The organism is Plantibacter sp. Mn2098, from assembly GCF_049319745.1.
Lineage (GTDB): Bacteria > Actinomycetota > Actinomycetes > Actinomycetales > Microbacteriaceae > Plantibacter.
This window is the reverse complement of sequence record NZ_JBMOUH010000003.1, coordinates 1-56,215: the sequence shown is the minus strand read 5'-3', so window position 1 is coordinate 56,215 and position 56,215 is coordinate 1. Positions and strand designations below refer to the sequence as shown.

Sequence of the window (56,215 nt, the reverse complement as noted above, 5' to 3'; positions counted from 1 at the left end):
TCCGTTCGAGGCCAGGGCGATCGGTTGCGACGCCGCCGTCCCCTGCACCCGCGCCCGCCCCTGCCCCTGCGCCCGCCCGCGCCGCAGCATCGGCCGCACCGCCGGAGTCGAGGTCCGCACCGGATCCGGTGTCGTCGAGCACCCCGAGCGCATCGACGGCGACGAGCGCCTCGATCGCGAGCACGTCACCGAGCAGCGCAGCAGACCGCCACAGCAGCCGCAGTGCCGTCGACGCGTAGGTCGCGACGTTCTCGTGCCCGCCGGACAGTCCGGTCCCACCGGAGGAGACGGGGGTCGCGAGGACGCGCAGCTCCGCGACGAGGTCCGCCGCCGCGTACCCGATCAGGCCGGGGACGCGCGAGGAACCCGCCCGACGCCGCAGCGCGTTCGCGTCCGACACCCCGGCGAGGCGACGTTCACTCGACGTCGCGACCTGCGCGATGACCGTGCGCACCGAATCGAGCGCCGTCGCCACCGGGATGATGTGGAACAGGCCACCCGATGACACCGAAGCGCTCTCGGCATCGACGATCGGATTGTCGCTCGCGACGGCGAGGGTGTCCTCGACGAGCGCGATGGCGCGTACCAGCACGTCCGCGAACGACCCGTTCACCTGCGGTGCGGTGCGGAAGGCGAGCGGATCCTGCGCCGTGACATCCGGCCTGGCGATCCCGCCATCGAGGAGCGTCCTGATCCGTTCTCCGCTGGCCTGTGCACCGGCCGACGGGCTGTTGCGGAGCACCGCGGAGGAGAACGAGCTCGGGTTGCCGCCTGCACCGAGCGCCGCGAGCGCCTGGAAGGAGAGTGCGGAGACGACATCGGCCGTCCGGGCGAGCAGCGTGAGGTCGTGCAAGGCGATCGCGCCGACCCCGAGCGAGTACGAGTTGTGGCCGACGAGCGTCAGCCCCTCATGCGCCTGGGGCTGCAGCGGGGCGAGCCCGACCCGGCTGAGCGCCTGCGCGCCGGGGACGATCGCGCCGTCCACCCACGCCTCGCCCTCACCGATCGCAACGGCCGCGACGGCGGCCAGCTGCGTCAGATCGCCGTCGCCGACGGACCCGGCAACCGGCACCACCGGGACGACGTCGCGGTTGAGCAGCTCGGCGTAGAAGACGGCGGTCTCGACCCGGACGCCTGCGCCGCCGCGCGTCCAACCTGCGAGTCTGGCTGCGATCATCGCGCGCACGGATTCGACCGGCATGGGCGCGCCGACGCCGCCGAGGTGGTTGCGGATGACCTTGCTCTGGTACGCGGTGACATCGTCCGCGGTCAGCGGGGTGTCCCGTGCGACGCCGAATTCGCGGTTGAGGCCGGACACCGGGACGCCCGCGACGAGGTGGCGCTCGACGATCGCGCGCGCGGCGCCGATCCGTTCGAGGGCGACGACGTCGAGGACCACCGTCCGGCGGTCCCTGGCGATGCCGACGAGGTCGTCGACCAGGATCCGGCCGGCTCCGAACACGACGGGTGCAGCCATAACAAGTCCTCCTCTGGGTGCGCCGAGCGCAGCATCGGGGGTCGTGAGGTCGACGCCTGGTCAGCGTACGACCAGGGCCGCAGGGAGGCACGTCACGTTTCCGAGTGTGACGCCGTTCGCAATTCAGGAGAGCCCCCGGCGTGTCGACCGAAACGCGGGGTTTCTGGGCGACACGCCGAGGGCTCTCCTGAGTTCTGGACACCGCGCCGGGTGCGGAGTGAACGGCTAGCGGTAGCGGCGACCCTCGTCCCGGCGGAAGAGCAGCAGCGCGAGCGCGAGCATCACGGCTGTCCACACGATGATGCCGACCCACGACCACCAGGGCAGCTCACCGCCCTGCACGGCCCACACCACGAACTCGCGCGCCTGCCTCGACGGCAGGAACCGGGAGAAAACCTCCAGCCAGGGGGCGAACAGCTGCGGCGGCAGGAACAGCCCACCGCCGAACGCGAGCCCGAACATCGCGACCTGGATGACCGCGACGGCTGCCTTCGCCGGCATCGAGTACCCCACGCAGATGCCGATCAGCATAAACGGCAGGGCACTCACGGCGAGCGCCGCAAAGCCGGCGAGGATGCGCAACGGTGACGCGCTGGCGGCCGTCGCGATCCCGCCGACGATCACAACGGGCAGGATCGACACGAAGCCCATGAGCCCTGTCGAGGCGATCTGCGCCAGCACGCGCGCGATGCCGGGGGCCGGCAGGGTGCGCAGGTACGGGTCCCACGGCTTCTCGCGATTCTCCGCGATCGTCAGCCCGAAGCTGAACAGCGAATTGGCGAGGATCGCGAAGACGCTCAGCGAGATGACCGCCTGCGTCGCGAACAGCTGATTGTCCGCGACGGCCCGCTGCGGCACCACGAAGAAGAGGAGCGCGAGCGCCGGGAAGACGAGCGAGCCGATGACGGCGATCGGGATGCGGAACGTCTCGATGAGCGAGTACTTCGCGTGCAGGCCCGCGAGCCGCAGGATCGACGGCTGGCGGAGCGGTCCGGCCGGTGCCGCGTGAGCCGGCTGTGCGAGCTGGTCCGTGGTCATCGTCCTGCCTCCATCGTGATCGGTGCTGCCTGGTGCGAGGTCGCGGACGACGCGCCTCGGTGCGGCGCGCCTCGATGCGGCGCCGGTTCTGGTGCAGCATCGGTCAACGACAGGAACGCCTCTTCGAGCGTCGCGCCGCGGACGGTGAGGTCGCGGAACCCGAGCCCTGACCCCACGAGTGAACGGATGAACTGATCGGAGTCGTGCACGTGGAAGACGTGCCGGCCGTCCTGCCGCTCGTGTCTGACGACCTCGTCGAGCCGTGCGATGGCATCGGCGTCGGCGTCGGTGGCTTCGAGTCGCACCCAGTGCAGCCCGACCCTCGCCAGCACGCCCTGCAGCGTGTCGTCGGCGAGCACACGGCCCGCCCCGACCACCACGACCCGTTCGGCGAGCGCCTCGATCTCTTCGAGGTAGTGGCTCGTGATGACGACGGTCGCGCCGGCTTCGTGCTGGGCGCGCAGGGCGTCCCACAGCGTGCGGCGGGCGTCGACGTCGAGCCCGGTGGTCGGTTCGTCGAGGAGGACGAGCTTCGGCCGTCCGACGAAGGCCAGTGCGACCGCGAGCCTCCGCTTCTGCCCGCCGGACAGGGATCCCGTCTGGCGCCGCAGCATCGTGTCGAGCCCGAAGGATCCGGCGAGTTCAGCGGTCGGCACCCGATCCGCGAAGTGCCCGCCGACGAAGTCGATGACCTCGCCGACCCGCAGCGGCTCCGGCAGTGCCGTCTCCTGCGGTGTGCTCCCGAGTCGCTGCCGGGTGACGGCATCAGACGGGTTCCCGCCGAAGAGCGTGACACTGCCGCTCGTCGGCCGGCGCAGGCCCTGCAGGAGGGAGATGATGGTCGACTTCCCGGCGCCGTTCGGGCCGAGGAGCCCGAGGATGGTGCCGTCGTGGATATCGAGTGAGACGTCGTCGACGGCGGTGAGCGCACCGTACCGGCGGGTGACGTGATCGAGGGTGGCGAGAACGGTCATGAGGAGACTCCTCCGAGGAGCGCCCGCAGGCGGTCCATGTAGTCCTCGAACGCTCGCCGACCGGATCGGCTCAGTTCGATGTAGGTGATGGGCGTCCGGCCTTTGTGCGTCTTCGTCACGGTCACGTACTCGGCGTCCTCCAGCTTGCGGAGGTGGGTGGACAGGTTGCCGGCGGTCATGTCGAGGACCTCCTGCAATCGTGGGAACGAGATGCTGCTGTCGGCGTCGAGCGCCGCGAGGCTCGACATGATGCGGAGTCTCGCCTGGGCGTGGATGACGGGGTCCAGTTCGTCCATCAGCGCTCGCCCGGCTTCGTGGCGCGACGGTCGTCCGACCGCCCGTGGACGGAGAGCGCCCGGCGTCGGAGCACGAGCAGGATCGCGCCGTAGACGAGGAACCCGCCGCCACCGGCGAACGCCATCACGAGCGTGTTGCCCGGTGTGCCGAAGTACGGTGCGATGACGCCGACGAGGATGGTCCAGACTCCGAGCGAATACATGATCCTGTCACGCCAGATGGCACCGCCGGCCAGATACAGGAGGCCGACGACGAGCGCGTACGCCGCCGGGAAGAAGAGGGCTGCGCTCTCGGCAGGCATCCCGTTCGCGAGCAGTGCGCCGCCGAGGAACCCCGGCGCCGTGCAGCCGACCGCCCAGCTCACGCCGTACAGCGTTCCCTGCACGCGTTGCGCACCCTGGATCCCCCGGCTCATCCCGCTGCCGATGACGATCGACGAGATGATGCCGCCGACCATCAACGACCCGAAGACGATGCCGGCCGGTGCCTCCGGGGTCTGGAACCACGGGTTCTGATCCGATGCGGACCACAGCACGAGGAAGCCGACGAACCAGGCGACGCCCCAGATCAGCACGAGTGAGATCGTCGGCCGGGCGAAGATGTCCTCCACCCGACGCACCTGCTGCGTGGAGAGCGCGAGCATCGCGGCGATGTCGACCGGGGCGTCGTCCTCCGGAGGGGTGTCCGCCGGGGTGCGCTCTGGTCCTGTTTGGTCCTGGCTCATGTCTACTTTGTAACGCAAAGTTCTTTGTGCGTCAATCACCAATCATCGATCTCGCGCCCGATTCACCGATCCGACGTCCGTGGACCCTCCCCCGGCGTCGTACGATGGAAGGCTCATGTCTGACATCACGATCTCCTACCCGCCCGAGCTGCCCGTCAGCCGGATGCGGGACGACATCGCGCGCGCCATCGGCGAGCACCAGGTCGTCATCGTCGCCGGCGCCACCGGCTCCGGCAAGACCACGCAGCTGCCGAAGATCTGCCTCGAACTCGGGCGCGAGTCCATCGGCCACACGCAGCCGCGGCGCCTCGCGGCCCGCACGATCGCCGAGCGCATCTCCGAGGAGCTCGGGCAGGAGCTCGGCGGCATCGTCGGCTACCAGGTCCGCTTCACCGATCAGGCGTCCAAGGCCACCAAGATCAAGCTCATGACCGACGGCATCCTCCTGAACGAGATCCACCGGGACCGGATGCTGCGCAAGTACGACACGATCATCATCGACGAGGCGCACGAGCGCAGCCTCAACATCGACTTCCTCCTCGGCTATCTCAAGCAGCTCCTGCCCAAGCGCCCCGACCTCAAGGTCATCATCACCTCCGCGACGATCGACCCGGAGAGCTTCTCGAAGCACTTCGAGGGCGCACCCATCGTGGAGGTCTCCGGCCGCACCTATCCGGTGGAGATCCGTTACCGTCCCCTCGTCGCCGAGGAGCCGCAGGACGACGACGCGGACGCCGACCCGGCCGATGCCGCCACCACGAGCGTCGACCGCGACTACCTGGAGGGCATCAACAGCGCCCTCGACGAACTCGCCAGGGAATCGATGGGCGACGTCCTCGTCTTCCTCTCCGGCGAGACCGAGATCCGCGACGCCGCCGACGCCATCCGCGGCCGAAACCTCCCGGGCACCGAGGTCCTCCCCCTCTACGGCCGGCTCTCCTCCGCCGACCAGCACCGCGTCTTCCAGCCGTCCAGCGTGCCGGGGCTCCGCCGTCGCATCATCCTCGCAACGAACGTCGCCGAGACCTCGCTCACCGTCCCGGGCATCAAGTACGTGATCGATGCCGGCACCGCCCGCATCTCCCGCTACAGCGTCCGGTCCAAGGTGCAGCGCCTCCCCATCGAGGCGATCTCGCAGGCGTCGGCCAATCAGCGCTCCGGCCGGTCCGGCCGCACGAGCGACGGCATCGCGATCCGCCTGTACTCGGAGGAGGACTTCGAGAAGCGGCCGGAGTTCACCGAACCGGAGATCCTGCGCACCAACCTGGCGGCCGTCATCCTGCAGATGATCTCGCTCGGGCTGGGCGACATCGGCGCGTTCCCGTTCCTCCAACCGCCGGACGCTCGCGGCATCAAGGACGGCGTCGACCTGCTGTCCGAGCTCGGGGCGATCGAGACGCGGACGTTCGCCGACGGCGCTCCCCGCGGGGCCGGGCCTCGCCTCACGCGCGTCGGACGGGACCTCGCCAGGCTGCCGATCGACCCACGCTTCGCCCGCATGGTGGTGGAGTCCAAGCGCAACGGCGTCTCCCGCGAGGTGCTCGCGATCGTCGCAGCGCTCACCATCCAGGACCCGCGCGAGCGACCACTCGAACACCGCCAGAAGGCCGATGAACTCCACAAGCGCTTCCTCGACCCCACGAGCGACTTCCTCACCCTCCTGAACCTCTGGAACTACCTGGAGGAGCAGCAGGACGAACTGTCGTCGAGCGCGTTCCGCCGCCTCTGCAAGGCCGAGTTCCTCAACTATCTGCGCGTCCGGGAGTGGCACGACGTCTACCGCCAGTTGCGACAGCTCGCCAAACCGCTCGGCTTGACGATCGGCGACGCGAAGATCGACCCCGACGGCATCCACAAGTCGATGCTCGCCGGCCTGCTGTCCCACATCGGGCTCAAGGATCCGACGGTCCCGCAGCCCGTCAAGGGCCGCGGGCAGGCTCCGGCCGGCGGCTCAGGCGCCGCCGCGAAGAAGGGCGACTACATCGGCGCCCGTCAGGCGCGATTCGTCATCTTCCCAGGATCCGCCCTCGCGAAGAAGCAGCCGCCGGCGCTGATGAGCGCGGAGCTCGTCGAGACGAGCCGGCTCTTCGCGCGTACGAACGCGGCGATCGACCCTGCATGGGCGGAACCGATCGCCGGCGACCTCTGCAAGCGCTCCTACGGCGAACCGCACTGGGAGAAGCGTCAGGGCTCGGCGGTCGCGTACGAGAAGGTCATGCTGTACGGCGTCCCCATCGTGCCGAGGCGCCGCATCCAGTTCGCGAAGGTCGACGCGGAGCACGCACGCGAGCTCTTCATCCGCCACGGGCTCGTCGAGGGCGAGTGGACCCATGACATCTCCCGCGACGGCGCCTTCGCGTTCGATCGTGCGAACCGGCGGCTGCGGAAAGAACTGAGCGAGCTCGAAGAGCGCACGCGTCGCCGCGACATCCTGTTCGACGACGAAGCCGTCTTCGAGTTCTACGACAAGCGCATCCCGGCCGATGTCAGCACGACCCGTGGGTTCGAGAACTGGTGGCGCACGGCCCGCGCCGAGCAGCCGGAGCTCCTCACGATGCGGCAGGAGGACCTCCTCCCGGAGGACGCGGCAGAGGTCGACGAGAACCTCTTCCCGGCCGAATGGGTGCAGGCCGACCAGCGGCTGAAGCTCAGCTACCGCTTCGAGCCGGGCTCGACCGATGACGGCGTGACGGTCGTCGTCCCGCTCGCCCTGCTGGACCGCATCTCCCCCGCCGGATTCGACTGGCAGGTCCCAGGTCTCCGCCTCGACCTCATCACGGCCATGATCAAAGCACTGCCCAAGGCGCTGAGACGCAACATCGTCCCGGCGGCCGACTGGGCAGCGAAGCTCATCAACGAGCTCCCGGCGAACGTGCCGACCGTGTCGAGTGCGAATCCAGCGGCTGAGGACTCGTTCGCGACCCGCTTGGCGAACGCCATCAAGCGCCTGTCGTACATGGAGATCTCGGCGTCCGATTTCGAGACCGAACGGGTGCCGGAGCATCTGAAGGTGACGTTCAAGGTCGTCGACCAGCGAGGCAAGCCGCTCGCGAGCGGCAAGGACCTCGTCGCGCTGCAGCAGCAGCTCAAGCAGCGGACCAGGGCGAGCGTCGCGAAAGCCGCCGCTGAACGGTTGCCCAACGCGTTGGAGCGGACGGGGATCACCCGTTGGGACTTCGACGACCTCCCACGCTTTGTCGACGTCCGCCAGCCGGAGGGCGTCATCCGGGGCTATCCGGCACTCGTCGATGACGGCGCCAGCGTCTCGATCCGCATCATGAGCACCGAGACGGATCAGACGCGCGCGATGCCGGGCGGCGTCCGCCGGCTGCTCCTGCTCGCGATCCCGTCGCCGACGGCGTACGTGCAGCAGCACCTCAAGAATGCCGAGAAGCTCGCGCTCGCGACGAGCCCGTACCGCTCGACGCCGGCGCTCTTCGAGGACTGCCTCGCCGCGTGCATAGACGATGTCCTCTTCCGGGTCGTGCCGGACGGCGCGGTGTTCTCGAAGCTCCAGTTCGAGACGCTGCGCGACCGGGTCTCCGGATCGGTCATGGACCGCATGTTCCAGACGGTCGCCGTCGTGAGCCGGATCCTGACGCTCGCGCACGACGCCGAGAAGGCGATGAAGGCCGCGACGAGCATCAATCTGCTCGCAGCGCTGACCGACATGCGCTCTCAGCTGGAGGGGCTCATCTTCCCCGGGTTCGTCTCCAGGACGGGGATCGCCCGTCTCGACCACCTGCCGCGGTACCTGTCTGGCATCGCGTATCGGGCCGAGCGGCTGCCGGACAACCCGAACCGCGACCGGGTGTGGTTGACGGAGGCGCAGGCGGCGACGGCGAAGTACGAGGCGGCGGGCGGAAGCATTCCGCTGGCGGAATATGCGCCGGCGCACATCGTGAAGGCCCGCTGGATGCTGGAGGAGTTGCGGATCAGTCTGTTCGCGCAGCAGCTCGGCACGGCAGAGTCCGTCTCGCAGCAGCGCATCCAGAAGGTCCTCGCCGGCTGAACACGCGTCGGCCGACCGCCGGACGAACGCCCGATCCAGACGTCCTCTGCTGCGGCTCCCCTGCTTCGGCTCCTATGGTGCGACGGGGACGACTCGACAGAGCCGTTCAGCCGCGCGCAGCAGCCGGAGGTCGCCGCTCATCAGCGGAACATCGAGCGCCTCCGCGAGCGCAACATACGCCGCATCGTACGGCGTGAAATTCTCCCTGAGCTCCCATGCGCGTCTGGTGAGGGCTGCATGGTCGTAGCGCCTGATCAGCATGCTCCGGAAGACATCGACCGCGGTCTCTGCACGAGCTGGAGCGACATGACCGGTGAACAGGCGCTTGCGCACCACGCTCAGGACTTCGAGATCGAGGAGCTGGGGTGCGATCAATGCGCGCCCGAGCATGGCCGTCTGCGCACGGTGCGCGTTGGCGGACGATCCGACGAGCGCCGATCCGATCACCGAGGCGTCGATGACGACGACGCTCATGGTGTGATGATCGAGTCGTCCGGCAGCGGGCCGCGGTCGTCGCGGATCAAAGACACGATGTCATCGGCCTCCGCGTCCGGACTGCCGGTCTCCACAGGATCGCTGGTCTGAAGCCGAGCGAATGCCTCCTCGAGTGTGGCCTGCTCCGCGATCTTGCCCAACTCCTGTGCCACGTAGTCGGACAGCGACAGCCCAGCCGCCTTCGCTCGAGCTTTCAGGACGGCGTGGACATCTTCCGAAAGGTTTCGAACCTGCAACATGACTCCCATCGTGTGAGCGTACGCTTGCATGTGCTCCACATGCAATCAATGCTCCCAGTGCATCACGATGAGTCTGCGTACGCGGGTTCAGAGCAGAATCTGTGGAGAATCCGTCCGATTCCTCCGCTGTGAAGCAGGCCATCGTGACCGCCATGCCCACGATCGAGTCGTCAGCTCCCAGCGCCGGTGGCGACGGGACGGTCGGCGTGATTCGACCACTGGCTCCAGGAACCCGCATAGAGCACCGGCTCGAACCCGGCGAGCGTCAGTGCCACCGCGTTGTTCGCCGCAGTGACCCCCGAGCCGCAATACGTCGCGACAGCCACACCGTCGACCACACCGAGCGCAGCGAACCGCTCGCGCAGGACCTCAGGGCTGAGGAACGTGCCGTCGGAGGCGACGTTGCCGATCGACGGCGCATTGACCGCGCCCGGAATGTGACCGGCACGCGGATCGATCGGCTCCACCTCGCCCAGGTACCGCTCCGGCGCGCGAGCGTCCAGCAGCACACCGTGCTCGCTCCATCCGGCCGCATCGTCGATCCCGATGAGCGGCAACTGTCCGTAGTCGAGCGTCGCCGATCCAGCTGCCGGGACGACATCGCCAGTTTCGACGGGCAGTCCGGCGTTCACCCATCCTCTGAAGGAGCCGTCGAGGAGACGCACATCGGCGAGCCCCGCGTACCGCAGCAGCCACCACGCGCGCGCCGACGCCTGGTTCTTGAGGTCGTCGTACACAACGACGGTGTCCCCGTCGTTGATCCCCCACGCACGCACGGCCGCCTGGAACAGCTCCGGCGACGGCAGCGGGTGACGGCCGTCCTCCGGCTCACCGTGCTCGGCGAGCGTGTGATCAAGGTCGACGTACACGGCGCCGGGGACGTGCCCCTCGAGGTATTCCGGACGGCCGTCCGGACGATCCAGCCGCCACCGGACATCGAGGATTCGGACAGGCGCATCGCCTGCGAGCGCCTCCGAGAGTTCAGCAGGGGTGATGAGGATCGACGACATGGGAGCTCCTTGCAGACGCACGGGACACGGACGATGAAACGCTACCGTCGCACCTTGGGAGTGCGCCCACACCCGCCCGATGCGCGTCACAGGCGGTAACGAACTTGCAGCAGCAGCGCAAAGGAAGAAACGTAGGAACATCAGCGATGCGCCACAACCGCGAAGCACCCGAGCAGCGGCACCACCGCGGCCCCCAGCAGCAGCGACTTTTTCGAAGGATTCACCGTGAGCACAGTGCACCAGGGTCAGGCAGCAGCCGACGAGCAACCGATCGTGCAGGCAGCGGAGCAGGCCGAGGCCAAGCACGGCTTCGACTCGCTCTCCCCCGACGCGTTCAAAGCAGCATTCCGTCAGCACCCGGCCGGCGTCTCGGTCATCACGGCCGATGACGGCACCGGGCCGGTCGGACTCACGGCGACGTCCGTCTTCTCGGTGAGCGCGGAACCGCCGCTGCTCGTCTTCTCGGTCTCCTCTCTCTCATCGAGCGCCCCGACGATCACCGCATCCGACACCGTCGTTGTGCACCTCCTCGCCTCCGACCAGCTCCACATCGCCCGCCTGTGCGCGACGAGTGGCATCGACCGCTTCGCCGACACGAGCATCTGGTCGCGCCTCGTCACCGGCGAGCCCGTGTTCCACGGTGCGGGCACCTGGATCCGCGGACGCATCGTCAACCGGATGGAGGCCGGCAGCTCGACCGTGATCGCCGTGCACGCACTCCAGTCGAGCCTCGCCGAGGACCCGAACCGTGTGCAGGCGAAGCCCGTCGCGCCGACGTTCGCCCCGAGTTTCGATGGCGCGCCCGCCGTCGAGCCGGCGCCGCTCGTCTACCACAACCGGACCTGGCACCGTCTCGACTCGCACTCGCAGATCCCGGATTGAGTCGCCCTCGGCGGGTTCGGGGGCGGCAGCCGTCCCTTCGACAAGCTCAGGGACCGCGCGGAAAGCGTTCCCGGTGCACGTCACCGCCCCTTCGACAGGCTCAGGGACCGCGTTGCTCGCGTCCCGGCCTCCCCCGCTTCCACCCACCGGTCCCTGAGCTTGTCGAAGGGCCACCACACCCCACCCACCGGTCCCTGAGCTCGTCGAAGGGCCCACACCCCACCCACCGGTCCCTGAGCTCGTCGAAGGGCCCCACCACGGAAAGTCCCATGAGCGAATACTTCGAGAAGTCCGACAGCCAGTACACCAAGGTCTACAAGGAGCAGACGCCGGACATCCTGAAGGCGTTCGCCGACTTCGACTCCGCCGTCTTCCAGGCAGAGGGTCGCGAGATCCCGCTGAAGTACCGTGAGCTCATCGCCCTCGCGGTCGGTATCACCACCCAGTGCGTGTACTGCATCGACGCCCACAGCCAGAAGGCCGTCGCGGCCGGCGCTTCGGAGGGCGAGCTCGCCGAAGCCGCCTGGGTCGCCACCGCGATCCGCGCGGGCGGCGGCTACGCCCACGGTCGTCTCGCATTCAAGCTCGCCGGTCCGCACGAGCACTAGGCACTCCCGCAAGAAGCCCGCGAGCTGGCAGTCGTGGCCGGTTGGACATCCGTCTGACCAGCCACGACTGCCAGCTCGCGGGCTTTGGCGGTCAGGCGGGCAGGTCGTTGTTTGGCAGGACGTTGTGGGGCGGCTCGGGTGAGCGCCGTTGGAACTCCAGGACGGCCGGGTTCACGATCCGGCCGTCACGGACATCGATCGCACGCAGGATCGTCTCGTTGTCGTTCCAGGCGGCCGGTCCACCGAGCACCGTCTCGATGAACGGCAGCAGCGCCTCACTGATGTCCCACGTCGCCGAGTTCCACAGGTACGACGGGCTGTGGTCGACCCCGTAGTACACGATGCCGTCACCGACCTCGAAGGTCGGGTCGCTGAACGACGTGGGCCTTGCCCAGCTGAAGCCCATCCCCTCGTCGCAGGAGACGTCGACGATGAGGCTCCCCGGGCGGAACGCATCGAGGTCGTCCTCGGCCAGGTAGGTGAGCGGGGCGTTCGGATCCTGCAGGGTGCAGTTGACGACAATGTCGTGCGCCGCCAGGAACGGCGCCAGCGGCACCCGACCGTCCTGGGTGATGACCGTGCTGAGGAACGGCGCCGTGTCGTCGTGGTCGAACTGCACGATCTGCACGGAGTGGATCGGCGAGCCCACCGCGGCGACCTCCCGGTTCGTGAGCACCTGCACGTCGTGCACACCGTGGGCGTTGAGCGCCGTGACCGCTCCACGGGCCGTCGCCCCGAATCCGATGACCACAGCGCTCAGGCGACGCCCGTAGTCGCCGGTCGTCCCGACCAGCTGCAGGGCGTGCAGCACCGAGCAGTAGCCGGCGAGCTCGTTGTTCTTGTGGAAGACGTGCAACCCGAAGCCGCCCCCACTCGTCCAATGGTTCATCGCCTCGAACGCGATGAGCGTGAGCCGTCGGTCGATCGCGAGTTGCGTCATCTCCGGGTCCTGCACCGTGTGCGGCCATCCCCAGAGCACCTGGCCGGTGCGCAGATCCGCGAGGTCCGACGGCTGCGGCTTCGGGAGCAGGACGACGTCGGACTGGGCGATGAGCTGCTCGCGCGGGAGGACCGCGCCGACGGAGGCTGCGAGTCGCTGATCGCTCCAACCGAAGCGTTTGCCGTATCCGCGCTCGAGGATCATCCGTTCACGCAACCGCTCGTCGATGCGTTCGAGGTGGTCCGGATGGATCGGCAGGCGCCGCTCGTCTGGCTTCCGGGACGTCGACATCACGCCGAGTCGGAGGGGTCCCGGCGCTCGCTCCGCACCCTGGCTCGTGTCGGCTGTCGGATCGGATGTCTCGCCCATGGCGTGCTCCCTCATCGGGGGCCGGTGCGGCTCCGCACGCCCGAGACTACGTCACCCTGAGCGACCCGGCGACCACATCGCGAATCCGACAACCGTCGACTTGAGCATCGAATTAAGGTTAGGCTAGCCTTATATCAAGCGATTGACGCGTGGTGCCGAACTGCGCCGCCGGCATCGCACCACCCGTCACCTCCGCACAGCGCGCCGCCCTCAGGCGGTTCTTCGGCGTGCGAAAAAACGGGCGGTGCACCCGCCGACCGCTTCCACATCCACACCTCAGACCCCGCACCCCGCACCCACAGCAGCACCAGCACACCAGGAGAACCCATGACCGTGTCCAGGACACGACGCCGGGCGTCGGCGATGGCCGTGGCCGTCGCCGCCACGATCGGCATCGGGCTGTTCGCAGCCCCCGCCGCCCACGCGGGCCAGACCCGCGCCGACGCAGCCCCATCCGCAGAACAGCACCACAGTGTGCTCTCGACCGTCCCGGCGGGCAGCGGAGCCAGGATGATCGCCGCGGACCGCGCCGACAACCGCGTGTACGTTCCCGTGGATCGAGGCTCGGGCAAGCCTGGGGCGATCACCTGGCTCGATGCCACGACGGGTGCGCCGTCCGGACAGTCCATCGAGCTCGCCGATGCCGAGCCGTCATCCCTCGTCGTCGACGAGAACGCCCACGCCCTCTACGTGCTCCACTACCGCAGCGGCACACTGAGCGTCATCGACACCCGCACCAACACCGTCACGAAGGTCATCTCCGGCGTGCCGACGTTCCCGGGGAAGATGGTCCTCGACTCGGTCACGGGCGACCTCTACATCGCAGACACCGGCATCGTGACGGTCACGCCGTCGACCGGCGTTGTGAGCGCGGAGGTGTCGATCAGCTCGCAGCGCTTCCCGCGCATCAGCGATCTGGCGTACGACGCCACGAACCGGCTCCTCTGGATCTCCGAGGCGCGAGCGGGCGTCATCACCGCGTTCAGCTCGATCACGAAGACCTGGATGAACACGGTGGCGACCCCCATCGCGACGTTTATGGTCGACGGCGCGGAGATCGGCGGCGGGCCGCAGACCCTCGCGATCGATGAAGCCCTCGGGCACCTCTACGTTGGCGTCGACCCGTCATTTATGGACGACTGGTACGACACCAAACTCCTCACGATCGACACGACGACCGCGAAGTTCCGCGGCACGGCGATCGATCTGGGCGACACGACGAGGCAGCTCGCCGTCAACGACGTCACCCACGAGGTCTACGCGTCGAACGGGTTCGACAACGCGCTGAGCGTCGTGAGCCCGAACACGTGGACCGCCGCCGAGAAGATCGACTTCTCGGCACTCGGCATCACCAACGGCACCGGTGCGGGAAGCGCCGATATCTGGGGCCTGGCCGTCAACGGCGCCGGAGATCGCGCATTCGTCAGCCACCCCTACTCCGGCCGGGTGAGCGTCATCGCACGCACGGGGGCGATCGCTCCCGTGACGCCGCTGCCGTTCTCGCCTGGACAGGGACCGACGGACCCGACGACGCCGACACCGGGCCCCTGGCCGGGTCCGGCAGGCGCGACCCTCTCCGCCGCACCGGCCGGGGCGGTCGCAACGAGCGACCAGAAGCTCTCCTGGTCCGTCTCCGACTACGCCAGGGCGTGGGCGAGCGACCAGTTCGGCACGGTCACGAAGGGCGAGGGCGACGCATTCACCTTCACGGGCGGCACCGGCTGGTCCGTGCCGGCCACCGGCCAGACCCAGCTCACCTGGAACGACGGCTTCCGCCTGCACCCCTACCCCGTCCTGGCGCCACAGGTGCTCATGACGTTCGGCAACCCGTTGCTCACCGCGGCCGCGGACGGCTCTGGCACGCTGAGCTTCGACGTCTCCTGGTCGGTCTCCGAGACCGATGTCAGCGCGGGGTTCTCGAGGGTCGATGTCGCGACGTTCCCGGCGGGCGCCCTCCAGTTCGGCGCCCCTCAGGCGAGCGGATCACAGGGGGTCGATGCACAGGCGAGCAGCGCCAGGACAGAGGCGGCCGACCAGGCCCAGGCGAAGACCGAGACGATCTCGATCCAGGCGCAGCCCGAGTTCCAGGGCCGCGCATACACGGATGGTGACGGCATCGTGCACGCCAACTCCTACCCCGCGTCCTTCCTCGACTGCCTCGACCCGCAGATCCGCGCGTGGTGGTACACGACCGGGGCGTCCCTCGACAAGAACAAGCACCCCAACCCGGTGTCGATCGCGTTCACGCGCGCAGCGGTGACCGCGCCGACCGATCCGACGACCCCGACCGACCCGGGCACAACGCCTGGGACACCAGGGACCCCGGGTTCGCCGGCTGACGGCGGCGGCAACGGCGGCAACGGCTCGACGAACGGGGCGACCGCCGGAGGCTCCTCGGCGACATCGCTCGTGAGCACCGGAGCATCGCTCACGGGTGGCGTCGCCGCCCTCGCGCTCCTCCTCGTCGGCGGCCTGCTCCTGCTGCGGCGACGCGCTGGCGGCCACGTCGACGCAGAGGCGGCGAGCGAGTAGCGCGCAGCACCGCATTACCGCATCGCCGCGGGACGCGACTCGATCACGGCCCCGCAGCACGACCATCCTCGGATCGGTTCCGCTGCGGGGCCGTTCCCGTCCCACCAGGGCCGCCCCACGGTCTCGACTGGAGTATCGGAGCGACTTGGTATAGAAGCATTGATTCTGAACACATTGCCGCGTATCCTCAGAGCCAACCGGAGACCATCCGGAGGCAGCGGGCAGTGCGGAAGGGAACATCATGCGCAAGCGGATCCATCGTCTCGCTGCCGGCGCTGCGTCGCTCGGACTCGCCGTCGGACTGGCGGGCAACCTGTACACGGACGACACCGCCGCCGCACTCGGCAGCACCGTCGACAACGACGCCCCGACGCCGGCACCCGCACCGGCGTCACCCGACACCTGGACGATCGACCTGTCGGCGTTCCAGATCGATCCCGCAGCACCACCGACGGGCCAGGCGATCGTCCTCGACGACACGGGCGACGTCGGCACCACCTGGATCGGCGATCCCACGACAACCGCCGCCGCCCAGGAGCCCGTCGTGCAGGACGCGGTCACCCAGGAGCCGGCAACCCAGGACTCGGCCACGCGCGCGTGCGACTGGTACCGCTTGGGACTGCTCTCCGGCGGAGACTGGCACGTCTCCGTGGACGGATGCTCGCTCATCGGCACGACGGACGACGCATGGCATGGCTACCAGTGGTTCGTCGACGGGACGAACGGCAGCGCGTGTGTGCACGGCCGCGGATATCAGCTGATCGGCGGCTCGTGGACCCCGCAGTGGGTGCCGATCGGTTGTGGCAAGGAGGGCGGCGGGCAGGTCACGATCGGCAAGGTGTACACCGTCGCGAAGGTGCGCGGCCTGACGTGGGATTCGGCCGTGACCGGTGTCCGGTGGCGGTGACCCGATGCCATCGCCCGCTGTCACGTTGCACGCGCGCTCCCTGCTCGCAGTGATCGCCGTCGGCAGCGCGGTAACGGGCTGCACCGCGTTGCCGACGACTGCGACCACCCCGGAGGCGGCTGCCGGCGGTGACGATGCGTCCGCCTCACGTCTCGAACTCGATGACGTCCCACGCCTCCACGACGCCCTCGACTGCCTCCGGTCAGACGTCCTCCTGGACGATCTGCACTTCTTCGATGCGATGCGCGGGATCGACTGCTACGTCACGGCGGACGAGGCGATTCTCGTCCGCGCCTACGAACGGGAGTCGTCCGTCGATCAGACGCTCGTCGATTGGCTGCCCGTCCTCTCGCGTGCGCAGCAGGTGATCGTCGGCGCGAACTGGTTCGCCATCGGCACACCCGGGCGGCTGACCACCCTCGCCGAGCGTCTCGGGCTGAACACCAGGCCCACCCCGACCCCCGCCATCCGACCGCAGCAGCTGACGCCGGACCAGGAGCGCATCGGCTCCTGCTCGACGACCGTGAGCCAGCTCGTGCAGCAGTTCATCGACGAAGCCTCCGCGCCCAGCACGGACCTCGCGGACACGGAGCGCGTCCTCCCCGGCATCACCACGATCGTCGAGCGCCTCGCGGGACGACTGACGGATTCTTCGACGTCCGACCCGGCCACTGAGCCCCTCAACATCCGGCTCTCCTCGTTGGGCTCGGAGATCAAAGCCGCGTGCGCGGTCGGCTTCACCCGGCCCAGCACTGAATCCCCGACCCCGGGCGATCCACATTCAGGAGGCTGATCATGCTCGACGACACCCCCTGGCGGGGCGACGCACCGTGGATCGAGGATGACCCAGCGCGCCGGCCGCCCATCGGCACGATCCCCCGCCGCCTCCTCGTCTGGGGCATCGTCCTCGCGGTCGTCGGTACCGCGAACCAGCTCTTCGACCGGCAGGTTCTCACGATGCTGCGCCCGGTGGTCGACGTCGACCTCGGGCTCGAAGTCATCAGCATCGTCGGCCGAGCCTGGACGGTCTTCGGGCTGCCACTCGCGGTCGGCTTCATCTGCCTCTCGATCGCACTGCGACACCTCGAGCACCGCACCCGCCCGTGCGACGGCGGCCCGCATCGGAGAGGAACACCGCCGCCGCCATCCTGACCTCCCGCCGACGCCCCGACCCGGCGTCAATCTGGCCTCCAAGCGGTCGGGCACGTCTGTGGTGTGATCCACAGCCGCTTGCACCCGACCGGTCGGCACCGGACGACGGATCAGTCCCCCGCTCTGACCGTCGTCCGGCACCGGCTGCACACCAGGCACCGGCGTCTCTCGTCCGCCCCGCCTCCGCTTCCACCTCCACCGTCACGGCTGAGGTGGTGCAAGCTCCGCCCACGGGCGAGAATGGTGGACGGCCGGCATCCCGATTGGAGTTCGACGTGTTCGATGTGATCATCTGCGGTGGCGGCCCGACGGGGATGATGCTCGCGAGCGAGCTGCGGCTGCACGGCGTCGGCGTGCTCGTCCTCGAGAAGGACCGTGAACCGAGCACGGCGGTCCGCTCGCTCGGCCTGCATCCGCGGAGCATCGAGATACTGGATCAACGCGGCATCCTCGACCGGTTCCTCGCCGCCGGCACGCAGTATCCGGGCGGTGTGGGCCGATTCGCCGGCATCACCACGGGCGCACCGGTCGAGTTGGACTCCGCGCACGCCTACATCCTCGGCATCCCGCAGCCGATCACCGACCGCCTCCTGACCGAACGTGCCGAGGAGCTCGGGGCGGAGATCCGTCGTGGTGCCCGGGTGACGGGATTCACGCAGGACGAGGACGGCGTCGACGTCGACCTCGCTGACGGCACGCGCGTGCGGTCCCGCTGGCTCGTCGGCTGCGACGGCGGCCGCAGCCTCGTTCGCACACTCCTCGGCGTCGGATTCCCCGGCGAGGCCGCCCAGACGGAGTGGCTGCTCGGCGAGGTCGCCATCACGATGCCGGCCGATGAGGTGGCCGCGGTGTCGGACCGGGTGCGCCAGACGCATCGGGGCTTCGGCATCGGCCCGGCGGGCGACGGACTGTACCGGGCGGTCGTCCCGGCCGCGAGCGTGACGGAGGACCGCTCGGTCCCGCCGACCATGGACGAGTTCAGGACGCAGCTGCTCGCCTTCGCCGGCACCGACTTCGGCGCGCACGACCCGAAGTGGCTGTCGCGATTCAGCGATGCCACACGGCTCGCCGAGCGGTATCGCGTGGGTCGCGTCCTCCTGGCCGGCGATGCCGCGCACGTCCACCCGCCCCTCGGCGGGCAGGGCCTCAACCTGGGGATCCAGGACGCGTTCAATCTCGGCTGGAAGCTCGCCGCCGAGGTGGATGGCTGGGCGCCAGACGGCCTCCTCGACGGGTACGAGACCGAGCGGCGTCCCGTCGCGGAGGACGTCCTCACCATCACGCGCGCGCAGAGTGTGCTGCTCTCCCCCGAGCCGGGCCCCCAGGCCGTCCGCCGCCTGCTCGCGGAGCTGATGGAGTTCGACGACGTGAGTCGCCTCCTCGCCGAGCGGATCAGCTCGATCGGCATCCGGTACGACGTCGGCGTCGGCGACGGCCCAGGCGATGAGGACGCGCCGGACCTCCTCGGCCGACGCCTGCGTGACATCCCTCTTGCGCACGGCCGACTCTACGAGCTGCTGCACGACGGTCGCGGACTCCTCCTCGATCAGTCGGGCACGCTCTCCGTCGCAGGCTGGGAGGACCGCATCGATGTGGTGAGCGGCGCCGGTGACCTCAGCGACCATCTCGGCGCGCCCGCGGCGCTGCTCCGCCCGGACGGCCATGTAGTGTGGCTCGGCGACGACCAGTCCGCCCTGGTCCGCCGAGTGCGGAAGTGGTTCGGCGCGGAGGGCGGACCGCCCGCACGGCTGTAGGAGAACCGCCCGGCAGAAGGATGAATGCGCGCGATCAGTCCTTCCCTCGCGCGGATCTCCTGCTGCGGTGCACGCCCATCGGCGCACTCTCATCGGCACAGGCGCGCGGATGCAAGGTCCTCAACGCCCGAGCAACGCTCCCGCAGCACGCCGCGCACTCCGGAACGGGTGCTCGAACGTGCCCATGCCGAGCGTCACGAGGGCACCCTCGTACAGGAGCATCAGCGCGTGGGCGAGCTCATCGGCGTCGGCATCCGAATCCGCCGAATCCGCCGAATCCGCCGCCTCCGCCGAGTCCCCCGCCTCCGCCTCGACGCACAGCCGCCGGAACACGGCATGCATCCACGCCTTCTGCCTGACCACCTCGGTGTGGCTCGGGTAGCTCGCATCGGGGATCTCCGCCTGCGCGTTGATTGCGCTGCACCCGTTGGTGCTGTTGCGTTCCGCCCACTGCTCGGAGATGTCGTAGACGGCGAGGATGCGATCGGCGCCGGGCAACCCGACGGTTTCGGCGAGCGAGGACTCCAGGAACGTCCGCCACCGACGGTCACGATCCTGCAGGTACGCGACGACGAGCGCTTCCTTCGAGCCGAAGCGGTCGTAGATCGTCTTCTTCGTCACACCCGCGTTTTCGGCGATGGTGTCGACACCGACCGCGTGAATGCCCTGTTCGTAGAAGAGCCCGGATGCGGCGTCGAGGATGCGGCGTGCGGCCTTCGTGAGCGCGGGCTCCGGCCCGAGCGGCATCAGATCCGAGATGGTCATGCAGGAAATATACCACTCTGTATACTCGAACCCATGGGTAAACAGATCGGTATACTATCGACGCTCGGTCTTGTGGCGCTCTCGGCGGCGTTCGTGCTCAGTTGGAGCTCCGGCTTCCTCGCCGCGAAGCTCGGCACGGTCGACGTCGCACCGATGACCCTGCTGGTCTGGCGTTTCGTCCCGCTCGCGGCCGGACTCGTGCTCGTCGCGATCGTCCGACACCGCATGCACCGCGTTCCGCACCCCAGCAGACCGGCGCTCACGACGCAGGCGGTCATCGGTCTGAGCTCGCAGTTCGGCTACGTCCTGCCGGTCTACCTCGCGATCGGACTGGGCGTCAGCGCCGGCACGACCGCGCTCATCGATGCGGTGCAGCCGATCGTGGTCGCGACGCTCGTCGGCCCGCTCCTCAGGCTTCGCGTCCGAGCCCTGCAGTGGGTCGGCCTCGCACTGGGTGCGCTCGGCGTCGTCCTGATCGTCGCGAGCGACATCGCGAGCACCACCGCACCGATCTGGGCGTACACACTCCCCCTGTGCGCGATGGCGAGCCTCGTGTTCGGGACGTTCTGGGAGCGCAGACATCCCGTCGAGATGTCGGTGTTCGACACGCTCACGGTCCACACCTCGGTCGCCGCCATCGCCTTCGTGATCCTCGCACTCGCGACCGGCACGCTCCGGCCGCCCGCGAGCCCCGACTTCTGGCTGACGATCCTGTTCCTCGCGGCCGTCCCAACACTCGCCGCGTACGGGCTCTACTGGATCCTGATGCGCCGCATCGGCATCACGTCGCTCAACGCGCTGCTCTTCCTCGTGGCGCCGACGACCGCGGTGCTCGGGGCGCTCCTCTTCGGTGAGCCGCTCACCCTCGCGACGGTAGCGGGCCTCGTGCTCGCCGGCGCCGCGGTCTCCCTCGTCGTCCTGCCAGCGCGTCCCGCCGCTCCGCGGATCCTCCCCCCGGCACAAAACAAGGAGATCCGCACCACAGAAGGCTGATTCCGGGGAATCGGTCCTTCTGCGATGCGGATCTCCTTCTGCGATGCGGACCGGAGTCCGCTCAACAGGCTGGTGCTTAGAAGTCCCAGTCCTCGTCCTCGGTGACGACGGCCTTGCCGATCACGTACGAGGAACCGGACCCCGAGAAGAAGTCGTGGTTCTCGTCCGCGTTCGGCGAGAGCGCCGAGAGGATCGCCGGGTTCACGTCGGTGACGGTCTTCGGGAACATCGGCTCGTAGCCGAGGTTCATGAGGGCCTTGTTGGCGTTGTAGTGCAGGAACTTCTTGACGTCCTCGGTCAGTCCGACCTCGTCGTACAGATCCTGCGTGTACTGGACCTCGTTCTCGTACAGCTCGTAGAGCAGCGAGAACGTGTAGTCCTTGATGTCGTCGCGCTCGGCCTGGGTCAGCTTCTCGAGACCCTTCTGGAACTTGTAGCCGATGTAGTAGCCGTGCACGGCCTCGTCGCGGATGATCAGACGGATCATGTCTGCCGTGTTGGTGAGCTTCGCGCGGCTCGACCAGTGCATGGGCAGGTAGAAGCCGGAGTAGAAGAGGAACGACTCGAGCAGCGTCGACGCGGCCTTCCGCTTCAGCGGGTCGTCGCCGTGGTAGCGGTCCATCACGATGGACGCCTTCTTCTGCAGGTTCGGGTTCTCGACCGACCAGCGGAACGCCTCGTCGATCTCCTTCGTGGAGCTCAGCGTGGAGAAGATCGAGGAGTAGCTCTTCGCGTGGACCGACTCCATAAACGCGATGTTCGTGTAGACGGCCTCCTCGTGCGGGGTGATCGCATCGGGGATGAGCGCGACGGCGCCGACGGTGCCCTGGATCGTGTCGAGGAGCGTCAGGCCCGTGAACACGCGCATCGTGAGCTGCTGCTCGGCGGGAGTGAGCGTGTTCCACGACTGGACGTCGTTCGACAGCGGGATCTTCTCCGGCAGCCAGAAGTTGTTGACGAGGCGGTTCCAGACTTCGACGTCCTTCTCGTCTTCGATCTTGTTCCAGTTGATCGCCTGCACCCGGTCGACGAGCTTGAGCTTCTCTGACATGTTGTTCGTGTCCTTTGAGCGAAGTGTGTGTTGTTGTGGCCCTTCGACAGGCTCAGGGACCGGCGGTCCAACCGTGGTCACTGAGCGGCAACCGTGGTCACTGAGCCTGTCGAAGTGCGATGCGCCGAAGCCGACGCAGTACGGCGCGAACCGTTAGAGCATGCAGCTGACGCAGCCCTCGACCTCCGTGCCCTCCAGCGCGAGCTGGCGGAGTCGGATGTAGTAGATGGTCTTGATGCCCTTCTTCCACGCGTAGATCTGAGCCTTGTTGATGTCGCGCGTCGTCGCCGTGTCCTTGAAGAACAGCGTGAGCGAGAGGCCCTGGTCCACGTGCTGCGTCGCCGCGGCGTACGTGTCGATGATCTTCTCGGCACCGATCTCGTAGGCGTCCTCGTAGTACTCGAGGTTGTCGTTCGTCATAAACGGAGCCGGGTAGTACACGCGGCCCAGCTTGCCTTCCTTGCGGATCTCAATCTTCGAGGCGATCGGGTGGATCGACGAGGTCGAGTTGTTGATGTACGAGATGGAACCGGTGGGCGGGACCGCCTGCAGGTTCTGGTTGTAGATGCCGTGCTCCTGGACGGACGCCTTGAGGGCTGCCCAGTCCGCCTGCGTCGGGATGGCGACGCCGGCCTGCTCGAACAGCTCACGACCGCGAGCCGTCTCCGGCTCCCACACCTGGTCGGTGTACTTGTCGAAGAAGGTGCCAGATGCGTACGTGGAGTCGGCGAACCCGTCGAACGTCTGCTTGCGCTCCTTGGCGATCAGGTTCGAGGCGCGGAGCGCGTGGAACAGGACCGTGTAGAAGTAGATGTTCGTGAAGTCGATACCTTCGACGCTGCCGTAGTGCACGTGCTCACGAGCGAGGTAGCCGTGCAGGTTCATCTGGCCGAGGCCGATGGCGTGCGACTTGTCGTTGCCGTCCTCGATGGAACGGACCGATGCGATGTGGCTCTGGTCCGAGACCGAGGTGAGACCGCGGATGGCCGTCTCGACGGTGCGACCGAAGTCGGGCGAGTCCATCGTGAGCGCGATGTTCAGCGAACCGAGGTTGCAGGAGATGTCCTTGCCGATCTCCTTGTACGAGAGGTCCTCGTTGTAGGTGGTCGGCGTGTTGACCTGGAGGATCTCCGAGCACAGGTTGGACATATTGATCCGACCCTTGATCGGGTTGGCCGCGTTGACCGTGTCCTCGAACACGATGTACGGGTACCCGGACTCGAACTGGATCTCCGCGATGGTCTGGAAGAACTCGCGGGCGTTGATCTTGGTCTTCTTGATGCGGGAGTCGTCGACCATCTCGTGGTACTTCTCCGTGATGGAGATGTCGCCGAAGGGCACACCGTAGACGCGCTCGACGTCGTACGGAGAGAACAGGTACATGTCCTCGCCCTTCTTCGCGAGCTCGAAGGTGATGTCGGGGACGACGACGCCGAGGGACAGCGTCTTGATGCGGATCTTCTCGTCGGCGTTCTCACGCTTGGTGTCGAGGAAGCGCAGGATGTCGGGGTGGTGCGCGTTGAGGTACACGGCACCGGCGCCCTGACGGGCGCCCAGCTGGTTGGCGTAGCTGAAGGAGTCCTCGAGGAGCTTCATCACGGGGATGATGCCGCTCGACTGGTTCTCGATCTGCTTGATGGGCGCGCCGGACTCGCGGATGTTCGAGAGCGACAGGGCGACGCCGCCGCCACGCTTGGACAGCTGCAGGGCGGAGTTGATGCCGCGCGAGATCGACTCCATGTTGTCCTCGATGCGGAGGAGGAAGCAGGAGACGAGTTCGCCGCGCTGGGCCTTGCCCGAGTTGAGGAAGGTGGGGGTGGCCGGCTGGAACCGGCCGGCGACGATCTCCTCGACGAGGGCGACGGCGAGCTTCTGGTCGCCGTTCGCGAGGCCGAGGGCGGTCATCACGACGCGGTCCTCGAAGCGCTCCAGGTACCGCTTTCCGTCGAACGTCTTGAGCGTGTAGGAGGTGTAGTACTTGAACGCGCCGAGGAAGGTCTGGAAACGGAACTTCTTCGAGTAGGCGAGGTCGTTGAGCTTCTGGATGAACTCGAACGGGTATAGGTCGAGGACGGCCTGCTCGTAGTACTCCTTCTCGACCAGGTAGTCCAGGCGCTCCTTGAGAGAGTGGAAGAAGACCGTGTTCTGGTTGACGTGCTGGAGGAAGAACTCGCGGGCGGCCTCACGGTCCTTGTCGAACTGGATCTCGCCGTTCGGGCCGTACAGGTTGAGCATGGCGTTGAGCGAGTGGTAGTCCATCTGGCTCGTCGACGGGGCGTCGATCACGGAAGTTGGTGTTGCAACCAAAATGAGTCCAATCCTTCTTGGACGGTGCGCACATCGTCCGGGGTTCCAAAGAGTTCAAAACGGTAGAGGTGGGGGACCTTGCACTTGCGGGCGATGACGTCGCCGGCAAGGCCGTAGGCTTCACCGAAATTGGTGTTGCCTGCGGCGATGACCCCGCGGAGCAGGGTCCGGTTGGCCTCGTCGTTGAGGAACCGGACCACCTGCTTGGGCACGGCGCCCTCCCCGTTCCCTCCGCCGTAGGTTGGCGTGATGAGGACGAACGGTTCGGCGACGTTGAGCGCAGGGTCTTTGGCATAGAGCGGGATGCGCCGTGAGGGCATCTCCAGCTTCTCCATAAACCGATGCGTGTTCCCCGAGATGCTGGAGAAGTAGATCAGTCGTGTGGTCACGCTGGTTCTCCTACCGGGTGTGAAGCGGGTGTTTCCTGGTGCAGTGTTCGCCTGAGCGGCATAACGCTGCCGGGCTACGCGAGACGGGCCGCGAGTTCCTCGATCTTGTCCGGACGGAAGCCCGACCAGTGGTCTTCCTCCGTGATGACGACGGGGGCCTGCAGGTAGCCGAGGGCCTTGACCTGCTCGAGTGCGCCTTCGTCGACGGAGAGGTCGAGGACGTTGTACTCGATCCCCTTCTTGTCGAGTGCGCGGTACGTTGCGGTGCACTGGACGCAACTGGGCTTCGTGTAGACGGTGATTGCCATAGCTTTCTCTGCCTTCCCCTCAAAATCTTGTGTTCTTCCCGGCGCTCTACGCCAGGGTTCCAATACTACATATAGTTGGGCCCGATCAGAAGCACCACAAGGGCTAGTAGTTACACCTCTGTAGTTTTCCACCGGGTTGTCCACCGTTTTTGGCGAGTTATCCACCGATCCACCTCTGGATACAACGCCCCGGAGAGGTCGAAAATTGCCGATTTGACGGCCTTTTCTCCCCCGTCCGAGGGGAACTTATCCACAGGTACGATTTTCCTCCCGACCACCGACATCGAACCTCGCCGAGTCGTGTGTGCGGCGTGTCGCGCACACAACGGATTGTGGTCCACATGTTTCCTGCCACAGCGTCACATCTCCCCCATAGACTTGACCCGGTGAGCAGCTACCGTGACCTTCTTCAAACCCCCGGCGTCGGGCGCATCATCGTGGCCCAACTCACCGCGCGGTTCCCGTTCGGCATGCTCTCGCTCGCGTTCCTGCTCCACATCGAACGCGTCACCGGCTCCTACGGCGCCGCCGGCCTCGTCCTGGCGGCCACGAGCATCGGTCAGGCCATCGCCGGCCCGCTCACCAGCAGGTGGATGGGCGTCTGGGGCATCCGCAAAGTCCTCCTCCTGACGCTCGCCGTGTGCGCGTCGACGGTGTCGATCATCGCGCTCGTGCCCATGACGGTCCCTCTCTACATGGCGGTGGGGTTCATCGCCGGCCTCAGCACGCCGCCTGTGCAACCGGCCGTCCGCACCATCTACCCGAAGATGGTCACCTCGCAGCAGCTCACGCCGCTGTTCTCCCTCGACGCCTCGGCGCAGGAGATCATCTGGGTGCTCGGCCCGGTCGTCACGACGTTCGTGTCCACTCAGGTCGGCACGGTGTGGGGCATCCTGCTCGCGGCGGTCATCATGGTCGCCGGCGGCCTGTGGTTCATCGCGTCACCTGAGGTCGGCCGGGTCCGCATCCCGAAGAGCCGCCGCAAGCTCGGTCAGGTCCTCAAGCGTCCGCCTGTGCTCCTCGCGACGATCGTCGGCTTCCTCCTCATCGGTGCGTGTGCAGCGGTCGAGGCCGGTGTCGTCGCCACCTTCGGTCACGACGGCATCGAGGCCGGTGTCGTCCTGGCGATCTTCTCGATCGGATCGCTCGCCGGCGGTCTGGCCCTCGGCCACACGCCCATCGGCCCGTTCGCCCTCGCCAGGCGCATCTTCATCGTGTTCATCGGCCTCGCCATCGCGAGCCTGTTCCTCAACGTGTGGTGGCTGTCGGTCATGCTGTTCGTCGCCGGCATCGGCATCGCACCTGCGCTCGCGGTGCTGTTCGCGATCGTCTCGGCGAGTGTGAAGTTCAGCGACACGGCGGAAGCGTACGGCTGGGTCGGCACCGGTCAGCTCATCGGTGCGGCCATGGGATCGGCTGCCGCCGGGTTCCTGATCGACGGCACGGGCGCCGTCGGTGCGTTCTGGGTCGCTGCGGCGTTCGCGTTCCTCGGCTTCGTGATCCCGTGGATCGGCCACCGCTGGCACCCGGACCTCCGCGGTCGGGACGCGAGCCCCATCCCCGACACCGAGCCCATCTCCACCCAGCCTTCCTAGCCCTAGCCGGCCCTCCCCCGTCGAGCCCGCGAGCTGTCACTCGTGGCTGGTTACCGGGCGTCAGAACCGCCACGACTGCCAGTTCGCGGGCTGCAGCTGGATGGGCCGGGGCGGGCCGGGCAGGGCTGGCGGATCAGCGCAGCGGGGACAGCGCAGCGTCGAGGACCACGAGCTCGTCGAGGAGCGCCGCGAGCACGACCGACTGCCGCTCGGTGGGGATGAAGACGCCCTCCTCCACCTGCTTCGAGACGTAGGAGATCTCCACGTTCGCCCCCGTGCTCACCAGACCGAGCGCCTGCAGCACGGGCCGCAACGCGACCACACCGCGCGTGCCGGCCGACACCCCGCCATAGCTCGCGATGCCGATGGGCTTCCGGCTCCACTCGAACATGAGGTAGTCGAGCGCGTTCTTGACCGCCGGCGCATAGCTGTAGTTGTACTCGGGGGTGATGAAGAGGAACGCGTCCGCTGCATCGACCCGTTCGCCCCACGAGATCGTGTGCTGCTGCGTGTAGCGGCGCAGACGCGGGTGCGCCTCCTCGTCCATAAACGGCAACGCCAGCTCGCGCAGGTCGACGTAGTCCACGTCGAAGCGTCCATCGGCGAGCGCCGCATCACGCGCCCACTCCCCGACGGCCCCTCCGACGCGCTTCGGCCGGACGCTCCCCACCACGATCATGAGCTTCGGCATGCGCTTCCTTCCATTCCCGGGCGACGACGCCCGATGTCAGTGTGCTGAAGACGCCTGAACGGACGCCGAGTGCGATGCCTGGACGCAGGCACAGGGAACCGTCCCGATCCGCGGGCGGCGAGCGCGCTACCACCTCCCGTCGGCCCCGGACAGGAGACCGATAATGGAACCATGACGACGCCATCCCCTGTCCTGACCCTCAACGACGGCAACGCGATCCCGCAGCTGGGACTCGGCGTCTACAAGATCCCGGACGACGAGGCCGCGGCCGCCGTCACGACGGCGATCGAGGCGGGTTACCGGCACATCGACACGGCGACGCTCTATCAGAACGAGCGCGGCGTCGGCCGGGCGATCCGGGAGTCGTCCGTGCCACGCGAGGATCTGTTCCTCACGACGAAGGTGTGGAACACGGATCAGGGGTTCGATGAGACGATGCGCGCGTTCGACACGAGCATCGACCTGCTCGGCCTCGACTCCGTCGACCTCTACCTCATCCACTGGCCGGCGCCGAAGCAGGACCGATACCTCGACACCTGGCGTGCGCTCGAACGGCTGCAGGCCGACGGGCGGGTCCGCTCCATCGGCGTCTCCAACTTCCACCCGCACCATCTTGTGCGTCTCCTGGACCACGCCGATGTCGTCCCGGCCGTCCACCAGGTCGAGCTGCACCCGTGGTTGCCGCAGCGCGAGGTGCGCGAGTTCGACGCCGGGCACGGCATCCTGACGGAGGCGTGGTCTCCGCTCGCCCGAGGCAAGGTGCTCGGCAACGCGGTCCTCGAGTCGATCGCGGCGAAGCACGGCCGTGACGTCGCGCAGATCGTGCTGCGCTGGCACATCCAGCTGGGCGTCGTGGTGATCCCGAAGTCGGTCACCCCCTCCCGCATCCGGTCGAACATCGACGTGTTCGACTTCGAACTGGACGATGCGGACCTGCAGGCGATCGCTGGCCTCGAGAGCGGCGAGCGCACAGGCAAGGACCCGGACGACCTCGACTGAGACGATGCCGGTCGGCGGTCGGACGGCCGCGTGCGCGGGCGGTCTGCAATCCCCAGCCCACTCACATCGCCCAGCCGCCGCAGCACCCTAGGCTGCTGCCATGACCGCTGTGACACTGCCCCGTACGATCTGGGGCGACGCCTCAGCCACCCGCACCGCCCTCGTGGTGCACGGCCTCGGGAGCAACGGCCCGAGCACGTGGCGCATCGGCTCCGACCTCGCCGACCGCGGCTGGCACGTGACCGCCGTTGATCTCCGTGGGCACGGGTTCGCGCCGCGGACCCAGGACTACCGGGTGGAGTCCTACGCCGAGGACCTCGTCGCGACGCGGCCGGACGGCGGCGGAGGGTGGGACCTCGTGGTCGGGCACTCGCTCGGTGGCGCTGCGGCGACGGTTGCTGCGGCGACCGATCAGACGTGGACGCGTCGGCTTGTGCTCATCGACCCGGCCATCCAGGTCGAGGACCGTGACGCGGCGATCGTGCGCGCCAGCCAGGAGGCGTCGTTCGCGGACAACACGGAGGCGTCCGTCCGAGCGAAGAACCCGAGCTGGCACGATCTCGACGTCGAACTCAAGGTCCAGGCCGTCACCCAGGCGAGCCGATGGGCGATCGAGCAGACGAGCGCGCAGAACCAGCCGTGGGACGTGCGCCCCTCGGCCCTGGCCCTCACCGTTCCGACGTTCGTCATCGCGGCTGACCCCGCCGTGTACAGCCTCTTCACGGGCCGGCTGGCGGCGGAGGTCTTGGCCGGCAACCCGAGGATCAGCATGACCGTGATCGTCGGCGCGGGCCACAACGTGCAGCGGGAACGTCCGGCCGAGACGATGAAGGCGATCGGCGAGTGGGCGGATCTCGAGCAGCGCTGACCGCCGGGCCTGCAGGCTCGCACCGGCCGGCCGAGATCAGATCGTGACCGCCTTCCCAGGACTTCTGCACGCGGCGCGACCTGAGGGTTCCCTATGGTGTTCCCATGAGACGATCGAGCGCCATCACCGTCGCTGCCGCCAGCGCCCTCGCCGCAGCCCTCCTCCTCAGCGGATGCACCTTCGGCGGAGGATCGAATTCCTCCGGCTCGGCACCCGTGCCGTACATCCCGAGCGAACCGATGCCGCTGCCGAACGACCAGCAAGGCGGCGCATCCGGCAGCACGTCCGACGGTCCCCTCGACGGCTCGTCCAAGAGCGAGGCCGGCGACGGCTTCTCACAGGGGTCCACGTCGCTGCAGCCTCAGGTCATCACCTCGGGTTGGATGACCCTCACCGACGCCGATCCGATCGGCGTGGCGGCGAAGGTCGCGACCATCGTGACGGACGCCGGCGGTCGCATCGACTCCCGCAACGAGACGCCGGGCACCGCTGACCAGCTCGCCCAGTCGTCGATCACCGTGCGCATCCCGAAGGCCGACTTCGACGCCGTCGTGAAGAAGATCGAGGGCCTCGCCACCGTCAACGACGTGTCGGTGTCCGCCGTCGACGTCACGCTCCAGGCTGTTGACCTGGATGCCCGCATCACCGCGCTGCAGTCGTCGGTCGACCGTCTCCGCGCACTCATGGCGGCCGCCACGACGACGACGGACCTCCTCGCAGCCGAGACGAGCCTCTCCGAGCGTCAGGCGGAGCTGGACAGCCTCGTCGCGCAACGCGACGCCCTCCGCGATCAGGTGGAGTTCTCCGCCGTGACCGTGAGCGTCTTCTCGCCGGGCACGGTCGACACCCGGGGCCCCGACGACTTCTGGGGTGGGATCGCGGCAGGGTGGAACGCACTGCTCGGCGCTGCGGCATCCTCGGTCGTTGTGCTCGGATTCCTGCTTCCGTGGGTCGTGCTGCTGCTGCTCATCGCCGCGGTGGTGATCGTGGTGGTCCGTCTGGCGTCTCGCCGTCCGAAGGCGGCGGGAGCTGCTGGGACGGCTGCACCTGGCGGACACGGTGGGCCTGCTGGGACTGCCGGGCCTGCTGGACCCGGCTGGCCCGCTGCCGGCCAGCAGCACGGACCGGTCGGTGTCTCTCACCAGGTGAGCAACGATGTTCCCCGGCCGCCGACTGCGCAGCCGCAGGCTGCCCAGCCGCCGGCTGAGGCGGCACCGGCCGCCCCCGATGACAACGCCGGTCCCCGCTGAGACAATGAGGAGGTGACCACACCTCCCGCCGCAGCAGAGTCGGCAACCGAGTCAGCAAACGAGTCCGCAAACGAGTCGGCACCCGCATCGGCAACCCCGGCGTCAGCATCGGCCCGTCCCTCGTTCGAGCCGGCGTCCGTGCTCTCCGACGAGCTCGTCGAGCGCATCCGGGCCAGGGCCGCCGTGCACGACCGCGAGAACACGTTCTTCGACGACGACCTCGCCGATCTGCGCACGGTCGGCTACCTGCGGGCGTTTGTGCCGACATCGCTCGGCGGTCTCGGTCTCGGGCTGCGGGAGGTCACCCGGCTGCAGTCCCGGCTCGCGACGGCTGCACCGGCGACGGCACTCGCCATCAACATGCACCTGGTCTGGACGGGCGTCGCGAAGCTGCTGCGCGACCGTGGCGACGACTCGCTCGGCTTCGTCCTCGAGGGCGCGGCCGCCGGCGAGTTGTACGCGTTCGGGGTGAGCGAGGCGGGCAACGACCTCGTGCTGTTCGGCTCCGACACGGAGGCGAGGCCGGGCGGGGACGGTTCCTACCGGTTCTTCGGCACCAAGATCTTCACCTCGCTCTCCCCCGCCTGGACCCAGCTCGGCACCACGGGACTCGACACCGCATCTGCCGACGGACCGAAGGTCGTGTACGGGTTCATCCCGCGCGACGGCGGCGGCTTCGAGATCCGCGACGACTGGGACACGGTCGGGATGCGGGCCAGCCAGAGCCGGACCACGGTGCTGCAGGGGGCCGTGGCTCCCGCCGATCGCATCGTGCGCCGCATCGCTCCCGGCCCGAATCCCGACCCCATCGTGTTCGGGATCTTCGCGTGCTTCGAGACGCTCATCGCGGCCGTCTACACGGGCATCGCCGAGCGCGCGCTGCAGCTCGCGGTGGAGACGGCCAAGCGCCGCACCTCGAAGAAGAACGACGGCGCGTCCTACGCCGCGGACCCGGACATCAGGTGGCGGATCGCCGATGCGGCCATCGCGTACGACGGGGTGCTGCCGCAGTTGGCGTCGGTCGCGGCGGACATCGACGACCTCGTCGATCACGGCGGCGCCTGGTTCCCGAAGCTCGTCGGGTTGAAGGTGCGTGCGACGGAGACGGCCCGCGAGGTGGTCGATCAGGCGATCCGGGTCTCCGGCGGCGGCAGCTACTTCTCGTCGTCCGAGCTGGGTCGCCTCTACCGCGACGTCCTGGCCGGTCTGTTCCACCCCTCCGACGCCGAGTCCGCGCACGCCACCGTCGCCAACGCCCTCCTCGGCCCCTAGCCCGTTCCCCTCTGCCGAGGGGTCACGAACTGCGGGTGCTTCGCGTCAGCACCCGCAGTTTGCGACCCCTCGGCGGAGGGAAGGCTAGGAACGGTTGTTGGAGAGCTCGAAGACGCGGAGGAGCTCCGCCATGGCGGCTTCCTTCTGCTCGCCGCCCTCCTCGAACATGTGGGACACGTGTGTGCGCAGGTGGTTCTCCACGAGCAGCTTGTTGAGCGACCCGAGCGACTTCTGGATGGCCAACGACTGCGTGATGATGTCCATGCAGTAGTCCTCGTTCTCGATCATCTTCTCGAGACCGCGCATCTGGCCCTCGAGGATCTTCGTTCGGTGCAGTGCACGCTTCTTGATGTCCTCAATCACGCGCTCAGAGTACCACCAGGGGGTACAGCCGATGCCTGCCGGCTGGCGCGCCGTCGGCAACCGCTGCCTAGGATGGCCACATGACGGCCACACCGACAGGCAGCATCCAGGCACCGGATCAGGCGTCCGGCCCCCGCGCACCGTTCGGCGGCCTGTCCGCCGCCGACGCCGACCGGCTCCGCGGACTCCGCGCGATGAAACGGCTCGCGAGCGGCCTGCTCATCCTGATGGCGCTCATCTTCGCCGTCGCGTTCGCCCTGCAATCGCGGTACCCGTGGCTCGAATACGTCCGGGCGACTGCTGAGGGCGGTATGGTCGGCGCCCTCGCGGACTGGTTTGCTGTCACCGCACTGTTCCGGCATCCGCTCGGCATCCCGATCCCCCACACCGCGATCATCCCGAAGCGCAAGGACGAGATCGGCGTCAGCCTGGGCGAATTCGTCGAGACGAACTTCCTCTCGGAGGACGTCATCCGAGAGAAGCTCAGCACCTTCAGCGTGTCGGAGAAGCTCGGCGGCTGGCTGCGCGAGCCGCAGAACGCGGAGCGGCTGACGGCAGAGGCGACCGTGGCCGTCCGCGGTCTCCTCGAAACCCTGTCGGACGACGATGTCCGCGAGGTCGTCGAGTCCCTCGCGACGACGCACCTCGTCAACCCGGAGTGGGCGCCGAACATCGGCAGGTGGGCCGAGCACATCATCCAGGCCGGCGCCCACCACGACGCCGTCGACCTGCTCGTGGACCGCACCTCGGAGTGGCTCACCCAGAACCCGCAGGCCTTCGCGAAACTCGTGTCCAGTCGGCTGCCCGGTTGGGTGCCGTCGTTCGTCGACCGGCTCGTGGACGACAAGCTCTACCGTGAAGCGGTGTCGTTCTTGCAGGCGGTCCGCGCCGATCCCGACCACCAGTTGCGCATCGCCCTCGATCGGTACCTGACCGAACTCTCGGGCCAGTTGCAGCACGACCCGGAGACGATCGCCCGCTTCGAGAACGCCAAACACGGCATCCTCGACAGTCCTCGTGTGCGGGAGCTGGCCGGCAAGACGTGGTCGGCGGCGAAGGCGGCTTTCGTCGACGCCCTCGACGCGCCGGACAGTGTGCTGCGTGCGCGCATCGCATCGACCATCGCCGATGTCGGCACGCGGCTGGCCACGGATCGGACGCTCTCCGCGCGCGTCGATGGCAGGGTGAGCGATGCGCTCGGCTATGTCGTCACGCGGTACCGTCACGACATCGCGAGCATCATCACCGACACGGTGGAACGGTGGGACGCCCGTGAGACGACGGAGAAGATCGAGCTGCTCGTCGGTCGGGACCTGCAGTTCATCCGGTTGAACGGGACGATCGTCGGCGCCCTCGCCGGCCTGGCCATCTTCACCGTCGCGCACCTCCTGCTCCCCACCCTCTGATCCCCCCTCTGCTTCTTCCCTCTCCCTCTCCCGTCCAGCACTTCCACAATTCAGGAAGTCTGCGCGAATTCAGGACGATCTCGGCACGGAATCCGCTTGCTGATCCTGAATCGCGAAAAAGTTCCTGAATTCTGGAAGAGACTGAGGAGGGGATCGGGCACCGCCTTCCAGCAGAATGGAGCGGTGACGACGACCCCGACTGAACCGGCAGCTGTGCCGGCTGCTCCCCGCACCCGCACGGAACGCCTCGACGCGCTCCCGTTCACGAGGGCGCACGGCCGCCTCCTGGCCGGGTCAGGCGTCGGCTGGGCCCTCGACGCGATGGATGTCGGCCTCGTGTCGTTCGTCCTCGCGCAACTCGCCGTGCAGTGGCAGCTCGGCAACACGGAACTGTCCTGGATCGCCTCGGCCGGATTCGTCGGGATGGCGATCGGCGCAACACTCGGCGGACTCCTCGCGGACCGCATCGGGCGCCGACAGGTCTTCGCCATCACGCTCCTCGTCTTCGGCATCGCCACGGGCCTCTCCGCCCTGGCATGGGGCCTCGGCGCCCTCATCGTGTTCCGTGTCATCGTGGGCCTCGGGCTCGGCGCGGAACTCCCGGTCGCCTCGACGCTCGTGAGCGAATTCGCCCCGCCCCGCATCCGCGGCCGCATCATCGTGCTGCTGGAGGCGTTCTGGGCGTTCGGTTGGATCCTCGCAGCGGTCATCGGGTATCTCGTCGTCCCGTCGAGCGATGCGGGATGGCGATGGGCGCTCGCCCTCGGCGCGATCCCGGCGGTGTACGCGGCGATCGTCCGATTCCGGCTGCCGGAGTCCGTCAGGTTCCTCGAGTCCCGCGGCCGCCACACGGAGGCCGAGCGCGTCGTCCGCAGCTTCGAGGCCTCGGCCGGGATCCCGGCGCCGAGCACACCCGCCGACGCCGTGCGGAGCACGGCAGCCCCGACCGCCGCCGCTGCCACCGCCACCACCACGCCGCCCGCCACGCGCATCACCGCTGGCGATCGCCTCCGCGCGCTCTGGTCTCCGGCCCAGCGCCGCGACACCGGCGCACTGTGGGTCGTGTGGTTCTGCGTGAACTTCTCCTACTACGGCGCCTTCATCTGGATTCCGACGATCCTCGTCGCGTCCGGTTTCTCACTCGTCCGCTCGTTCGGGTTCACCCTCATCATCACGCTGGCGCAGCTCCCCGGCTATGCGGTCTCCGCGTGGCTCGTCGAGGCGTGGGGTCGCAAGCAGACGCTCGCAGTGTTCCTGGCCGGCTCCGCCGCATCGGCGATCGGTTTCGGCACCGCCACGACGGAACCGATGATCATCGTCTTCGGCATGCTGCTGTCGTTCTTCAACCTGGGTGCGTGGGGCGCGCTGTACGCCGTCACCCCCGAGCTCTACCCGACGAGCCTCCGCGCGACGGGCGCCGGCTGGGCCGCCGGTGTCGGCAGGATCGCGTCGATCATCGCGCCGCTGTCCGTGCCCGTGCTGCTCCTGGCCGGCCACGCGCTGCTGTTCGGCGTGTTCGCCGCTTTCTTCGTGATCGCGGCGCTCGCATCGCTCGCGCTGTCGGACATGCGGGGCAAAGCGCTCGACTGAGTGCGCCTACGGGATCGTCAGGTTCCACTCCGACGCCCCGGTGATCGTGTTGAGCGCCAGCACGATGATGAGCCCGTTGAAGAAGAAGCTCAGCACCGAGTGCCACACGATGCGCCACCGCACCCTGGGTGACAGCGTCTCCACATCGGACGCTGCGAACGAGGTCCCGACCGTGACCGCGAAGTACACGAAGTCGGTGATGCGCGGATAGGGCGTGTTCGGGAACCGCAGCGGACGCTCGCGCTCCGGTACCGCGTAGTAGCTCTGGTAGTAGATCTGCGCGAACCCCCAGTGCAGGAATCCCCAGGAGAGCAGCATCGCCCAGACGCCGATGATCTCGATGAGACCCTGCCACCCGGGGTCTGAGCGCAGCGCGAGCAGTTCGAACGCGGCGAACAACCCGACGATGCTCGCGAAGATCGTGGCCCCGGTGGCAACGGCCCTGGCGGCTTTGCTGAGTTCCAGCCGGGAGGGGCGGTGGCTCGTCGCCGGTCGGTCAGAGCGGCTCTCTCTGCCGAGGAAGACGATGACGGTGATCGCATAGACGGTGCCGATGCCGCACCAGAGCAGGAGCGACCAGAATCCGTCCTCGAAATCGTCCGCCGTGATGAACACGAATCCGACGACGACCATCGCGAGCTGCGAGAGCAGGTGCAAGGTGTACCCGACGATCCCGAGTGCCGCGCCGGTCTGTTTCCGCGCCTGTGTCCACGCATCCTGCCCCATCGCTGCAGACTATCGCCCAGCCCGGAGTTCCGCATCGCTCGTCGGGTAGGCAAAGATGGAACGGTGAACCCTCGTGTGCCCGTCTCCGGATCCCAGTTCGACCTCGCAGCGGGCGCCTACCGCGCCACGATCGCGAGCGTCGGTGCGACCCTGCGCTCCCTGACGCACGACGGCCGCGACCTCGTTGTGCCGTTCGACGCAGATGCGCTCCGTCCGTTCTACCGCGGCGCGATCCTGGCCCCGTGGCCGAACCGCGTCATCAACGGCACCTACCGCTTCAACGGCGTCGACCGGCAGCTCCCGCTGACCGAGCCGGCGAGGGCGCACGCGCTGCACGGCCTCGCGGCGTGGTTGGAGTGGACCCCGGTGGACGAGGGCGACTCCGCTCCGGATACTGCTCCAGACGCGGCGGCGGATGCCCCGACGGACCGCATCACCCTCCGCACGGTCATCGAACCGCAGGCAGGCTACCCGCACCGCGTCCAACTGACCGTGACGTATTCGCTCGATGCAGGCGGCCTCCACACGGGCATCGAAGCCCTGAACCTCGGCGCGGATGACGCCCCGTACGGCACCGGTCCGCACCCGTACCTCGTCGCCGGCGCAGGCCGGGTGGACGACTGGGTGCTGGATCTGCCGGCATCGCAGGTGTTGACCTTTACGGGCGAGCGGCTGATCCCGGATGCGGTGGTCGAGGTGGACGCCGATGTCGTGGCCGATGTCGTTGCCGACGCTGTGGCCGATGCTCCGTCAGACACCCCGGCCGATGCCTCGACCCGCGGCCCCTTCGACTTCCGCGGTGGGCGCCGCATCGAGTCGACCTTCCTCGACCACGCCTTCACCGGCCTCGCGGCGGACGATGCGGGCGCCACCGCCGTCCGGGTGCTCACCGAGGACGGCTCCGGTGTCTCGATCAGCTGGGGCGCCGAACTGCCCTGGGTGCAGGTCCACACCGCCGATCAGGCCGACCAGGCGCTCAACCGCATCGGCCTCGCGGTGGAGCCGATGACATGCCCGCCGGACGCGTTCAACTCCGGAACGGACCTCGTGGTGCTGGCGCCCGGGTCGACCCACCGGGCCGACTGGACCATCGCCGCCGTCTGACGCGTTCGATCGTATGCGGTGCGTCCCGCGTCCCGCCGAGGTCGCAGGGCTAGGGTGACGACAGGAGGAACAATGTCTCAGACACTTGCGAAACTCATCGGTGGCCCGCTCGACGGCGAGACCATCCCGCTGGAACCCGGCCAGGAGGGCGAGCTCGTCCTGCCGTACAGCGAAGGTCAGCTCATCTATCGTCAGCGCGGCGGCCTCACGGATACCGGCCCGCACGACGGGCCGACCACGGCAGAGTACGTGTACGACGACTCCACGGAGGACATCGCCCCGAGCACCGACGACTGAGCTGCGCTGGGCTGCGCGGCCGGCCGCACGCTGGACCAGCCTCGACCCGCCGTCGTCATCCGCCCCGGCGATGCCGATCAGCGATACGAGGCGACCGTCGTCTCGAATGCGTCGTCCCATGCGCTCGGACGCACGCCGAGCTCACGCTCCGTCTCCTCCGCCGTGTTCACCCACGGCGCGGTGAACTGGTAGCTCGACCTCGCGACCTCCCGGATGTCCGGTGAGAACACGCCGATGGCGCGCAGCAACGGCAGCGGATACGGCGCCAGCGTGCCGTGGGTGCCGTACCGCTCGTTGACCTGCGCTGCGATGTCGACGCGCGAGGCGTTCGTCGCCGGCGGCACGTGCCAGAGGCGCCCCCAGTCGCCCCGGTGGTCCGCGGCCGCTTCGAGCGTCGCCGCGATGTCGGGCAGGTACGCCCAGCTGTGCGGAAGCGCCGGGTTCCCGACGACGCGCGCCGTCCGACTGTGCAGCAGCGGTTGGAAGAATGCGGCGCCGAGGTGCGAGGTGGGTCCCGCGCCCGGCCCGAAGTAGTCCGACGCGCGCACCTCGACCGCGCGGACGGCGCCACGATCGTTGGCCGCCTTCGCGAGCCGCCATCCGTCGCTGCGGACCGCGCCCTTCCGGTCGGCCGGACGCTCAGGCGAGTGTTCCGTCATCGGCATCGTCGCACGGCCGTTCGGGTACAGATTGCCCATCGTGACGAGCGATGCTCCAGAGCGTTCCGCCGCGTCGAGCACGGCCGCGAAGACGGGCGGCCAGAGCGCCGACCACTGCCCGTACGGCGGATTGATGCAGTTGAAGATCGTGTCCGCGCCGGCTGCAGCGACGGCGATGGCGGCCGCGTCCGAGGCGTCCAGGGCGACGGATGCCGCTCCGGGGACCGCAGTGCCACGCCGGGTTGCGACGATCACGGTGTCGCCTCGCGCGACGAGCCGTTCGACGAGGGCCGTGCCGATGAGTCCTGCGCCGAGGACGAGCTGGGTGGTCATGGCACGACCCTAGCGGGCGGGGATCGGGTTGCAACAGATCATGTTCGTCTGCGTCGGAATCGTACTCAGGTGCCAGTCCGCCCGGTCGACAGATCGTCCCACCGTTCGATACACAACAGTTGGTGGATTCCTAGGCTCGAACCGTGATCCAGACACTCAGAAACCCAGCATCCCGACCTGCCGGATCCCGCCGATCCGCCACGTCGGACGGTCATCCATCACCACACTGGTCCGCACGCGGGCGCCGGCACGCTTCGGAACGGGGGTCCTCGTGAACCGCAGCAGGATCGTCCTCGTCGTCGCGGGCGCAGCGGCCCTCGCCACGGCAGCGGCCGGACTGGTGTTCCTGCCACGACCGACGCAGTTGTCCGAAGAAGCGACGGGAGACCAGGCGCTCATCGACACCGTGCGCGAGCGGCTCGCCGACCTCCCTGGCGCACGGGACCGGGTGAGCGTGGCCGTCCTCGACGGCTCGGACACCCGCGTCGCCCACTTCGGCGCCGACGACACGACCGAGTACGAGATCGGTTCCGTCACGAAGACGGTCACCGGATCGCTGTTCGCCGAGGCCATCGCACGAGGAGAGGTCGAGGCGACGACGACGGTCGGCGAGCTGCTCGACCTCGGCGACAGCCCGGCATCCGGAATCCGACTCGAAGAGCTCGCGACCCAGACGAGCGGACTCCCGGCGTTCCCACCGACGGCACGGATGACCGCGTCCGCCGTCCTCGCCCAGTTCCGGGCGGGCGACCCGTACCCGTACACCGCTGACGAACTCATCGCAGAAGCCCGCAACGTCGAGATCGGACCGAAGGAGTTCCTGTATTCCAATCTCGGCATGTCTCTGCTCGGCCACGCCGTCGCGGCAGCGGCCGGCACCGACTACGCGACACTCGCGGCTGATCGAGTCTTCACACCGCTCGGGATGCGTGCGACGACCGCGCCGACATCGTTGGCGGACCTCTCGCCGGATGCGCCCACCGGCCGGACGAACACCGGACGCCCGGCTGCCCCGTGGACGCTGTCCGGCAATGCGCCGGCCGGCAGCATCCGCTCGAATCTCGCGGACATGACGAGGTACGCGCGTGCACAGCTCGACGGTTCAGCTCCTGGGGCCGACGCCGGCGATCCTCGCGTCCGGCTCGGCGAGAACGCCGAGATCGGCTATGCGTGGATCACGCAGAACGGCGTGACCTGGCACAACGGCGGGACGGGCGGATTCGCGACCTGGGTCGGCTACGACCGGAGCCGTGACCGCGCGGTCGTTGTGCTCACGAGCACCGCCTCCGGTGTCGACGACCTCGGCCTCGCTCTGATGGAGGTGCAGTGATGGAACTCGTCATCGGACTGTCGTTCGTCTTCGTGCCACCGCTGGTGGCGATCGTCCTGCCAGCCCTCTTCGCGTTGCGCACGCTTGTGCGCCGCGGCCCGGTGGCGGTCAAGAGTCGGCTCGCAATCATCGTGATGGCCCTGTTCGCGCTCGTCTCGCTCATCGCCGCACACGAGCTGGTCGCCTGGGACACGATGATCCCGTCACTGTTTTGGTTGCTGCCGATCGCCCTCTTCGCGGCCGGTGTCGGGGGCGCTGTCGAGGCGTGGGGACGCCTTCCGTTCACCCGCGAAGGCCGGCGCCCGGCAGTCGCGATCACCGGTGCGGCGGTGGGCGCGGCGGTCGCCGGGGCGGTCGTCATCCTCGTGCTCGGCTAGCCGTTCGCTGTCGACGAATCCCGTCGACGAAGGGTTGACCGATACCCCCAGGGGGTATACCGTGTTGGTCATGTCGGATCAGCACGAGCACACGATGCACACGCACGAAGGCGCCCACGGGACCATCGACGACGCAGTCTCCGTCGACGGTCCCGTGGACCACGCGGGTCACGCGGGCCACACTGGCCAGGCCGGCCAAGCGGGCCACGACCAGCACGCCGGTCACGGCGGTCACGGCGACCACGTCGCCCAATTCCGCCGCCTGTTCTGGATCATGCTCGTCATCGCCGTCCCCACGGTGTTCGCGAGCGGCATGTTCGCCTCGATCCTCGGCTACACCCTGCCCGGCATCCCGGGCCTCGAATGGGTCTCCCCCGTTCTCGGCACCGTCATGTACGTCTGGGGCGGCAAGCCGTTCCTGACGGGCGCGGTGAGCGAGATCCGCAGTCGCCAGCCCGGCATGATGCTCCTCATCGCGCTCGCCATCACGGTCGCCTTCCTCTCCTCCTGGGGCGCGAGCCTCGGCATCCTCACACACGAGCTCGACTTCTGGTGGGAGCTCGCGCTGCTCGTGGTCATCATGCTGCTCGGCCACTGGATCGAGATGCGCTCGCTCGCCCAGTCGTCCTCGGCGCTCGAATCGCTCGCAGCACTCCTCCCCGACACGGCTGAGCGCGTCGCAAGCGGCGGCGCCGGTGACGGCAACGGCAACGCCAGCGGCGACACCGACGAGATCGAGCAGGTCGCCCCGAGCGAGTTGCGGGTCGGGGACATCGTCATTGTGCGTCCAGGCGGCAGGGTGCCGGCCGACGGCGTCATCACCGAGGGCGTCGCCGATGTCGACGAGTCGATGATCACGGGCGAGTCCCGCCCGGTCTCCCGAGGCCCAGGCGACCGGGTCGTGGCCGGCACGGTCTCGACCGACACCGCTCTGCGGATCCGGGTGTCGGCCATCGGGGACGACACGACCCTCGCCGGCATCCGCCGCCTCGTGGAAGAGGCGCAGAACTCCACCTCGAAGGCACAGCTGCTCGCCAACCGGGCCGCCGCGTGGCTGTTCTGGTTCGCGCTCGGCGCGGCCGTGCTGACCGTCATCGCCTGGTCGATCTGGGGCACGCCGGAGGATGCGCTCATCCGCAGCATCACGGTCCTCGTGATCGCCTGCCCGCACGCCCTCGGCCTCGCCATCCCGCTCGTGGTGTCGATCGCGACCGAGCGTGCGGCGAAGGGCGGCGTCCTGGTCACCGACCGGGCGGCACTCGAGACGATGCGGACGGTCGACACCGTCATCTTCGACAAGACGGGGACGCTCACGAAGGGCGAGCCGGCGCTCACGCATGTGGAGACCATCGACGGCGTGACCGAGGACGAGCTGATCGCGCTTGCCGCCGCAGCGGAACGCAACAGCGAGCATCCCCTCGCCACCGCGATTGTCGAGGCGGCGCAGACGCGTGGACTCGCACTGGCCAGGACCTCGGAGTTCGCCGCATCCACCGCCGTCGGCGTTTCGGCGCTCGTCGGCGGTGCTCGGATCGCCGTGGGCGGCCCGGCCCTCCTCCGCGAGCACGGCTTCGAACCGCTCGCCGGAACCGAGCAGTGGAAGTCGCTCGGCGCGATCATCCTCCACGTCCTTCGGAACGGGGAGATCATCGGTGCGATCGGGCTGGCGGACGACGTCCGTCCGGAGTCGAAGCAGGCGGTGGACGCCCTGCACGCCCGCGGCATCCGGGTGGTGATGGTCACGGGAGACGCGCAGCAGGTCGCGGACGCCGTTGCGGCGGAGATCGGCATCGATCAGGTCGTCGCCGGCGTCCGCCCGGAGGACAAGGGTCGGATCGTGAGCGAGCTGCAGGCCGCAGGGCGGACGGTCGCGATGGTGGGTGACGGTGTGAACGATGCGCCGGCACTCGCCCAGGCGAACGTCGGCATCGCGATCGGCGCCGGTACGGACGTCGCCATCGCCTCGGCGGGGGTGGTGCTCGCCAGTTCCGATCCGCGCTCGGTGCTCTCGGTGCTCGAACTGTCGACGCGCAGCTATCGCAAGATGCAGCAGAACCTGTGGTGGGCGGCCGGCTACAACCTGCTGTCCGTCCCACTCGCCGCCGGTGTGCTCGCGCCGGTCGGATTCGTCCTGCCGATGGCGGTCGGCGCGTTGCTGATGTCGTTGTCGACGATCGTCGTGGCGCTGAACGCCCAGTTGCTGCGTCGTCTCGACCTCCGGCCGGAGGTGAGTGCCACGGTGCGGTGACCGGCGATGACCAACGCGGACCAGCACAGGCCGGCGCCGACCAGCGCACCCCCTTGACAGCGGCAGCCGCCCGGCAGGAGCATCACATGCAGCAGGAGCAACGCCGCTCGTCTGCACACCGGAAGGATCATCGGCATCATGGACTGGAAGATCGAACTCATTTTCGTCCCCGTCACCGACGTGGACAGGTCGAAGGCGTTCTACGTGGATCAGGTCGGATTCCACGCCGACTACGACGAGCAGCCGGGCGGCGGCATCCGCTTCGTCCAGCTGACACCGCCAGGGTCGGCGTGCTCCATCGCGTTCGGCACCGGACTGACCGACATGGTCCCGGGGACGCAGAACAGCATCCAGGTGGTCGTCGGCGATGCGGACGATGCGCGGGCGCGTCTGGTCGCCAACGGTGTCGACGCGAGTGAGGTCGACGTGCAGTCCTGGGGTCGCTTCGTGACGTTCGCCGATCCGGACGGCAACACCTGGACGCTGCAACAGCTCCCCGACTACGGCGCGGCGGCAGCAGCCGAGGATGCCCCCGCGGAGGCGGCCGGCTAGTCCTTCCTCGCGCCGTCAGACCGCTGGCGCGACGAGGTCGATCCGCGTGTCGCAAGCCCGCATCAGGGCATCATCGTGGGTAGCGATGACAACGGTCGCTCCTCGTGCGGCTTCTCCGTGCAGAAAACCAGTTACGTGATCTCGATTGACGCGATCGAGGGATGCCGTCGGCTCGTCGGCAAAGATCACATCCGCCTGCCGATACATCGCCCTGGCGAGCCCGACTCGCTGTTTTTCTCCCCCGCTCAACGACGAGACTTGCTCCCGTGCCCGGCCACACAATCCCACGCGTTCAAGCACAGCGTCAACGGCACGGACGTCTGCCGCTCTCAACCCGAGCAGCGGCAATCGCGCCAGGACGACGTTGTAGGCGACTGAATGGTCGTCGATCAACCCATAGTCCTGGAACACGAATGTCGCATGCTGCTGCCAGAATCGGCGCCGCTGGCCGTCTGTCCACCTCGTCGCGTCTTGGCCATCGATCTTGACGTGTCCGCCGTCCGTGCGCTGGAGCAGACCGAGCACGTTGAGCAGCGTCGTCTTTCCGCTGCCTGATGGTCCGACGAGAGCGAGCGACTGACCGGCATGCGCCCGCACCGTCACCCCTGCCAACACCGGTCGCCCGCCACGATTGACGATGACTTGCTCAGCAGCAACTTCCACAATGCTTCCTCTCTGACCTGTCTATGAGCGCACGACGCTGCCTACTCGACGCGCGCGACCCGCGCTGTGAACACTCGACGGACCGCGTGCAGATGCACCAGCCCGCTGATGGCCAGGTACAGAGGAATCACGACCACGACCCACCACATGTCCGGATTCCCACCGGAGAGTCCAAGACCAAGAACGACGCCGGTGACGACGACTGCGAGAGCAGCCTCCCAACCCAGCCGAGCGAGCAACACTCTCGGCCATGTCCAGCCAGCAGTGCGTTGCACGAACGTCCTGCGCCCTCGCGCGAGCGCGTGGATCCAAGCTGAGACCGCGATACTCGCCACGAGCGCGAGGACGACGAGTGCATAGGAGACAGCTTGCACACCTGCGGTCTGATGTGCTTGCTGGCTCGAGAAGAGGCCGCTGTCGGACCCTCGGTCGATCGAGAGGATGTCAGCGCCGATGGGGCTGTGGGTGAGGTAGTCGCGCACCCAGTCGGCATCGCTGAAGATGAGATTGCCAGAGGAGAGCGTTGAACCGAGGAATTGTGGAGTGAAGGTGCTCGACGGGTCATCAATGACGACGATGACGGGGTTGCGCAGATCATCCATCCGACTCAGCCCGGGGTGCAGCCCTGGAAAGCTCGTCGGGCCGACGTAGCGATAGAACGTGAAGCGCTCAGCGAACCCGTCAAGCGTGCGACCGTCCCGATTCCACAACGGGTACGAATCGAGGAAGTAGCGACTGAGGGTCCGAGGAAGCTGGTCGACGTCGATTTCTTCAGCCAAATCGCCCAACGGCCGCTCGGCTGTTGGCGTCAGCCCGATGAGCGATGCGACTGCAGCCAGATAGTTCGGATTCACCATCGCGTATCCGTCGAACTCACCAAAACCGGTGGCGCCCTCGTTGGTGACGAACGCGTCGTCTTCGGCTCGTTCCGAGTAGGAGAACGTCAGTTTCCCTGCAGCTTGCGCGGCAGCGACGAGCGGGTCCATACGGTCGAGCGGGTCCGCGGCCGGAGCAGAGCCTGCGGGATTGCCTCCAATCGGAACGTTCAATGGGTGACCGGCTCTCACACGAATCGAAACCTGTCCGTCGAGAGCGGCCCAGCGCGCCCCCTGCTCCGAAAGTTGCGTTGCACTGGCGATGCCGGCACCGATCGCTGGAAGCGACAGCGCGATGATGATCAGCGCAGCCGCCTTCAGGGCTTCGCTGATCACGCGGAAGTGCCTCTCGGGCGGCCGACGAGACGCAATACCATCGACCGCCGGCCAGGTGCACGCACTGATGACCAGTGCGGTGAGCAACATCGCCGCGAACATGCCCTCGATGAACCCGAGGATGAGCTGCGCGAACTCCAATACGAAACTCACTCTTCCAGTGAGACACAGCACAGCGAATGCACTGAGAAGCGCGATGCCCGCCGGCGGCAGGCTGACCCGAAGCAACGAGACGTAGTCTTCGACGACGATCCTCCATGTCGGGGCACCGCACGACACCTTCACACTGCGAGCGCGAGCGCGCAGGACGTACCATGACACGGTCAGGCCGACGAGCAGAAGCAGACAGGTGGTTGCCGACAATCACGCTCCCGTGGTGAGAAGCGTGTACTGCAGCGTAACCACCGCAGACTTCGCGCCGTAGGAGGCTTGCGCGCCGCTGCCGGTCACCCAGAGTTCGAACGCAGCTCTGGCCTCCTTCGACCCGGCATACACATAGGTGCCGTCAAGCGTCGTGTCCCCGAGCTCAGTGGCCGGACGCCGCTGGCCGCTGATTCCCGGGCGGAACCACGTCATCGGCTCTGCAGACGTCGGTGCGGCTGAACCGAAGACGTATACGGACCGGGTCGTCAAGAAATCTTCTGGTCCGGCGACAACGCGTTCCAACCGCAGCCCGGTTCGATCGACGAGCTCGCCGAGTTCCGCGATTGCCTGCGCTTTTGAGAGCGGCGAGGCCGCGAAGGCGAGTCTCGCCGCGTGATCCGTGCCCTGGGGAAAATCGTCCTCGTCCGCCGCGAGGAACATCGCAGACAAGACCGCGAGGAACACGACGATCCCGAACGCGGTCAGTCGCACCAGGAGCTTGAGCATCGTGCTAACCACCGTTCGTCGATGATCGGGCTCGGTCCGGCTCGCTGAGTCGGACCGAGCATCGCCGTCAGGAAGAGGCCTCAGCAGACCCGGTAGTAGTAGTGGTTGTTGGTAAGCGGGGTGGCCGCGTGCGAGGCATTCGACCACTTGTTTGCCGCCGTGTCGATGCTCCGATTGACGCCCCAGTCGTTTTCAACCGTCGTACCGTGGCAACGATCGACCAGATAGTCGGAGTACGCGTGAACACCGCCGGCCAACCCGTAGTTCCATTGACCGCCCTCGACCGGGTACTGCGTATCCGCATACGCAGCAACAGCCCCTGAACTCAGCAAACCGATCAACCCGATCGTCGCAAGTGCTCTCTTCATTGACATTTCTTGCTCCTTTACCCGCCTGAGAGGCTCTCAGGGCGCCCGCAACCGGACGGTCGGGCAGACGTTCGGCAAGTCATTCCATAAGCAAAGCTACTGATATTGAGAGTATGTCATGGGCGACCGACTGACAAGGGATCTCACGAAGTCCCACAGTCGTCCAATACCATTGGCCAAGCCACGGCCCCCGAGGCCGCGCGACGACATCGTCTGTGCTCGGGAAGGAATTGCACGACGCAACCCACCGTCACTTCTGCCTGAGAACGGCGGCGGCCGGCGCCTACTCGACTGGCTCCGCCACGACCGTGAACGTCTGCACGCGCAGAGGCAGGACGGGCGTCATCCGCACCTCACAGCGCAGTCGGCCGCGCCTGCCCTGCATGTACCAGACGAGGTGGTCCGGCGAATCGCACTCCGGCCGTCCACTCGACGGCTCGTCCGTGAACCCGCCGATCGACTCGACGGCAGCCGCGATGAGCGCCGCGCGCTCCGCGTACGGCCGGTCGAGGCTGACGTTCATGGCGAAGATCGCTCCCGCGATGGCGTCGTCCCAGTGAGTGATGAGCCCGGTCGTCGTCATCGCGGCGACGAGCGTCTCACGCCACGGCTTCACCGCGCCCGCCGTCTCCTCTCCGGCGGCCGATGCGGCTTCCGCTGCAGCGGCCGCTCGCTCGTCGAGCACCAGGGCGAGCACCGCGGACGCCGGCTTCGACACGGCAGCGTACCCCGCGTTCTCGAACGCGACGACCCCGACCCCCGATGCCGGGTTCCAGCGCATGTGGGCACTGAATCCCGGGTATCCGCCGGAGTGGGACACGATCGCACCGTGGTCGGCGAACTGCTCGACGAACAACCCGAATCCGTAGCCGAGCACCTCGGGCGACGGCACATCGTCTGCGGGCTTCCGCGGCGGCGCGACCCGGTGGATCTGCTGCATCTCGCGGCGGCTCGCGGCAGACAACGGGCCGGGCGCCGCGTCGTCGGTCCAAGCCGCGTCCAACCAGCGGACCCACGCGATGAGGGTCCTCGCCGAAGCGAATAGCCCGCCGATGGCCGAGAACACGCCCGGTCCGCTGAACGGCAGCTCGACGAATCCGTCCGGCCCCGTGCGGTATCCGGTCGCGTCGTCACCGCTCGCCCCACGCTCGAACACCGCTCCGAGACCCAGCGGCTGAAGGATCAACTCGGTGACCGCCGCGGTGAACGACCGCCCGCTGACCCGCTCGATGACCTGTCCCAGGAGCGCATACCCGAGATTCGAGTACTCGAACGCCGTCCCAGGCACGGTCACGCAGCGCACGCCGGCGCGCAGCATGGTGGTGAACTCCTCCACGGTGATCGACTCCTGCCGGTCCGCCCACGGATCATCGGTCGCCATCCCGCCGGACATCGTCATCAGCTGCCGGACGGTCGGCTTGCCGACACCGCCGCCAGGCACGACCGGCCGGAACTCGGGGATCCATCGTTCGACGGGTGCATCGAGGTCGAGGAGGCCGGCATCGCGGAGCGCGAGCAGCGTCGCAGAGGTGAAGCTCTTGGTGCAGGACGCGATGCGGAACAGCGTGTCCGCCGTGGGGGCCGGGCCGCCGAGGACTGCCGCACCGAAGCCACGTTCGAGAAGGACGCCTTCACGGTCGAAGACGGCGACGAACGATCCTGGCGCGACGCCGTCGTCGATCCGCCCCTGGAAGAGGTCGTCGATCGTGTCCACTGCGGTTGTGCTCAGCTCCGGCATCGGCGCGCCCCGTTCCTGTCCGTCCGCGATGGCCAGTGCAGGGCCATCACTTCGAGCGTAACCCGTGCGCAGGAGGCCGGAGGGCGTACCGGATGCGGCGCGTAGTTTTGTCACCGACCGCCGCGAAGTCAAGGGGGCGGCGGCTCCGCAGCACGCCTCCGACCGTCGGAGTAGCCTCGAACAGCGATCCGGGAGGCGGCCGACGATCCGCACTGGTGCGGCGCCTGACCCCTCGGAGCTCCGGCCCATCGCATGGAAGGAGCACGATGTCCGCCACACCGGGAACAGCCAAGGGCGGTCCCGTCAGGTCCCTCGTTCCGGCGAGGATGGACCGGCTGCCGTGGACGAGGTTCCACTGGCTCATCGTCGTCGGGCTCGGATTCTCCTGGGTGCTCGACGGCCTGGAGATCCAGATCGTCGCCTCGGCCGGCTTCCAGAAGTCGCTCGGGATGTCGGCGGCGCAGGTCGGCCTGCTCGGCACCATCTATCTCCTCGGCCAGGTGATCGGCGCACTGTACTTCGGGCGGTTGTCCGACAAGCTCGGCCGTAAGAAGCTCTTCATCCTGACGCTCGCCATCTATCTCATCGCGAGCGGCATCGCCGGCCTCTCCCCCGCCGTGTGGTTCCTGATGATCTTCCGCTTCTTCGCCGGCATGGGCATCGGCGGCGAGTACGCGGCGATCAACTCCGCGATCGACGAACTCATCCCGTCGAAGTACCGCGGGCGGGTGGACATCGCCATCAACGGCACGTACTGGGGCGGCGCGGCGCTCGGTTCCGCGGCGAACCTGTTCCTGTTGAACACCGACTATTTCGCGCAGGACGTCGGCTGGCGCCTGGGCTTCTTCATCGGCCCGGTGCTCGGTCTGATCATCATCTACCTGCGCCGGCACATCCCGGAGAGTCCGCGATGGCTCATGACGCACGGTCGAGAGCAGGAGGCGGAGGACACCGTCGACGAGATCGAGGCGAGGGTCGTGCGTGAGGGCGGCCGACTCGATCCGGTCCCGGACGACAAGGCCATCACCGTGCAGGCGACGGGACGGGTGCCGTTCCGCACGATCGCCGGGGTGCTCTTCAAGCAGTACCCGAAGCGCACGCTCGTCGGCGCGACGATGATGATCACCCAGTCGTTCCTCTACAACGCGATCTTCTTCACCTACGCGCTCGTGCTGCAGAACTTCTACGGGACGTCGCCGAGTTCGACGCAGTACTACTTCTTCCCGTTCGCCATCGGCAACCTGCTCGGGCCGCTCCTGCTCGGCCACTTCTTCGACGTGTGGGGCAGGCGGAAGATGATCCTGCTCACCTACGGGGTCTCCGGCGCCGTCCTGGCCGTCTCGGCGGTCCTCTTCCAGGCCGGGACCCTCAACGCCGCGACGCAGACGATCTTCTGGTGCGTCTCGTTCTTCTTCGCGTCCGCCGGGGCGTCGAGCGCGTACCTGACCGTGAGCGAGATCTTCCCGCTCGAACTGCGCAGTCAGGCGATCTCGTACTTCTTCGCGCTCGGGCAGATCGCCGGGTCGGTCGCCCCTTTCCTGTACGGCTCGCTCATCGGCGACGGCAGCGACCGCGAACCGCTCACTATCGGCTACTTCATCGGTGCTGGCGTGATGATCGTCGGCGGGGTCGTGACGTTCATCTTCGGGGTGGACGCCGAGCGGAAGTCGCTGGAGACCGTCACCTCGCCGTTGTCACTCGTCACCGACGAAAAGAAGCCGTGACCGGGATGCGCGCACACACGTCAGTGGGTCGCGTGTCGCGTCAGTGGGCGGTGTCACCGCGGCCTGGAGCGCCGGACGTCACTGCCCTTCGACGTACACGCCGAGCGTCGACGCCAGGCGGTCGCGTTCGATGAGCCGACGGGCGGCGCCCTTCGCACTCGCGGTCGTCAGCATCGCCAACACGTGCAGGACGAGCGAGATCGCGGTGGGCGAATTCTGACCGGGTTCTCCCTGACCGCCGATCACGATGCTCTCGCTCGCGTGCTCGACGAGTGGCGCGTCCGGCGCATCGGTGATGAGGACGAGCGTTCCGCCGGCCTGCGCGAACGGCACCGCGAAGTCGACCGTCGACCGCCGGTAGCGCTGCAGCGAGATTGCGATCATGACGTCGCTCGAGCGGACGTCGCTCAGGACGTCGAGCGGGCGGACGATCGTGCCGTCGACGAGCGTCACGTTCGCGAGCGATGCGCCGAGTTCAGCGGCGAGGAGGGAGGCGTACGTGAAGGAGGTGGAGGCGCCGATGAGGAATCGACGGCGGGCGGAGACGATGAGCGCGGCTGCTCGCTCGAGCGCGGGGTCCTCTTTCGCCCATGCGAGGGTGCGGGCGAAGTTGGCGTCCTCGTGTTCGAGCACGCGCTGCTTCAAGAGCGAGGCCGAGCGTCGTTGCAGACCGGCTTCGGTCCGCTCTCCTGGGCGGTGGAGGGTATCGTTCATGGTCGTCTCCTCGGGGGCGGGTTGACCGTCGCTTGCGCGGACGCGGCATCGGCGGGCCGTAGGGACGGCGGTCCGCACCCATGGCTCGGGACCATGGTGCCTGTGCACTGATCGTAGCGACGGCGCGCCCTCAGGACGAGACTGAATTCGGAAGACTGGCCCGTTCGATACCGAGTTCTCAGGTTTCTCACAGGTTATCCGGTCTGCAAGTCGGGCAACTCACAGTATCGGCGGAGTGAAGGGCACGGATGCGGTAGAAATACCACAGACGTTCGATGCCGTATCGGTCGTCAGCCGAGTGCCGACCCGCTGTGAGGAACCACCATGACCATCGCTCTCTGGGTCGCTTCCGGCCTGCTCGCCTTCCTCTATCTGTTCGCCGGTGGAACGAAGACGTTCAGCTCAAAGGCCGCGCTCGCGTCGAAGATGAGCTGGACCCGCTCGGCCTCCCCCGCGACCATCAAGGTCGTCGGCATCCTCGAACTCCTCGGAGCGGTTGGCGTCATCGTCCCCTGGCTGACCGGCATCGCCCCGATCCTCACGCCCATCGCGGCAACCGGCCTCGCGGCCATCCAGCTCGTCGCGATCGTCATCCACATCCGCCTGGGCGAGCCGAAGTCGGTGCCGTTCAACGTGATCCTGCTGCTGCTCGCCGTGTTCGTCGCGGTGTTCCGCTTCGCCGGCGTCTAGGCCTCGACGAGCGGGGCCTCCGTCGCGGTCTCGGCATCGGCCCGGGCCGCAGCCACTGAAGCCGCCGCAGCCGCAGCTTCGCGCCGCTTGACCACCCGGGACACAACAGCGTCGATCAACACGCCGATCACGATGGCGACGACGATCGCGATCCCGGCCCCCAGGATCGGGTTGTCGCGCAACCAGGCTCCGGCCAGGACGCCGATGACGACCGAGTAGAGCGCCCAGGACGTCGCGGCGATCGCCGCGAGCGGCAAGAACCTCCGCAGCGGGAAGCGTGTGGCGCCTGCCGTCATGTTGACCGCGACCCGGCCGACCGGGATGTATCGGGCGGTCAGGAGCAGCGTCGCCGCCCGGCGGTCGAGCCCGCGCTTGGCCCACTCGATCGCGGCGGCGACCTTCGGGCGCTTCATCCACCTGAACCGTTCGACCCCGATGCCGCGACCGATGAGATAGGCCGTCGTGTCACCGGCGATCGCCCCGGCCGCCGCCACGGCGAGCAGCAGGACGAGGTTCGGCGTGCCGGCGGAGATCGCGAGGGCTGCGAGTGCGACCACGATCGATTCGCTCGGGACAGGCGGGAAGAACCCGTCGATCAGCACAGCGGCGAACACGATGACGTAGACCCACGGCGATGCTGCGAGTGACAGGACGAGGTCGCTGATGGCTTCCACGGCGGCTCCAAACGATGAGGTCGCCTCAGATGTTGCAGCGACGATCTCACGCTACGGAGCAGATCTCCGACGCACGTCGCTCCGGCGATGCATCTTCGCCTCCCCCTGGAGTGCTACACCGGCGGCACTGACCGGTACGGCGGGACCGTGCGACGGGCGGTGCGATGTCGTGCCACACCTCCACAGCCGCCCCTCACCGGCGGCTCAACCCGCTTGGTGGTGCGCTTTCCAGACGTTCGTCGCGATGCCGTTGAGGACGCTCAGCACACTGCGCTCGGCGACCTCCCGTGTGATGGGCTGGTGACCGAAGAACGCGCGGTAGTACAGCGGAGCCGCCACGAGGTCGAGGGTCAGCTCCATGTCGATGCCCTCGTGGATCTCCCCACGGCTGATGGCGTTCTCGAAGACCGCCCTGGTGGCGTCGCGCCTGGAGTCGAAGTACTCGCGGATGAAGAGCTCGCGCAGCTCCGGATCCGACGCGAGGTCCGACAGGAGCCCGGGGAGCGCGTGGGTGACCGAGGAGAACGAGAAGGTGTCTGCGACTTCCGAGGCGCCGATCACGAGGTCGCAGTGGACGCAGCCGGTGTCCGGGGTCTCGGCAGGGCCGAGCGCTTCGATGAGCGTGTGGACGACGACGCCTGGCAGGCTCTTCCACCGACGACGCAGCGCCGGCTTGCTCGTGTCGGCCTTGGCGGCCACGGCCTCCATGGTGAGCGAGCTGTACGGGGCGCTCTCGAGGAGTTCGAGGACGGCCTCGGTCGCGCGGGCATCGATGGAGGTGTCCCGCGGCCGACCCTGTCCGGCAGGCCGGACGGCGGGTTGCCGGAGGGGTTCGAGGTGGTGAAGCGTCACCGAGCAAGCCTACCGTGCATTGATTTCGTTCCGATGCGGAACACTTCAGCCTCGAGGATGTACGCTCCCGGTCGGCGGCCGGCCAGCGTTCCGGCGCGGTCCGGAAAGCCGCTCGCGTGTGGTGCGCACCGCATCACCGTCGCTACCAGAGACGGATCGATGCCGGCCCGACGAGCGCACGGGCGGCCGCGGCGGCCTGCGAACACGTGCTGTCGACGACCGAGGCCGACGGTCCGAACACCCCCTCCAGGAGGAACCCGGCGAAGCCGTGGGAGGATGCCGCCACGACGTGCATGAGGTTCGTTGCCTCCTGCGGAGAGGACCGCAGGGCTTCGGCCGGTTCGCGAAGCACTTCGAGCACACGGTCAGCGGCCGAGGCGAGTTCCGGGTACCGGTCCTTGGTGAGTCCGGCGCCGAACATCACCTGGAAGAGCGGACGCCGCTCCTGGGCGAAGCGGACGTATGCGGACGCGAACGCCGCCAACTGGTCGGCGGCGTCTGATGCGGCAGCCACCGCTTCGGCGAACCGTCTCCGCTGCTCGGCGTATCCGGTCTCCGCGAGCGCCGCCAGCAGTGCCTCGCGGTCGGCGAAGTGCTTGTAGGGGGCCGCGACGCTCACCCCAGCGTGGCGACTGGCATCCGCGAACGTGAATCCGTGCGGTCCGCGCTCGGTCACGAGGTCGAGAGCAGCGCCGAGGAGGGCGTTGCGGAGGTCCCCGTGGTGGTGACCGATCGGGCGTTTGACGGAGGTGCTCATCCGATCCACGTTAGTTCATGCGGTCGTGGCGGCAACAATGAAGCCCCCGAGCCTGACGGCTCGGGGGCTTCATCTGTCCGTGGACAGGACACTGGTGGACCCAGCGGGATTCGAACCCGCGACCTCTTCATTGCGAACGAAGCGCGCTACCAACTGCGCCATGGGCCCAAGTGCTGAATCAGACTATCACGTCGGAACAGGTCCTCAGCGACACCGGCGACGCTACCTCGCCGCACCCCGTCCAGCCTGCCGATCGACCGGTTTCCCGGCCGATTCATCGACAGGATCCGCACCGGCCGGGTCCGCATTCACGCTTGCACCGGCATCCGGGTTCGGGCCGGACTTCTTGTCGCGCTGCTTCTCGGACTTCTTGTCTGACCTCTCCGCCTTGCGTGCGGCCTTCTCATCGGCGACGTGGTCCTCGATGAGTCTGGCGAGGTCGATGTCGCGCAGCCAGCGCAGTCGCTGCGCACGCGCACGCCGGTAGCTCTCATCGACCACGGGCTCGGCCGCCACCCGATCGAGGTTGGCCTCCAGCGCCCGAGCGATGTCCTCCCACGCGCGCTCCCTGGCCGTCTCCGCGAGCTCGGCGACGAACTCGTCGTCGTTGCGCGCATCGACCAGGGCGTCCGCGAGGCCGGCGTAGACGGACCGCCGGCGCGACAGCGCGCTGAGGTCGCCCGCCCGGTAGTCGTGTTGGTGCTTGGCGTTGCCGCGCTTCTGGAAGGCCGCCTGGCGCTCCTCCCCCACCCGCTCCGCGTAGCCCTCCTGTTCGGCTGCCATACGGTCGAGTTCGGCGCGCACGGCCGCGGCGGTCGCCTCCGGGTCGTAGTCCGCGCCGTCTCGGAGCGCACGGACGACGATCCAGTTCTTGACCTCGAGCGATGCCCAGGACTTGGCGATGAGCAGGCCGTCCTCAACGGCGTGCGAGACGGGGGGAAGCTCGACCTCCGGTGGCGCGACGTACGGGCGCGCCGGCTTCTTGGGGCCCTTCCGCCAGACAACCATGGACTTCCTCACCTTGTGCGCTGTCCGACCTCAACACGGCCCGACCACACTCGTCGAGTGTAATCGGCAGCACCGACGCACGTCGCCCCTTGCTGCCGAGGGGTCGCAAACTGCGGGTGCGACGCCGACGGACCCGCAGTTTGCGACCCCTCGGCAGGAGAACGGACTAGCTGGCGGCGCGACGGCGCTGCAGGAGGGCGTGGCCGGACGTGGCGATCTCGCCCTCGTCGATCACACCCATGCTCGCGAACCGGCTGGGACGCTGCGGCTCCTCGATTGCTGCGGGAGCCTCTTCCTCGACCGGGCGACGCGGGGTGAGCGTCGGGACCTCCGGCTGCAGCTGCTCCGCACGGGACGCCATGGCCTCCGCGAGCGCCGCACGACGCAGCTCCGCGTAGGCGTCGGCCTTGGCGAGCTCGCTCGCAGCGGAGGAGCCCTCCGACAGGTAGAGCGGCTTCGGGATCGGCGTCGGCGTCCACGAGGTCTCCACGGCGGCGGCCTCGACCGGCTCCGCGTACTCGTAGAGTTCGCTCGCCGTGCGCTTCGCCGCCACACCTGCCACCGACACGGGAGCTGCGGCACGGTGCGCGATGGCGGACATCCGGCTGAGCGCCGTGAGCGAGACGAGGGAGGTCACCACGGAGGCGACGAAGAGGAACGCGGTTCCGCTGGCGATCATGGCGGAGGTGCCGAAGACGAGTCCGACGACGCTCGCGCCGAGGATCGTGGTCGCCATGAGCCGCGCGCGCCGACGGCTCCTGGCCATCCTGGCCGCGCGTGCGTTGCGCTGCGCGGAGCGGGCCGCTGCCTCGGCCGTTCGGGCTGCCGCCTCCGCGGCGACCGCGCGCGCCTCTGCCTCGCGGCGTGCGCGCTCCGCCTTCGCGAGTTCGACGCGTGCTGCGGCATCGGCGGTGGCCTTCGACTCCGCTTCCAACTGCTTCAGGATCTTGCGCTGGGCCGCGACCTCGCGTGCGGTGGCTTCCAGACGGACGGCCTCTGGCACCTCGGAGGTCTCTGCGAGCACCCGGAGGGTCTGCTGGAGCCTGATCGCGTTGCGTTCACTGGCCGAGAACTGACTGTCGCGCACCCACGATGGCACCAGATAGATCAGCCACAGCATCGCTGCGACCAGAATGATCACCCCACCGCTCAGGAATCCGCCGTCCATGGTCCGACCGTACAAGCAGAACGTGCATTCAAACGCCACGTCGCCCGTGTGTCACGGAATGTTGCCGCCGATCCACAGGAATATTCCCGATGTGCGCCTAGCGGCCGGTGGGAGCGGGGAACGGCGTCGCCGCAGCGTCCCGATCGGCATCGGGGACTCGCCCGGCATCAACCGGCACCTGACCCTCGAGCCACCGCGCCAGCACACCGTGCGGCAGCTCCTCGCGCACGAGCGCGAAGCAGAAGTGGTCCCGCCAGTCGCCGTCGATGTGGATGAACCGCCGCCGCAACCCCTCGTAGCGGAAGCCGAGCTTCTGCACGACCCGCAGGCTCGGAGCGTTCTCCGGCCGGATGCAGATCTCCATCCGGTGCAACTGCATCTGCGTGAAGCAATAGTCCGTCGCCAGCGCGACGGCCGTCGGGGTGATGCCGTGCCCCGCGACGCGCTCGGAGACCCAGTACCCGATCGATGCCGATGCGACCGAGCCATAGGTGATGCCGGAGACGTTCAGCTGTCCGACGAACTCCCCGTCGAACTCGATCGCGAACGGCAGCCCGCCACCGGATCGTGCGTGGTTCTGCAACGAGCGGATGCTGGCCTTCGTGTCAGACTGCACCGGCCCGTACGGGCTCGTCGCCTCCCAGCGTTCGAGCCAGGAACGGTTCGCGATGAGCTCACGCTCGAGCGGCCTGGCATCGCGGACCCGGATGGGGCGGATGCTGACCCGACCGTGCTTCAGTACCGGTACGACCTGCACAACAGTCACCCTTCTCGCGGACTACCGAGAGCCTAGTCGACCGGGGACGCGGAACGGCCCGGCCCCGAGCGACCCGGGGAAGCGGAACGGCCCGGCCCCGAGCGACCCGGGGAAGCGGAACGGCCCGGCCCCGAGCGA

The 56,215-nt window shown here is 68.1% G+C and carries 54 protein-coding genes and 1 tRNA gene (1 of these 55 cut by a window edge); 24 read left to right on the top strand and 31 right to left on the bottom strand.

Translation table 11 applies throughout. From position 1 onward, the window contains the following. The 5 genes from ACL9RL_RS05785 to ACL9RL_RS05765 form a co-directional block, all read right to left on the bottom strand. Nucleotides 1-1,477, bottom strand: partial view of an aromatic amino acid lyase gene (locus tag ACL9RL_RS05785; protein ID WP_422779269.1) — the 5' portion only. The gene continues 128 nt to the left of window position 1, outside the view; 1,477 of the gene's 1,605 nt are visible here — the first part of the coding sequence; the start codon lies at nt 1,475-1,477; its stop codon lies off the left edge, out of view. A 225-nt stretch (nt 1,478-1,702) separates the two neighbouring features. Continuing rightward, the gene (locus ACL9RL_RS05780) at nt 1,703-2,515 is read right to left on the bottom strand and encodes an ABC transporter permease (protein ID WP_422779268.1); all 813 of its coding nucleotides are present in this window, start codon (nt 2,513-2,515) and stop codon (nt 1,703-1,705) included. Beyond that, nucleotides 2,512-3,489, bottom strand: coding sequence for an ABC transporter ATP-binding protein (locus ACL9RL_RS05775; RefSeq protein ID WP_422779267.1), 978 nt, complete (start codon nt 3,487-3,489; stop codon nt 2,512-2,514). The genes ACL9RL_RS05780 and ACL9RL_RS05775 overlap by 4 nt, the downstream gene beginning before the upstream one ends. Continuing rightward, complete coding sequence (locus tag ACL9RL_RS05770; protein ID WP_422779266.1) at nt 3,486-3,785, bottom strand: transcriptional regulator; 300 nt, start codon at nt 3,783-3,785, stop codon at nt 3,486-3,488. The genes ACL9RL_RS05775 and ACL9RL_RS05770 overlap by 4 nt, the downstream gene beginning before the upstream one ends. Further along, nucleotides 3,785-4,510, bottom strand: coding sequence for a hypothetical protein (locus ACL9RL_RS05765; protein ID WP_422779265.1), 726 nt, complete (start codon nt 4,508-4,510; stop codon nt 3,785-3,787). The genes ACL9RL_RS05770 and ACL9RL_RS05765 overlap by 1 nt, the downstream gene beginning before the upstream one ends. A 115-nt stretch (nt 4,511-4,625) precedes the next feature. Here ACL9RL_RS05765 and hrpA point away from each other — a divergent pair, with 115 nt between their 5' ends. Continuing rightward, complete coding sequence (hrpA, locus tag ACL9RL_RS05760; RefSeq protein WP_422779264.1) at nt 4,626-8,522, top strand: ATP-dependent RNA helicase HrpA; 3,897 nt, start codon at nt 4,626-4,628, stop codon at nt 8,520-8,522. Nucleotides 8,523-8,594: 72 nt separating this feature from the next. Here the strand turns inward: hrpA and ACL9RL_RS05755 are convergent, their stop codons facing one another. The 3 genes from ACL9RL_RS05755 to ACL9RL_RS05745 form a co-directional block, all read right to left on the bottom strand. Next, nucleotides 8,595-8,996: a type II toxin-antitoxin system VapC family toxin gene (locus tag ACL9RL_RS05755; protein WP_422779263.1), complete on the bottom strand. Its 402-nt coding sequence runs from the start codon at nt 8,994-8,996 to the stop codon at nt 8,595-8,597. Then, entirely contained in the window at nt 8,993-9,265 is a 273-nt protein-coding gene (locus ACL9RL_RS05750) for a FitA-like ribbon-helix-helix domain-containing protein (protein WP_422779262.1), read from the bottom strand. The genes ACL9RL_RS05755 and ACL9RL_RS05750 overlap by 4 nt, the downstream gene beginning before the upstream one ends. A gap of 161 nt (nt 9,266-9,426) precedes the next feature. Continuing rightward, nucleotides 9,427-10,266 carry a sulfurtransferase gene (locus ACL9RL_RS05745; RefSeq protein WP_422779261.1) on the bottom strand — a complete coding sequence of 280 codons (840 nt, stop codon included), beginning with the start codon at nt 10,264-10,266 and terminating at the stop codon, nt 9,427-9,429. A gap of 270 nt (nt 10,267-10,536) precedes the next feature. Between ACL9RL_RS05745 and ACL9RL_RS05740 the strand changes: the two genes are divergently transcribed. Together ACL9RL_RS05740 and ACL9RL_RS05735 are read left to right on the top strand one after the other, a co-directional pair. Then, nucleotides 10,537-11,148 (top strand): flavin reductase family protein, encoded by a 612-nt coding sequence (locus ACL9RL_RS05740; RefSeq protein WP_422779563.1) that lies wholly within the window; start codon nt 10,537-10,539, stop codon nt 11,146-11,148. A gap of 269 nt (nt 11,149-11,417) precedes the next feature. Beyond that, nucleotides 11,418-11,756, top strand: coding sequence for a carboxymuconolactone decarboxylase family protein (locus tag ACL9RL_RS05735; protein ID WP_422779260.1), 339 nt, complete (start codon nt 11,418-11,420; stop codon nt 11,754-11,756). 91 nt (nt 11,757-11,847) lie between these two features. On the opposite strand, the gene ACL9RL_RS05730 is transcribed toward ACL9RL_RS05735, so the two are convergent. After that, nucleotides 11,848-12,987, bottom strand: coding sequence for a N(5)-(carboxyethyl)ornithine synthase (locus ACL9RL_RS05730; RefSeq protein WP_422779562.1), 1,140 nt, complete (start codon nt 12,985-12,987; stop codon nt 11,848-11,850). 405 nt (nt 12,988-13,392) lie between these two features. Here ACL9RL_RS05730 and ACL9RL_RS05725 point away from each other — a divergent pair, with 405 nt between their 5' ends. The 5 genes from ACL9RL_RS05725 to rox all read left to right on the top strand — a co-directional run bounded on the left by ACL9RL_RS05725 (nt 13,393) and on the right by rox (nt 19,410). After that, complete coding sequence (locus ACL9RL_RS05725) at nt 13,393-15,597, top strand: hypothetical protein (RefSeq protein WP_422779259.1); 2,205 nt, start codon at nt 13,393-13,395, stop codon at nt 15,595-15,597. Between the two features lie 241 nt (nt 15,598-15,838). Beyond that, complete coding sequence (locus ACL9RL_RS05720) at nt 15,839-16,504, top strand: hypothetical protein (RefSeq protein ID WP_422779258.1); 666 nt, start codon at nt 15,839-15,841, stop codon at nt 16,502-16,504. A 4-nt stretch (nt 16,505-16,508) separates the two neighbouring features. Next, nucleotides 16,509-17,297, top strand: a complete 789-nt coding sequence (locus ACL9RL_RS05715) for a hypothetical protein (RefSeq protein ID WP_422779257.1) — start codon at nt 16,509-16,511, stop codon at nt 17,295-17,297. 2 nt (nt 17,298-17,299) lie between these two features. After that, nucleotides 17,300-17,656 (top strand): hypothetical protein, encoded by a 357-nt coding sequence (locus tag ACL9RL_RS05710; protein WP_422779256.1) that lies wholly within the window; start codon nt 17,300-17,302, stop codon nt 17,654-17,656. Between the two features lie 275 nt (nt 17,657-17,931). Further along, entirely contained in the window at nt 17,932-19,410 is a 1,479-nt protein-coding gene (rox, locus tag ACL9RL_RS05705; protein WP_422779255.1) for a rifampin monooxygenase, read from the top strand. A 120-nt stretch (nt 19,411-19,530) separates the two neighbouring features. Here rox and ACL9RL_RS05700 read toward each other — a convergent pair whose 3' ends face one another. Next, nucleotides 19,531-20,175, bottom strand: coding sequence for a TetR/AcrR family transcriptional regulator (locus ACL9RL_RS05700; RefSeq protein WP_422779254.1), 645 nt, complete (start codon nt 20,173-20,175; stop codon nt 19,531-19,533). Between the two features lie 33 nt (nt 20,176-20,208). Here ACL9RL_RS05700 and ACL9RL_RS05695 point away from each other — a divergent pair, with 33 nt between their 5' ends. After that, nucleotides 20,209-21,168 (top strand): DMT family transporter, encoded by a 960-nt coding sequence (locus ACL9RL_RS05695; protein WP_422779253.1) that lies wholly within the window; start codon nt 20,209-20,211, stop codon nt 21,166-21,168. 76 nt (nt 21,169-21,244) lie between these two features. Here ACL9RL_RS05695 and nrdF read toward each other — a convergent pair whose 3' ends face one another. The 4 genes from nrdF to nrdH all read right to left on the bottom strand — a co-directional run bounded on the left by nrdF (nt 21,245) and on the right by nrdH (nt 25,223). Beyond that, on the bottom strand, nt 21,245-22,219 hold the full coding sequence (gene nrdF, locus ACL9RL_RS05690) for a class 1b ribonucleoside-diphosphate reductase subunit beta (RefSeq protein ID WP_422779252.1): 975 nt from the start codon (nt 22,217-22,219) through the stop codon (nt 21,245-21,247). A 153-nt stretch (nt 22,220-22,372) separates the two neighbouring features. Continuing rightward, nucleotides 22,373-24,478, bottom strand: coding sequence for a class 1b ribonucleoside-diphosphate reductase subunit alpha (gene nrdE, locus ACL9RL_RS05685; protein WP_422779561.1), 2,106 nt, complete (start codon nt 24,476-24,478; stop codon nt 22,373-22,375). Nucleotides 24,479-24,501: 23 nt separating this feature from the next. Next, nucleotides 24,502-24,915, bottom strand: coding sequence for a class Ib ribonucleoside-diphosphate reductase assembly flavoprotein NrdI (gene nrdI, locus ACL9RL_RS05680; protein WP_422779251.1), 414 nt, complete (start codon nt 24,913-24,915; stop codon nt 24,502-24,504). Nucleotides 24,916-24,989: 74 nt separating this feature from the next. Beyond that, the gene (nrdH, locus tag ACL9RL_RS05675) at nt 24,990-25,223 is read right to left on the bottom strand and encodes a glutaredoxin-like protein NrdH (RefSeq protein ID WP_422779250.1); all 234 of its coding nucleotides are present in this window, start codon (nt 25,221-25,223) and stop codon (nt 24,990-24,992) included. 386 nt (nt 25,224-25,609) lie between these two features. On the opposite strand from nrdH, the gene ACL9RL_RS05670 reads away from it, so the two are divergent. Then, entirely contained in the window at nt 25,610-26,818 is a 1,209-nt protein-coding gene (locus ACL9RL_RS05670) for an MFS transporter (RefSeq protein WP_422779249.1), read from the top strand. 133 nt (nt 26,819-26,951) lie between these two features. Here ACL9RL_RS05670 and ACL9RL_RS05665 read toward each other — a convergent pair whose 3' ends face one another. Further along, the gene (locus ACL9RL_RS05665; protein WP_422779248.1) at nt 26,952-27,509 is read right to left on the bottom strand and encodes an NADPH-dependent FMN reductase; all 558 of its coding nucleotides are present in this window, start codon (nt 27,507-27,509) and stop codon (nt 26,952-26,954) included. A 171-nt stretch (nt 27,510-27,680) separates the two neighbouring features. Here ACL9RL_RS05665 and ACL9RL_RS05660 point away from each other — a divergent pair, with 171 nt between their 5' ends. The 4 genes from ACL9RL_RS05660 to ACL9RL_RS05645 all read left to right on the top strand — a co-directional run bounded on the left by ACL9RL_RS05660 (nt 27,681) and on the right by ACL9RL_RS05645 (nt 31,898). After that, nucleotides 27,681-28,508, top strand: a complete 828-nt coding sequence (locus ACL9RL_RS05660) for an aldo/keto reductase (protein WP_422779247.1) — start codon at nt 27,681-27,683, stop codon at nt 28,506-28,508. A gap of 100 nt (nt 28,509-28,608) precedes the next feature. After that, nucleotides 28,609-29,376 carry an alpha/beta fold hydrolase gene (locus ACL9RL_RS05655; protein WP_422779246.1) on the top strand — a complete coding sequence of 256 codons (768 nt, stop codon included), beginning with the start codon at nt 28,609-28,611 and terminating at the stop codon, nt 29,374-29,376. A gap of 104 nt (nt 29,377-29,480) precedes the next feature. Then, on the top strand, nt 29,481-30,626 hold the full coding sequence (locus ACL9RL_RS05650) for a DUF4349 domain-containing protein (RefSeq protein WP_422779245.1): 1,146 nt from the start codon (nt 29,481-29,483) through the stop codon (nt 30,624-30,626). Between the two features lie 138 nt (nt 30,627-30,764). Next, a complete protein-coding gene (locus tag ACL9RL_RS05645; protein ID WP_422779560.1) occupies nt 30,765-31,898 on the top strand; it encodes an acyl-CoA dehydrogenase family protein in 1,134 nt (377 codons plus the stop codon). A gap of 84 nt (nt 31,899-31,982) precedes the next feature. Here ACL9RL_RS05645 and ACL9RL_RS05640 read toward each other — a convergent pair whose 3' ends face one another. Then, nucleotides 31,983-32,261 (bottom strand): metal-sensitive transcriptional regulator, encoded by a 279-nt coding sequence (locus ACL9RL_RS05640; RefSeq protein WP_422779244.1) that lies wholly within the window; start codon nt 32,259-32,261, stop codon nt 31,983-31,985. Nucleotides 32,262-32,341: 80 nt separating this feature from the next. Between ACL9RL_RS05640 and ACL9RL_RS05635 the strand changes: the two genes are divergently transcribed. Next, the gene (locus tag ACL9RL_RS05635; protein ID WP_422779243.1) at nt 32,342-33,667 is read left to right on the top strand and encodes a DUF445 domain-containing protein; all 1,326 of its coding nucleotides are present in this window, start codon (nt 32,342-32,344) and stop codon (nt 33,665-33,667) included. 183 nt (nt 33,668-33,850) lie between these two features. Beyond that, on the top strand, nt 33,851-35,257 hold the full coding sequence (locus ACL9RL_RS05630) for an MFS transporter (RefSeq protein WP_422779242.1): 1,407 nt from the start codon (nt 33,851-33,853) through the stop codon (nt 35,255-35,257). A gap of 6 nt (nt 35,258-35,263) precedes the next feature. On the opposite strand, the gene ACL9RL_RS05625 is transcribed toward ACL9RL_RS05630, so the two are convergent. After that, complete coding sequence (locus tag ACL9RL_RS05625) at nt 35,264-35,983, bottom strand: DUF1345 domain-containing protein (RefSeq protein WP_422779241.1); 720 nt, start codon at nt 35,981-35,983, stop codon at nt 35,264-35,266. Between the two features lie 63 nt (nt 35,984-36,046). Here ACL9RL_RS05625 and ACL9RL_RS05620 point away from each other — a divergent pair, with 63 nt between their 5' ends. Together ACL9RL_RS05620 and ACL9RL_RS05615 are read left to right on the top strand one after the other, a co-directional pair. Beyond that, complete coding sequence (locus ACL9RL_RS05620) at nt 36,047-37,087, top strand: aldose 1-epimerase family protein (protein WP_422779240.1); 1,041 nt, start codon at nt 36,047-36,049, stop codon at nt 37,085-37,087. Between the two features lie 72 nt (nt 37,088-37,159). Then, complete coding sequence (locus ACL9RL_RS05615) at nt 37,160-37,384, top strand: response regulator (RefSeq protein ID WP_422779239.1); 225 nt, start codon at nt 37,160-37,162, stop codon at nt 37,382-37,384. A 77-nt stretch (nt 37,385-37,461) separates the two neighbouring features. Here the strand turns inward: ACL9RL_RS05615 and ACL9RL_RS05610 are convergent, their stop codons facing one another. Next, nucleotides 37,462-38,376 (bottom strand): NAD-dependent epimerase/dehydratase family protein, encoded by a 915-nt coding sequence (locus ACL9RL_RS05610; protein ID WP_422779238.1) that lies wholly within the window; start codon nt 38,374-38,376, stop codon nt 37,462-37,464. 271 nt (nt 38,377-38,647) lie between these two features. Between ACL9RL_RS05610 and ACL9RL_RS05605 the strand changes: the two genes are divergently transcribed. From ACL9RL_RS05605 to ACL9RL_RS05590, 4 genes are all read left to right on the top strand, one after another. Further along, complete coding sequence (locus ACL9RL_RS05605; RefSeq protein WP_422779237.1) at nt 38,648-39,706, top strand: serine hydrolase domain-containing protein; 1,059 nt, start codon at nt 38,648-38,650, stop codon at nt 39,704-39,706. Next, nucleotides 39,706-40,083 carry a hypothetical protein gene (locus ACL9RL_RS05600; protein ID WP_422779236.1) on the top strand — a complete coding sequence of 126 codons (378 nt, stop codon included), beginning with the start codon at nt 39,706-39,708 and terminating at the stop codon, nt 40,081-40,083. Before ACL9RL_RS05605 ends, ACL9RL_RS05600 begins: the two co-directional genes overlap by 1 nt. Before the next feature lie 70 nt (nt 40,084-40,153). Continuing rightward, the gene (locus tag ACL9RL_RS05595; protein ID WP_422779235.1) at nt 40,154-42,331 is read left to right on the top strand and encodes a heavy metal translocating P-type ATPase; all 2,178 of its coding nucleotides are present in this window, start codon (nt 40,154-40,156) and stop codon (nt 42,329-42,331) included. Between the two features lie 138 nt (nt 42,332-42,469). Beyond that, on the top strand, nt 42,470-42,883 hold the full coding sequence (locus ACL9RL_RS05590; RefSeq protein ID WP_422779234.1) for a VOC family protein: 414 nt from the start codon (nt 42,470-42,472) through the stop codon (nt 42,881-42,883). A 15-nt stretch (nt 42,884-42,898) separates the two neighbouring features. On the opposite strand, the gene ACL9RL_RS05585 is transcribed toward ACL9RL_RS05590, so the two are convergent. From ACL9RL_RS05585 to ACL9RL_RS05565, 5 genes are all read right to left on the bottom strand, one after another. Continuing rightward, nucleotides 42,899-43,546: an ABC transporter ATP-binding protein gene (locus ACL9RL_RS05585; protein WP_422779233.1), complete on the bottom strand. Its 648-nt coding sequence runs from the start codon at nt 43,544-43,546 to the stop codon at nt 42,899-42,901. A 41-nt stretch (nt 43,547-43,587) separates the two neighbouring features. Next, the gene (locus ACL9RL_RS05580) at nt 43,588-45,120 is read right to left on the bottom strand and encodes a hypothetical protein (RefSeq protein WP_422779232.1); all 1,533 of its coding nucleotides are present in this window, start codon (nt 45,118-45,120) and stop codon (nt 43,588-43,590) included. After that, nucleotides 45,121-45,627: a hypothetical protein gene (locus ACL9RL_RS05575; RefSeq protein ID WP_422779231.1), complete on the bottom strand. Its 507-nt coding sequence runs from the start codon at nt 45,625-45,627 to the stop codon at nt 45,121-45,123. An 80-nt stretch (nt 45,628-45,707) separates the two neighbouring features. Next, nucleotides 45,708-46,001: a lactococcin 972 family bacteriocin gene (locus ACL9RL_RS05570; RefSeq protein ID WP_422779230.1), complete on the bottom strand. Its 294-nt coding sequence runs from the start codon at nt 45,999-46,001 to the stop codon at nt 45,708-45,710. A gap of 277 nt (nt 46,002-46,278) precedes the next feature. Next, nucleotides 46,279-47,847: a serine hydrolase domain-containing protein gene (locus tag ACL9RL_RS05565; protein ID WP_422779229.1), complete on the bottom strand. Its 1,569-nt coding sequence runs from the start codon at nt 47,845-47,847 to the stop codon at nt 46,279-46,281. A 152-nt stretch (nt 47,848-47,999) separates the two neighbouring features. On the opposite strand from ACL9RL_RS05565, the gene ACL9RL_RS05560 reads away from it, so the two are divergent. Continuing rightward, nucleotides 48,000-49,457: an MFS transporter gene (locus tag ACL9RL_RS05560; RefSeq protein WP_422779228.1), complete on the top strand. Its 1,458-nt coding sequence runs from the start codon at nt 48,000-48,002 to the stop codon at nt 49,455-49,457. Nucleotides 49,458-49,535: 78 nt separating this feature from the next. On the opposite strand, the gene ACL9RL_RS05555 is transcribed toward ACL9RL_RS05560, so the two are convergent. Beyond that, a complete protein-coding gene (locus ACL9RL_RS05555; protein ID WP_422779227.1) occupies nt 49,536-50,171 on the bottom strand; it encodes a MurR/RpiR family transcriptional regulator in 636 nt (211 codons plus the stop codon). A gap of 324 nt (nt 50,172-50,495) precedes the next feature. Here ACL9RL_RS05555 and ACL9RL_RS05550 point away from each other — a divergent pair, with 324 nt between their 5' ends. Beyond that, on the top strand, nt 50,496-50,861 hold the full coding sequence (locus tag ACL9RL_RS05550; protein ID WP_422779226.1) for a DoxX family protein: 366 nt from the start codon (nt 50,496-50,498) through the stop codon (nt 50,859-50,861). Here the strand turns inward: ACL9RL_RS05550 and ACL9RL_RS05545 are convergent. The 7 genes from ACL9RL_RS05545 to ACL9RL_RS05515 all read right to left on the bottom strand — a co-directional run bounded on the left by ACL9RL_RS05545 (nt 50,858) and on the right by ACL9RL_RS05515 (nt 56,086). Beyond that, a complete protein-coding gene (locus ACL9RL_RS05545; protein WP_422779225.1) occupies nt 50,858-51,535 on the bottom strand; it encodes a DedA family protein in 678 nt (225 codons plus the stop codon). The genes ACL9RL_RS05550 and ACL9RL_RS05545 overlap by 4 nt on opposite strands. A 204-nt stretch (nt 51,536-51,739) precedes the next feature. Beyond that, entirely contained in the window at nt 51,740-52,387 is a 648-nt protein-coding gene (locus tag ACL9RL_RS05540) for a TetR-like C-terminal domain-containing protein (protein WP_422779224.1), read from the bottom strand. 142 nt (nt 52,388-52,529) lie between these two features. Continuing rightward, nucleotides 52,530-53,144, bottom strand: coding sequence for a TetR/AcrR family transcriptional regulator (locus tag ACL9RL_RS05535; RefSeq protein WP_422779223.1), 615 nt, complete (start codon nt 53,142-53,144; stop codon nt 52,530-52,532). Nucleotides 53,145-53,236: 92 nt separating this feature from the next. Then, nucleotides 53,237-53,312, bottom strand: a tRNA-Ala gene (locus ACL9RL_RS05530). A gap of 54 nt (nt 53,313-53,366) precedes the next feature. Continuing rightward, nucleotides 53,367-54,152 (bottom strand): hypothetical protein, encoded by a 786-nt coding sequence (locus ACL9RL_RS05525; protein WP_422779222.1) that lies wholly within the window; start codon nt 54,150-54,152, stop codon nt 53,367-53,369. Nucleotides 54,153-54,318: 166 nt separating this feature from the next. After that, a complete protein-coding gene (locus ACL9RL_RS05520; RefSeq protein ID WP_422779221.1) occupies nt 54,319-55,320 on the bottom strand; it encodes a large exoprotein in 1,002 nt (333 codons plus the stop codon). A gap of 97 nt (nt 55,321-55,417) precedes the next feature. Continuing rightward, complete coding sequence (locus ACL9RL_RS05515; RefSeq protein ID WP_422779220.1) at nt 55,418-56,086, bottom strand: GNAT family N-acetyltransferase; 669 nt, start codon at nt 56,084-56,086, stop codon at nt 55,418-55,420. Between the last annotated feature and the right edge of the window lie 129 nt (nt 56,087-56,215).

Excerpts from the sequence above, each read along its gene's own strand:
- ACL9RL_RS05775 (WP_422779267.1), bottom strand. The coding sequence starts at position 3,489 with ATGACCGTTCTCGCCACCCTCGATCACGTCACCCGCCGGTACGGTGCG.
- ACL9RL_RS05715 (WP_422779257.1), top strand. The coding sequence starts at position 16,509 with ATGCCATCGCCCGCTGTCACGTTGCACGCGCGCTCCCTGCTCGCAGTG.
- ACL9RL_RS05745 (WP_422779261.1), bottom strand. The coding sequence starts at position 10,266 with ATGTCGTCGATCCTCATCACCCCTGCTGAACTCTCGGAGGCGCTCGCA.
- ACL9RL_RS05555 (WP_422779227.1), bottom strand. The coding sequence starts at position 50,171 with ATGAACGATACCCTCCACCGCCCAGGAGAGCGGACCGAAGCCGGTCTG.
- ACL9RL_RS05635 (WP_422779243.1), top strand. The coding sequence starts at position 32,342 with ATGACGGCCACACCGACAGGCAGCATCCAGGCACCGGATCAGGCGTCC.
- ACL9RL_RS05725 (WP_422779259.1), top strand. The coding sequence starts at position 13,393 with ATGACCGTGTCCAGGACACGACGCCGGGCGTCGGCGATGGCCGTGGCC.
- hrpA (WP_422779264.1), top strand. The coding sequence starts at position 4,626 with ATGTCTGACATCACGATCTCCTACCCGCCCGAGCTGCCCGTCAGCCGG.
- ACL9RL_RS05595 (WP_422779235.1), top strand. The coding sequence starts at position 40,154 with ATGTCGGATCAGCACGAGCACACGATGCACACGCACGAAGGCGCCCAC.
- ACL9RL_RS05560 (WP_422779228.1), top strand. The coding sequence starts at position 48,000 with ATGTCCGCCACACCGGGAACAGCCAAGGGCGGTCCCGTCAGGTCCCTC.
- ACL9RL_RS05590 (WP_422779234.1), top strand. The coding sequence starts at position 42,470 with ATGGACTGGAAGATCGAACTCATTTTCGTCCCCGTCACCGACGTGGAC.
- ACL9RL_RS05735 (WP_422779260.1), top strand. The coding sequence starts at position 11,418 with ATGAGCGAATACTTCGAGAAGTCCGACAGCCAGTACACCAAGGTCTAC.
- ACL9RL_RS05535 (WP_422779223.1), bottom strand. The coding sequence starts at position 53,144 with ATGAGCACCTCCGTCAAACGCCCGATCGGTCACCACCACGGGGACCTC.
- nrdH (WP_422779250.1), bottom strand. The coding sequence starts at position 25,223 with ATGGCAATCACCGTCTACACGAAGCCCAGTTGCGTCCAGTGCACCGCA.
- ACL9RL_RS05665 (WP_422779248.1), bottom strand. The coding sequence starts at position 27,509 with ATGCCGAAGCTCATGATCGTGGTGGGGAGCGTCCGGCCGAAGCGCGTC.
- ACL9RL_RS05770 (WP_422779266.1), bottom strand. The coding sequence starts at position 3,785 with ATGGACGAACTGGACCCCGTCATCCACGCCCAGGCGAGACTCCGCATC.
- ACL9RL_RS05765 (WP_422779265.1), bottom strand. The coding sequence starts at position 4,510 with ATGAGCCAGGACCAAACAGGACCAGAGCGCACCCCGGCGGACACCCCT.
- ACL9RL_RS05695 (WP_422779253.1), top strand. The coding sequence starts at position 20,209 with ATGGGTAAACAGATCGGTATACTATCGACGCTCGGTCTTGTGGCGCTC.
- ACL9RL_RS05575 (WP_422779231.1), bottom strand. The coding sequence starts at position 45,627 with ATGCTCAAGCTCCTGGTGCGACTGACCGCGTTCGGGATCGTCGTGTTC.
- ACL9RL_RS05710 (WP_422779256.1), top strand. The coding sequence starts at position 17,300 with ATGCTCGACGACACCCCCTGGCGGGGCGACGCACCGTGGATCGAGGAT.
- ACL9RL_RS05615 (WP_422779239.1), top strand. The coding sequence starts at position 37,160 with ATGTCTCAGACACTTGCGAAACTCATCGGTGGCCCGCTCGACGGCGAG.
- ACL9RL_RS05755 (WP_422779263.1), bottom strand. The coding sequence starts at position 8,996 with ATGAGCGTCGTCGTCATCGACGCCTCGGTGATCGGATCGGCGCTCGTC.
- nrdF (WP_422779252.1), bottom strand. The coding sequence starts at position 22,219 with ATGTCAGAGAAGCTCAAGCTCGTCGACCGGGTGCAGGCGATCAACTGG.
- ACL9RL_RS05660 (WP_422779247.1), top strand. The coding sequence starts at position 27,681 with ATGACGACGCCATCCCCTGTCCTGACCCTCAACGACGGCAACGCGATC.
- ACL9RL_RS05610 (WP_422779238.1), bottom strand. The coding sequence starts at position 38,376 with ATGACCACCCAGCTCGTCCTCGGCGCAGGACTCATCGGCACGGCCCTC.
- ACL9RL_RS05570 (WP_422779230.1), bottom strand. The coding sequence starts at position 46,001 with ATGTCAATGAAGAGAGCACTTGCGACGATCGGGTTGATCGGTTTGCTG.
- ACL9RL_RS05520 (WP_422779221.1), bottom strand. The coding sequence starts at position 55,320 with ATGGACGGCGGATTCCTGAGCGGTGGGGTGATCATTCTGGTCGCAGCG.
- ACL9RL_RS05655 (WP_422779246.1), top strand. The coding sequence starts at position 28,609 with ATGACCGCTGTGACACTGCCCCGTACGATCTGGGGCGACGCCTCAGCC.
- ACL9RL_RS05730 (WP_422779562.1), bottom strand. The coding sequence starts at position 12,987 with ATGTCGACGTCCCGGAAGCCAGACGAGCGGCGCCTGCCGATCCATCCG.
- ACL9RL_RS05600 (WP_422779236.1), top strand. The coding sequence starts at position 39,706 with ATGGAACTCGTCATCGGACTGTCGTTCGTCTTCGTGCCACCGCTGGTG.
- ACL9RL_RS05780 (WP_422779268.1), bottom strand. The coding sequence starts at position 2,515 with ATGACCACGGACCAGCTCGCACAGCCGGCTCACGCGGCACCGGCCGGA.
- ACL9RL_RS05525 (WP_422779222.1), bottom strand. The coding sequence starts at position 54,152 with ATGGTTGTCTGGCGGAAGGGCCCCAAGAAGCCGGCGCGCCCGTACGTC.
- ACL9RL_RS05700 (WP_422779254.1), bottom strand. The coding sequence starts at position 20,175 with ATGACCATCTCGGATCTGATGCCGCTCGGGCCGGAGCCCGCGCTCACG.
- ACL9RL_RS05750 (WP_422779262.1), bottom strand. The coding sequence starts at position 9,265 with ATGGGAGTCATGTTGCAGGTTCGAAACCTTTCGGAAGATGTCCACGCC.
- ACL9RL_RS05650 (WP_422779245.1), top strand. The coding sequence starts at position 29,481 with ATGAGACGATCGAGCGCCATCACCGTCGCTGCCGCCAGCGCCCTCGCC.
- nrdE (WP_422779561.1), bottom strand. The coding sequence starts at position 24,478 with ATGGACTACCACTCGCTCAACGCCATGCTCAACCTGTACGGCCCGAAC.
- ACL9RL_RS05625 (WP_422779241.1), bottom strand. The coding sequence starts at position 35,983 with ATGGGGCAGGATGCGTGGACACAGGCGCGGAAACAGACCGGCGCGGCA.
- ACL9RL_RS05550 (WP_422779226.1), top strand. The coding sequence starts at position 50,496 with ATGACCATCGCTCTCTGGGTCGCTTCCGGCCTGCTCGCCTTCCTCTAT.
- ACL9RL_RS05720 (WP_422779258.1), top strand. The coding sequence starts at position 15,839 with ATGCGCAAGCGGATCCATCGTCTCGCTGCCGGCGCTGCGTCGCTCGGA.